Annotated in this window: 46 protein-coding genes, 1 tRNA gene and 4 pseudogenes (1 of these 51 running past the window's edge); 36 read left to right on the top strand and 15 right to left on the bottom strand. The window is 58.6% G+C overall.

Features of this window, described 5'->3' with window-relative positions; translation table 11 throughout:
- The 3 genes and pseudogenes from BZ163_RS30950 to BZ163_RS30960 all read left to right on the top strand — a co-directional run.
- A pseudogene (locus BZ163_RS30950) lies at nucleotides 1-185 on the top strand (efflux transporter periplasmic adaptor subunit); the annotation flags it as partial.
- Complete coding sequence (locus BZ163_RS30955; RefSeq protein ID WP_128874101.1) at nucleotides 182-3,364, top strand: efflux RND transporter permease subunit; 3,183 nt, start codon at nucleotides 182-184, stop codon at nucleotides 3,362-3,364. The pseudogene BZ163_RS30950 and the gene BZ163_RS30955, both read left to right, overlap by 4 nt.
- Entirely contained in the window at nucleotides 3,357-4,739 is a 1,383-nt protein-coding gene (locus tag BZ163_RS30960) for an efflux transporter outer membrane subunit (RefSeq protein ID WP_128874102.1), read from the top strand. Before BZ163_RS30955 ends, BZ163_RS30960 begins: the two co-directional genes overlap by 8 nt.
- Nucleotides 4,740-4,869: 130 nt before the next feature.
- Here the strand turns inward: BZ163_RS30960 and BZ163_RS30965 are convergent, their stop codons facing one another.
- From BZ163_RS30965 to BZ163_RS30995, 7 genes are all read right to left on the bottom strand, one after another.
- Nucleotides 4,870-6,177 carry an MFS transporter gene (locus BZ163_RS30965; RefSeq protein WP_178110518.1) on the bottom strand — a complete coding sequence of 436 codons (1,308 nt, stop codon included), beginning with the start codon at nucleotides 6,175-6,177 and terminating at the stop codon, nucleotides 4,870-4,872.
- A 150-nt stretch (nucleotides 6,178-6,327) separates the two neighbouring features.
- Entirely contained in the window at nucleotides 6,328-7,308 is a 981-nt protein-coding gene (locus tag BZ163_RS30970; protein WP_128874103.1) for a transketolase family protein, read from the bottom strand.
- Between the two features lie 2 nt (nucleotides 7,309-7,310).
- On the bottom strand, nucleotides 7,311-8,198 hold the full coding sequence (locus BZ163_RS30975; RefSeq protein ID WP_128874104.1) for a transketolase: 888 nt from the start codon (nucleotides 8,196-8,198) through the stop codon (nucleotides 7,311-7,313).
- A gap of 109 nt (nucleotides 8,199-8,307) precedes the next feature.
- Nucleotides 8,308-9,399 (bottom strand): glycerol dehydrogenase, encoded by a 1,092-nt coding sequence (locus tag BZ163_RS30980; protein ID WP_128874105.1) that lies wholly within the window; start codon nucleotides 9,397-9,399, stop codon nucleotides 8,308-8,310.
- A 129-nt stretch (nucleotides 9,400-9,528) separates the two neighbouring features.
- Complete coding sequence (locus BZ163_RS30985) at nucleotides 9,529-10,221, bottom strand: SDR family NAD(P)-dependent oxidoreductase (RefSeq protein WP_128874106.1); 693 nt, start codon at nucleotides 10,219-10,221, stop codon at nucleotides 9,529-9,531.
- Between the two features lie 31 nt (nucleotides 10,222-10,252).
- Nucleotides 10,253-11,053, bottom strand: a complete 801-nt coding sequence (locus BZ163_RS30990; protein WP_128874107.1) for a shikimate dehydrogenase — start codon at nucleotides 11,051-11,053, stop codon at nucleotides 10,253-10,255.
- Between the two features lie 15 nt (nucleotides 11,054-11,068).
- The gene (locus tag BZ163_RS30995; protein WP_128874108.1) at nucleotides 11,069-12,673 is read right to left on the bottom strand and encodes a GMC family oxidoreductase; all 1,605 of its coding nucleotides are present in this window, start codon (nucleotides 12,671-12,673) and stop codon (nucleotides 11,069-11,071) included.
- A 222-nt stretch (nucleotides 12,674-12,895) separates the two neighbouring features.
- On the opposite strand from BZ163_RS30995, the gene BZ163_RS31000 reads away from it, so the two are divergent.
- The 8 genes from BZ163_RS31000 (at nucleotide 12,896) to BZ163_RS31035 (ending at nucleotide 23,087) form a co-directional block, all read left to right on the top strand.
- Entirely contained in the window at nucleotides 12,896-14,047 is a 1,152-nt protein-coding gene (locus BZ163_RS31000) for a glycerol dehydrogenase (RefSeq protein WP_128874109.1), read from the top strand.
- 41 nt (nucleotides 14,048-14,088) lie between these two features.
- Nucleotides 14,089-15,261: an iron-containing alcohol dehydrogenase gene (locus BZ163_RS31005; RefSeq protein WP_128874110.1), complete on the top strand. Its 1,173-nt coding sequence runs from the start codon at nucleotides 14,089-14,091 to the stop codon at nucleotides 15,259-15,261.
- A 125-nt stretch (nucleotides 15,262-15,386) separates the two neighbouring features.
- Complete coding sequence (locus BZ163_RS31010; RefSeq protein ID WP_128874111.1) at nucleotides 15,387-16,664, top strand: carbohydrate porin; 1,278 nt, start codon at nucleotides 15,387-15,389, stop codon at nucleotides 16,662-16,664.
- A 140-nt stretch (nucleotides 16,665-16,804) separates the two neighbouring features.
- Nucleotides 16,805-18,310: an aldehyde dehydrogenase gene (locus BZ163_RS31015; protein ID WP_128874112.1), complete on the top strand. Its 1,506-nt coding sequence runs from the start codon at nucleotides 16,805-16,807 to the stop codon at nucleotides 18,308-18,310.
- 83 nt (nucleotides 18,311-18,393) lie between these two features.
- The gene (locus BZ163_RS31020; RefSeq protein WP_128874113.1) at nucleotides 18,394-19,635 is read left to right on the top strand and encodes a sugar ABC transporter substrate-binding protein; all 1,242 of its coding nucleotides are present in this window, start codon (nucleotides 18,394-18,396) and stop codon (nucleotides 19,633-19,635) included.
- 85 nt (nucleotides 19,636-19,720) lie between these two features.
- Entirely contained in the window at nucleotides 19,721-21,232 is a 1,512-nt protein-coding gene (locus BZ163_RS31025) for a sugar ABC transporter ATP-binding protein (RefSeq protein ID WP_128874114.1), read from the top strand.
- Nucleotides 21,225-22,280: an ABC transporter permease gene (locus BZ163_RS31030; RefSeq protein ID WP_128874115.1), complete on the top strand. Its 1,056-nt coding sequence runs from the start codon at nucleotides 21,225-21,227 to the stop codon at nucleotides 22,278-22,280. Before BZ163_RS31025 ends, BZ163_RS31030 begins: the two co-directional genes overlap by 8 nt.
- Nucleotides 22,281-22,412: 132 nt before the next feature.
- Entirely contained in the window at nucleotides 22,413-23,087 is a 675-nt protein-coding gene (locus BZ163_RS31035; RefSeq protein ID WP_256579174.1) for a GntR family transcriptional regulator, read from the top strand.
- A gap of 73 nt (nucleotides 23,088-23,160) precedes the next feature.
- Here BZ163_RS31035 and BZ163_RS31040 read toward each other — a convergent pair whose 3' ends face one another.
- The 3 genes and pseudogenes from BZ163_RS31040 to BZ163_RS31050 form a co-directional block, all read right to left on the bottom strand.
- The gene (locus BZ163_RS31040) at nucleotides 23,161-24,177 is read right to left on the bottom strand and encodes a zinc-binding dehydrogenase (RefSeq protein ID WP_128874117.1); all 1,017 of its coding nucleotides are present in this window, start codon (nucleotides 24,175-24,177) and stop codon (nucleotides 23,161-23,163) included.
- Nucleotides 24,178-24,380: 203 nt separating this feature from the next.
- Nucleotides 24,381-25,343, bottom strand: coding sequence for an ornithine cyclodeaminase family protein (locus tag BZ163_RS31045; RefSeq protein ID WP_128874118.1), 963 nt, complete (start codon nucleotides 25,341-25,343; stop codon nucleotides 24,381-24,383).
- Nucleotides 25,344-25,429: 86 nt separating this feature from the next.
- A pseudogene (locus BZ163_RS31050) lies at nucleotides 25,430-25,675 on the bottom strand (4-oxalocrotonate tautomerase family protein); the annotation flags it as partial.
- A 462-nt stretch (nucleotides 25,676-26,137) separates the two neighbouring features.
- Here BZ163_RS31050 and BZ163_RS31055 point away from each other — a divergent pair.
- Both BZ163_RS31055 and BZ163_RS31060 read left to right on the top strand, forming a co-directional pair.
- Nucleotides 26,138-26,803, top strand: a complete 666-nt coding sequence (locus BZ163_RS31055) for a GntR family transcriptional regulator (protein ID WP_128874120.1) — start codon at nucleotides 26,138-26,140, stop codon at nucleotides 26,801-26,803.
- Nucleotides 26,804-26,911: 108 nt separating this feature from the next.
- The gene (locus tag BZ163_RS31060) at nucleotides 26,912-27,847 is read left to right on the top strand and encodes an FAD-binding oxidoreductase (RefSeq protein WP_256579175.1); all 936 of its coding nucleotides are present in this window, start codon (nucleotides 26,912-26,914) and stop codon (nucleotides 27,845-27,847) included.
- 20 nt (nucleotides 27,848-27,867) lie between these two features.
- Here the strand turns inward: BZ163_RS31060 and BZ163_RS31065 are convergent, their stop codons facing one another.
- The 3 genes from BZ163_RS31065 to BZ163_RS31075 are packed head-to-tail and all read right to left on the bottom strand — an operon-like array spanning nucleotide 27,868 to nucleotide 31,641.
- Entirely contained in the window at nucleotides 27,868-28,308 is a 441-nt protein-coding gene (locus BZ163_RS31065; RefSeq protein ID WP_128874121.1) for a GNAT family N-acetyltransferase, read from the bottom strand.
- A gap of 53 nt (nucleotides 28,309-28,361) precedes the next feature.
- Complete coding sequence (locus BZ163_RS31070; RefSeq protein WP_128874122.1) at nucleotides 28,362-29,402, bottom strand: Ldh family oxidoreductase; 1,041 nt, start codon at nucleotides 29,400-29,402, stop codon at nucleotides 28,362-28,364.
- A 4-nt stretch (nucleotides 29,403-29,406) separates the two neighbouring features.
- Entirely contained in the window at nucleotides 29,407-31,641 is a 2,235-nt protein-coding gene (locus BZ163_RS31075) for a N,N-dimethylformamidase beta subunit family domain-containing protein (RefSeq protein ID WP_218190536.1), read from the bottom strand.
- Nucleotides 31,642-31,881: 240 nt separating this feature from the next.
- On the opposite strand from BZ163_RS31075, the gene lhpH reads away from it, so the two are divergent.
- The 6 genes and pseudogenes from lhpH to BZ163_RS31105 form a co-directional block, all read left to right on the top strand.
- On the top strand, nucleotides 31,882-32,889 hold the full coding sequence (gene lhpH, locus BZ163_RS31080) for a trans-3-hydroxy-L-proline dehydratase (RefSeq protein WP_128874123.1): 1,008 nt from the start codon (nucleotides 31,882-31,884) through the stop codon (nucleotides 32,887-32,889).
- Nucleotides 32,890-33,013: 124 nt separating this feature from the next.
- Nucleotides 33,014-33,835, top strand: coding sequence for a transporter substrate-binding domain-containing protein (locus BZ163_RS31085; RefSeq protein WP_128874124.1), 822 nt, complete (start codon nucleotides 33,014-33,016; stop codon nucleotides 33,833-33,835).
- A 56-nt stretch (nucleotides 33,836-33,891) separates the two neighbouring features.
- A complete protein-coding gene (locus BZ163_RS31090) occupies nucleotides 33,892-34,554 on the top strand; it encodes an amino acid ABC transporter permease (RefSeq protein ID WP_047601920.1) in 663 nt (220 codons plus the stop codon).
- 10 nt (nucleotides 34,555-34,564) lie between these two features.
- Nucleotides 34,565-35,218 (top strand): amino acid ABC transporter permease, encoded by a 654-nt coding sequence (locus tag BZ163_RS31095; RefSeq protein ID WP_047601918.1) that lies wholly within the window; start codon nucleotides 34,565-34,567, stop codon nucleotides 35,216-35,218.
- Nucleotides 35,215-35,937 (top strand): amino acid ABC transporter ATP-binding protein, encoded by a 723-nt coding sequence (locus tag BZ163_RS31100; protein WP_128874125.1) that lies wholly within the window; start codon nucleotides 35,215-35,217, stop codon nucleotides 35,935-35,937. Before BZ163_RS31095 ends, BZ163_RS31100 begins: the two co-directional genes overlap by 4 nt.
- Nucleotides 35,938-36,149: 212 nt before the next feature.
- A pseudogene (locus tag BZ163_RS31105) lies at nucleotides 36,150-37,010 on the top strand (trifunctional transcriptional regulator/proline dehydrogenase/L-glutamate gamma-semialdehyde dehydrogenase); the annotation flags it as partial.
- Between the two features lie 250 nt (nucleotides 37,011-37,260).
- Here BZ163_RS31105 and BZ163_RS31115 read toward each other — a convergent pair.
- On the bottom strand, nucleotides 37,261-37,413 hold the full coding sequence (locus tag BZ163_RS31115; RefSeq protein ID WP_256579186.1) for a hypothetical protein: 153 nt from the start codon (nucleotides 37,411-37,413) through the stop codon (nucleotides 37,261-37,263).
- A gap of 108 nt (nucleotides 37,414-37,521) precedes the next feature.
- Here BZ163_RS31115 and BZ163_RS31120 point away from each other — a divergent pair, with 108 nt between their 5' ends.
- Nucleotides 37,522-37,827, top strand: coding sequence for a hypothetical protein (locus BZ163_RS31120; protein ID WP_128874126.1), 306 nt, complete (start codon nucleotides 37,522-37,524; stop codon nucleotides 37,825-37,827).
- A 660-nt stretch (nucleotides 37,828-38,487) separates the two neighbouring features.
- Nucleotides 38,488-38,562: transfer RNA gene (locus BZ163_RS31130), tRNA-Gln, on the top strand.
- Nucleotides 38,563-38,672: 110 nt separating this feature from the next.
- On the opposite strand, the gene BZ163_RS31135 is transcribed toward BZ163_RS31130, so the two are convergent.
- Nucleotides 38,673-39,032: a DUF6124 family protein gene (locus BZ163_RS31135; RefSeq protein ID WP_128874127.1), complete on the bottom strand. Its 360-nt coding sequence runs from the start codon at nucleotides 39,030-39,032 to the stop codon at nucleotides 38,673-38,675.
- Nucleotides 39,033-39,518: 486 nt separating this feature from the next.
- Here BZ163_RS31135 and BZ163_RS31140 point away from each other — a divergent pair, with 486 nt between their 5' ends.
- The 15 genes and pseudogenes from BZ163_RS31140 to BZ163_RS31210 form a co-directional block, all read left to right on the top strand.
- Nucleotides 39,519-40,208, top strand: a complete 690-nt coding sequence (locus tag BZ163_RS31140; RefSeq protein ID WP_128874128.1) for an SGNH/GDSL hydrolase family protein — start codon at nucleotides 39,519-39,521, stop codon at nucleotides 40,206-40,208.
- 302 nt (nucleotides 40,209-40,510) lie between these two features.
- A complete protein-coding gene (locus BZ163_RS31150; protein WP_128874130.1) occupies nucleotides 40,511-42,724 on the top strand; it encodes a bifunctional diguanylate cyclase/phosphodiesterase in 2,214 nt (737 codons plus the stop codon).
- Between the two features lie 163 nt (nucleotides 42,725-42,887).
- Nucleotides 42,888-45,887, top strand: coding sequence for a molybdopterin cofactor-binding domain-containing protein (locus tag BZ163_RS31155; protein WP_128874131.1), 3,000 nt, complete (start codon nucleotides 42,888-42,890; stop codon nucleotides 45,885-45,887).
- On the top strand, nucleotides 45,884-46,690 hold the full coding sequence (locus tag BZ163_RS31160; RefSeq protein WP_010799162.1) for a xanthine dehydrogenase family protein subunit M: 807 nt from the start codon (nucleotides 45,884-45,886) through the stop codon (nucleotides 46,688-46,690). The genes BZ163_RS31155 and BZ163_RS31160 overlap by 4 nt, the downstream gene beginning before the upstream one ends.
- 2 nt (nucleotides 46,691-46,692) lie before the next feature.
- On the top strand, nucleotides 46,693-47,193 hold the full coding sequence (locus tag BZ163_RS31165) for a (2Fe-2S)-binding protein (RefSeq protein WP_008060977.1): 501 nt from the start codon (nucleotides 46,693-46,695) through the stop codon (nucleotides 47,191-47,193).
- 5 nt (nucleotides 47,194-47,198) lie between these two features.
- Nucleotides 47,199-48,737, top strand: coding sequence for an AMP-binding protein (locus BZ163_RS31170; protein WP_128874132.1), 1,539 nt, complete (start codon nucleotides 47,199-47,201; stop codon nucleotides 48,735-48,737).
- 19 nt (nucleotides 48,738-48,756) lie between these two features.
- A complete protein-coding gene (locus tag BZ163_RS31175) occupies nucleotides 48,757-49,560 on the top strand; it encodes an enoyl-CoA hydratase/isomerase family protein (RefSeq protein WP_064676949.1) in 804 nt (267 codons plus the stop codon).
- A 194-nt stretch (nucleotides 49,561-49,754) separates the two neighbouring features.
- The gene (locus BZ163_RS31180) at nucleotides 49,755-51,173 is read left to right on the top strand and encodes a sodium:solute symporter family protein (RefSeq protein ID WP_064676950.1); all 1,419 of its coding nucleotides are present in this window, start codon (nucleotides 49,755-49,757) and stop codon (nucleotides 51,171-51,173) included.
- A 75-nt stretch (nucleotides 51,174-51,248) separates the two neighbouring features.
- On the top strand, nucleotides 51,249-52,682 hold the full coding sequence (locus BZ163_RS31185) for a UbiD family decarboxylase (RefSeq protein ID WP_128874133.1): 1,434 nt from the start codon (nucleotides 51,249-51,251) through the stop codon (nucleotides 52,680-52,682).
- A gap of 78 nt (nucleotides 52,683-52,760) precedes the next feature.
- The gene (locus BZ163_RS31190; RefSeq protein WP_128874134.1) at nucleotides 52,761-54,110 is read left to right on the top strand and encodes an MFS transporter; all 1,350 of its coding nucleotides are present in this window, start codon (nucleotides 52,761-52,763) and stop codon (nucleotides 54,108-54,110) included.
- Between the two features lie 11 nt (nucleotides 54,111-54,121).
- Entirely contained in the window at nucleotides 54,122-54,829 is a 708-nt protein-coding gene (locus BZ163_RS31195; protein ID WP_256579176.1) for an SDR family NAD(P)-dependent oxidoreductase, read from the top strand.
- A complete protein-coding gene (locus BZ163_RS36160) occupies nucleotides 54,789-54,881 on the top strand; it encodes a hypothetical protein (RefSeq protein ID WP_371916842.1) in 93 nt (30 codons plus the stop codon). The genes BZ163_RS31195 and BZ163_RS36160 overlap by 41 nt, the downstream gene beginning before the upstream one ends.
- 14 nt (nucleotides 54,882-54,895) lie before the next feature.
- Nucleotides 54,896-56,338 carry an aldehyde dehydrogenase family protein gene (locus BZ163_RS31200; protein ID WP_128874135.1) on the top strand — a complete coding sequence of 481 codons (1,443 nt, stop codon included), beginning with the start codon at nucleotides 54,896-54,898 and terminating at the stop codon, nucleotides 56,336-56,338.
- A gap of 20 nt (nucleotides 56,339-56,358) precedes the next feature.
- On the top strand, nucleotides 56,359-57,312 hold the full coding sequence (locus BZ163_RS31205; RefSeq protein ID WP_064676954.1) for a LysR family transcriptional regulator: 954 nt from the start codon (nucleotides 56,359-56,361) through the stop codon (nucleotides 57,310-57,312).
- Nucleotides 57,296-57,671, top strand: a pseudogene (locus tag BZ163_RS31210) (UbiX family flavin prenyltransferase) (it continues 247 nt past the right edge of the window). The gene BZ163_RS31205 and the pseudogene BZ163_RS31210 overlap by 17 nt, the downstream one beginning before the upstream one ends.

A 57,671-nucleotide genomic window follows, 5' to 3' on the forward strand; every position in this document is an offset into this window, starting at 1 on the left:
TCCGGCCGGTCACCCTCGGTAAACTGCATGACGGTTTGCGCGAGATCTCCAGCGGTTTGCAGGCGCAGGATCGGGTGATCGTCGATGGTCTGCAACGCGTTCGGGCTGGCGATACCGCGACGGCCCAGGATCGTGTGTTGGCTCAGGCCGCGAAAACCCCTGAAGCCCAGGGAGCGCCGCTATGAGCCTGGGACGCACATCCATCGAACAACCGGTGCTGGCGATTGTGCTTTCAATCGTTTTGATGATCATCGGTGGCCTGGCTTATCTGGTGTTGCCGACGTCCGAGTACCCGGACATCGCGCCGCCTACCGTGGTGGTCACCGCGACCTATCCCGGCGCCTCGGCGCAGACGGTGGCCGAGACCCTGGCGATTCCGATCGAGCAGGAGGTCAACGGCGTTGAAGACATGCTCTACATGTACAGCCAGGCGACGTCCGATGGCAGCCTGAACCTGACCGTGACCTTCAAGAGCGGCACCGACGTCGACAAGGCCCAGGTGCTGGTGCAGAACCGCGTGGCGTTGGCCACGCCGCGTTTGCCGGAACCGGTGCAACGCAGTGGAGTGACGGTGCGCAAGTCCTCGCCGACGCAGCTGTCGACGATTTTCATCTCGTCGCCCAAGGGCACCTACGATCAGTTGTATGTGTCGAATTTCGCGATCCGTAATGTCGCTGATGTCCTCAAGCGTATCGACGGTGTCGGCGACATCAACCCGCTGGGGGCTCGCGAATATTCAATGCGCATCTGGCTCGATCCAGAGCGTGTGGCGGCCTTCAACCTGACGCCGGCAGAGATCATCGCCGCCGTGCGTTCGCAAAACACCCAGGTGGCCGGCGGGGTGATCGCCCAGCCTCCGGTGGCGTCTCAGGCGTTTCAGCCAAACCTGATCTTCGAGGGTCGACTGAAAGAGCCTGCCGACTTCGACAACATCGTCCTCAAGTCGGGTACTGCCGGACGCCTTGTGCGTCTCAAGGACGTCGCACGCACGGAAATCGCCGGGCTGGCGTACGTCAACAACACCTATTACTTGCGTAACCCGGCGATCGGCCTGCAAGTGCTGCAACGTCCGGGCGCCAATGCGCTGGCGACGATGAAAGTGGTCGAAGAGACCATGGAGAAAATCGGCAAGGACTTCCCCGAAGGCATCGAATACAGCATCGGTTACAACCCGACGGCGTTCATCGCCGACAGTATCGGTGAGCTGGGCAAGACCATCTACGAGGCGGTGATCCTCGTGGTGCTGGTGATCATGATCTTCCTGCAAGGCTGGCGGCCATCGATCATTCCGATCCTGGCCATCCCCGTGTCGCTGGTCGGCACCTTCGCGGTCATGGCGATGCTCGGTTACTCGATCAACAACCTGACCCTGTTCGGGCTGGTGCTGGCCGTGGGGATCGTGGTCGACAACGCCATTGTGGTGGTGGAGAACGTCGAGCGACATCTGGCTGATGGCAAGAACCCGCTGGAAGCGACCATCGTGACCATGCAGGAAATCGGCGGCGCGTTGATCGCCATTACCCTGGTGTTGTGTGCGGTGTTTATTCCGACCGCGTTCATTCCGGGTATCTCGGGTGAGTTTTTCCGCCAGTTCGGGATCACGATTGCGGTGGCCACAGCGATCTCGCTGTTCAATTCGGTCACGCTGTCTCCAGCGTTGGCGGCGATGATTCTGCGTCGACATGATCCTGAAGCCCATCAGAAGCCGAAAAAAGGCGTTTTTGGTGTGCTCAAGCGTGCCGCTGATGGCTTCAACAGCGGCTTCCTGAAACTCTCTTCAGGCTACGCCGGCAGCGTGCGTGGCCTCGTGGCAAAAACTCCGTTGATGCTGGCGATCTACGCGGTGTTGATTGCCGCGACCGCTTATCTAATGGTGTCGACGCCCAAGGGCTTCATCCCGGTTCAGGATCGTGGCTACCTGGTGGTCATCGTGCAGCTCCCTGACGGTGCCTCTCTGGAGCGGACCAACGAAATCTCTCAGCAGATCGAGGCGATTGCCCTGGATGTGCCGGGTGTGGACCGAGTACCGACGTTCTCCGGTTTCTCGATGGTGACCGGTACCAGCTCATCGAACTCGGCCGGCCTGGCGCCAGTGTTCCAGCCGTGGTCCGTGCGTAAAGTGCATGGGTTGACGTCGGACAAGATCGCCGAAGACTTGCGTGAACGTTTGAAAGCGGTCAGCGGTGCAACGGTCATTGTCGCCACGCCACCACCGGTTCAAGGCTTGGGTAGCACGGGCGGCTTCTCCATGCGTTTGCAGGATACTGCCGGGCTGGGTACCGAAGCATTGGCCAAAGCAACCGACGACCTGATTGCTGCCGCCAACGCCACTCAAGGCATGACCGGCGTCTATTCACCGTTCTCGGCCCGGACGCCACAGGTGTTCGTTGAATTGGATCGTGAACGCGCCGAAATGCTGGGCGTGCCAAGCAGCCAGATCAACCAGGCCATCGAGACGTACTTTGGCTCGTCCTACATCAACGATTTCAACCTCGTGGGACGTACGTATCGAGTGACGGCGCAGGCGGACTTGCCGTACAGGGTCACGCCAGAGGATCTGTCGCGGGTCAAGGTGCGCAACGATGCCGGTCAGATGGTGCCGATTGCCAGCGTGACGCGTCTGCATGAGGCGCTGGGTGTGGAGCGATTCCCGCGCTACAACCTGTTTCCTACTGCGGAAATCAACGGCGATACATTGCCGGGACTGGGTTCGGAATTCGGCATCAAGACGATGGAACGTCTAGCTGATGAGACGCTGCCAGCCGGCATCACCTATCAGTGGACTGATCTGAGCTATCAGCAAACCACTGCCGGCAACATGGGCCTCCTGGTCTTCCCGTTGTGTGTGATTTTTGTCTACCTGGTACTGGCGGCACAGTACGGCAGCTGGAGTCTGCCACTGGCGATCCTGTTGATCGTACCGATGTGTCTGCTAGCGGCTGCCGGTGGCGTACGTCTGATGGGGCAGGACATCAATATCCTGACTCAGATCGGTTTTATCGTACTGGTGGGACTGGCGGCGAAGAACGCGATTCTGATCGTCGAAGTGGCAAGGCAGCAGGAGAAAGAGGGGCAAGGCATCGTTGATGCGGTCGTCGAGGCGTGTCGTCTGCGATTGCGCCCGATTCTGATGACGTCGCTGGCCTTCGTCCTCGGCGTGTTGCCGTTGGTCACGTCCGAGGGCGCGGGTTCCGAAATGCGTCAGGCGGTGGGTTCGGCGGTGTTCTTCGGCATGATCGGCGTCACGCTGTTCGGTCTGCTGTTCACTCCGGTGTTCTATGTGTTGATCCGCCGAATGGCCGGTGGCGAGCGTCAGGCACAGTCTAAAACCAACCATTCTGAACAGGGTGAGGCCCATGAATAATTATCTCAGCGTTCCAGGCCTGGTACTTGGGGCCGCGCTACTGAGTGCCTGCGCCTCGCCGGTCATGCCGCCCAAGAGCGACTTGCCGGTCGACAGTTTCGTCAACGCTCAAACGGCTGTACCCGCCAGCGTGACAGACAATTGGTGGAAGCTTTATCAGGACCCGTTGCTCGACCGTCTGGTGGAGCGCGCCCTGGGGGAAAACCTTGACCTGCAGATTGCGTTGGCGCGGATCGATGCCGGGCGTGCACTGCGCAACATCGCCGGAGCTTCCGGCAGCCCTCAGGTCGATTTGGGGGCGAGTGTCGCTCGTCAGCGTATCTCGGCGGATCAGGCGGGTTTCACTGACTCGCTGATCACCGAGCCGACCTCATTGGGGTTAAGTGCGGCCTGGGAAATCGATCTGTTCGGCCGTATCCGTGAAGGGGTGCGCGCTGCCGACGCCGACCTCAACGCGACAGAGGAAGAGGCGCGGGGTGTGCGTGTGGCGCTGATCACTGAAGTGGTCCAGGCCTACGCCGAAGCGCGAGGGCTGGAGGAGCGCCTGGCGATCGTCAAGCAAAGTGCGGCCAGCCAGGCTGAGACCTTGCAGCTGACTGAGCAGCTGTATGCGGCGGGGGACAGTCCTGAAGCGGATTTGCTTCGCGCACGTTCGCAGTCGGACTCCACCGCCGCCCAGGTCCCGGCGCTGCAACTGAACTGGCAACGTTCGCTGCTGGGCTTGTCGGTGCTGCTCGCCCAGCCGACCGAGACGCTGTATCAGCAGTTCCAGGCGAGCCCGGCGAACATCGCCACGGTGTCGTTGCTGGACGCCGGTACGCCTGCGGATCTGTTGCGTCGGCGTCCTGACATACGCGCCGGCGAAGCACGCTTGATTGCGGCCTATGCGCGAGTCGGTGTGGCCAAGGCGGATCTGCTGCCGCGCTTGAGCCTGTCGGCGGCCCTGGGGTCTTTGATTGATGGTGTGAGCGCCGCCAATCTGGCCGCTTCGACATTCTGGCTGGCCGGCGTGAATGCCAGCGTGCCGGTGTTCGACGGCGGCCGGCGACGCAATGTGGTGGACCTGCGCGATGCCGAAGCGCGTCAGGCGTTGCTGAGCTATCGACGCACCGTGCTGACGGCCGTTTCCGAGGTGGAGTCAGCCTTGGCTGCTGCGCAACGCAATGCCGAACGTCAGACTTTCCTGGCCAGTGCGGCCAGTCAAGCCAGCTCAGCTGCCGAGCAGATTCAGCGGGCCTGGCGGGCTGGGGAGACGCCGTTCCTTGATGTATTGCAGGCTCAGCGGGTGCAACTGACGGCGCAGAACGCGCTGTCGCAGGTCAAGACCGCACAGTGGCAGAATCAAGCGGCGTTGGTGAATGCGTTGGGCGGTTAACTCAACTGTAGAACCTTGCAGAGAACCTGTGTGGGAGCGAGCTTGCTCGCGAAGGCGGCCGGACATTCAACATCGATGTTGACTGCCTTACTGCCTTCGCGAGCAAGCCCGCTCTCACAGGTCATTCATTTCAGATTTTGTCGATCGGTACACCGTGATTGTTTTTCCACATCAACACCACGGCACTGGCAATGACCGCGACAACGATCAAATAGATATTGAACATCCAGCCAATGTTTTCCGAGTACAGCCAAGTCGTCAGATAAGAAGCTGTACCACCGAACACCGCGACGCCCAGAGAGATACATACACCAAACATTCGAGTGCGATAGCGAGTCGGAATCTGCTCCGAGATCGAAGCCGGTTTGCAACCGGTGATAAAGGCCACCAACAGCAAGCCTGCAGTCTGCGCCACCATCAAGGTCCACGGTTCGCTGGAAATCAAACCCCACAACGGGAACAGCGTGGCGGCAATCCCCAGCAAGGAAATCAACGCTGAAATCTTCCGCCCCCACAGATCCGATATCCAGCCGGAGATCGGCAGAAATACCAGGTAGATGACCTGCGCAATACAGCTCATGGTAAACGCACTGCGTGGGTCCATGCCTTTGACACTGATAGCGTAGATCGAGGCCGAGGTGACCCAGGTGTAGTAGGTCAACGTAGCGCCGGCTTCATAAAGAAACAGACGAACGCCGTGCTGGATGATCTTGCCACGACTCCAGGCTGGGGTTGTCGATTCACTGCCAGCGCTCGGTGAATGTTCGCTTTCCATCATGTTACGACGCAGCCATAAGGCGAAGACGGCCAACAGGCCACCCGTCGCGAAGGGAATACGCCAGCCCCATTCCTGCATCTCACTGACGGACAACAGTGACGTCAGCAGCGCCATGTAGAACGTCGCTAGCAACGAGCCGCAGCCCACCGCGATAAACACCGTGCTTGACCACAGTCCTCGGCGTTTCGGCGGCGCGATTTCAGCAATGTAGGCGTAGGAGGTGGTGGTTTCACCGCCATGCGCAAAACCTTGTACCAACCTGGCCAGCAGCAAGAGTCCTGAAGCCCAGCTGCCAACCGAATCATAAGAGGGAATAAAGGCGATCAGCAGACTCGCGCCAGCCATCAACAGCATGGTACTGAGCAACACCACGCGTCTTCCCAGTTTATCGGCGAGGATGCCGAAGAAGATGCCGCCAATAGGCCTCAACAGAAACCCCGCGGCAAATACCGCGAGGGTGTTCAGTAATGCAGAAGTTGCGTTGCTTTTATCGAAGAGTGCGGCGGCGATGTACACCGAAGCGACGGTATAAATAGTCCAATCAAACCACTCCAGCAAGTTGCCGACGCCGGTGGCCATCAATGACTTTCTGCGCAGGGAGGTACGTGTTTTGGCCTGTCCGGTCGAGTAGTCGGACATGGTCTCGGTGATGTTATTCATTGTTGGCTCCGAGATACTTCATAAACCACGGGGTGTGGTTGGTGGAGGTGAATTGCGTGAGGCTCCCTGAGGAAAAGAGGTGTCCAATACGACGAAAATACTGGAGCGAAGCTTGCCCGGCATGGGGCAAACCTCACTCCTGAAAGGTGATCAGGCCTTCATATGTACCAGTGCCACTTCCTCGATACCGGCGGCATCCAGCTTGTAGTGTTCGTACAAATGAGTCGGCGGAGCGATCAGGCTGTATTCGTCGTAGATGCCGTGGCGCTTGAGCTTCACGCCGACGCCTTCGTCCGACAGGACTTCAGCTACCGCCGCACCCAGGCCACCCAGCACGTTGTGTTCTTCGACGGTCATCATGCGTTTGCTGAGGGCAGCGGCGCGCAGGATGGCGTCACGGTCGATCGGTTTGATCGAGGCCATGTCGATCACGCCCACGGAACGCCCTTCAGCGTTCATTTTGCGAGCGGCGGCCAGGGCCGCATATACCGTGATGCCGCAGGCGATGATGGTCAGTTCCTCACCTTCGATGTGCTCATGTGCCTTGCCGAACTCGAAGACCACGCTGTCGTCGTAAACGATCGGATCGCGACCGCGGCCGATGCGGAAATACACCGGTTTGTCGTAGGTAGCCGAGGCTTTGATCGCAGCCGCCAGTTGGGCGCCGTCCGCTGGCGACACCACCGCCAGGTCGGCTATCGAGCGCATGGTGGCGATGTCTTCGGTGGCGTGGTGCGAGGTGCCGTAGAAGCCCAGGGAAATGCCGGTGTGGTGACCGATCAGCCGCACCGGCTGCGCCGAGTAGGCAACGTCCATGCGGATTTGCTCGCAGCACAGCAGGCCGAGGAACGACGCGAAGGTCGCCACGAACGGCATCACGCCGCAGGTGGCCAGGCCGGCAGCGGCGGTGACCATGTTCTGCTCCGAGATACCGAATTGCAGGTAACGCTCGGGGTAGCGGCTGGCGAACTTGTTCAGGCCGTTGGAATACTGCAAATCGGCGGAACCGGCCATTACCGGATAACCGGCTTCGGTCAGTTCGATCAGCGCATCAGACAAAAACGACAAACCCGGGTTGAGCGCGTTCAGGCCACGGTACTGCCAGGAATTGGGGGAAAGAGGGGCATTCATGTTCAGATCTCCATGGCTTCGATTTCAGCAATAGCGCGTTTGGCATCTTCCGGATCGAGGTAACCGAGGTGCCAGCCGGGTTCGGTCTCCATGTAGGAAACGCCTTTGCCTTTGACGGTTTTGGCGATGATGCAGACCGGCTTGTCGCGGGTTTCGTCGGCTTTGACACGGCGCAGGGTTTCGGTCACTTCGGCGATGTTGTGGCCGTCGATGACATGCACTTCCCAGCCGAACGCCCGCCATTTTTCGTCCAGCGGCTCGATACCGATCACGTCGTCGACCGAGCCGTCGAGCTGGAAGCCGTTGCGGTCGACTATCGCAATCAGGTGTTTGGCCTTGTGATGGGCGGCGCTCATCGCGGCTTCCCAAACCTGGCCTTCCTGCATTTCGCCGTCTCCCAACATGACGAACACGTCGTAGACTTCGCCGGTGAAGCGTTGGGCCAGGCACATGCCCAGGCCGCCGGAGAGGGCGTGGCCGATGGAGCCGGAAGAGAAGTCGATGCCGGGCACTTTGCGCATGTCAGGGTGATCGCCCAAAGGGCTGCCCAGACGGGTGTATTCATCGAGCCATTCCTTGGGGAAGACACCGAGGTCCGCAAGAATAGGAAACTGGCCCACGGCGGCGTGCCCTTTTCCCATCAGGAACCGGTCACGGCCCGGCCATTTCGGTTCTTCAGGGCGAATGGTCATCACGTCGTAGTACAGCGCGGAGAACAATTCGGCGGCGGAAAACACCGAGGTGTAGTGGCCGGTCTTGGCGATTTCAATCAGGCGGATCGTTTCAAGACGGACGAATTTCGCCCGGTCTTTGAGCTTGATAACGGTCTCGGCGGAAGGCACAAAATTGCTGGCTTTCCACTGCTCTAGCGTTTTGCGGGGCGTAGACATCTCTACCTCCAAATCACAGGCATGAATTTGTTGAAGTTGAATCTCAGTGGCGGGGTTTGAACTTCAACGGGGTGGTTGTGGGTTCAATTGTCGATGTTTCAGTGAGGGCTCAGTGGGTCAACCCCTCCAGAGCGCGCATTGCCCCGATCAGCTCGTCGCACGTCAATGCGCCGCCCGATACCGAGACAAAGTTGCGGGCGTGAGGGGCTTTCAACGTAGGCTCGGCCACCTGTATCAGCACCGAGTTGTCGATAACCGGAACACCCATTTCGGACAAGCTGCGTGGCAGGCCGATACGTTGATAGAAGCTCAACATATCGCCCATCAGTTCGGCGTCGCGGTCTTCCAGAACAAGCTGTACCAGCAAACCATAGGCCACTTGAAAGCCGTGAACCTGCTGTTGTGCACCCGGGATTTTCGACAAGCCACGCGTCATTGCATGGGCGATGGACAAGCCACCGCTTTCGAACCCCAGGCCGCTCATCAACAGCACGGCTTCGATCAAGTGATCAAAGGCAACCGTTACTTCGCCGCTACCGGCCTGGGCCAGTGCCGGTTCCGCGTATTGGCGGATGATGTGGTAGCACTCGCGCGCCAACATCAGTCCCGAGAGCGCGGGACGTGCGCCAAACATGTTTACGCCACCGGACTTGTAGCACTGCTCGGCTTCGAACTTTTTGGTCAGCGCATCGGCAATTCCCGCAAGCAGGAACTGACGCGGTGCCTGGGCAATCAGCGAGGTGTCCACCAGCACATAGCGAGGACTGACAAGCAGGTGACCGACTTCGCTCAGTTGATGATGAGCGTCGTAGACCACGTAGTTTTTTGAGGTGGGGGCATCGTTGGAGGCCACGGTTGGCATGGTGATCAGTGCGCGGCCGGAGGTGTGGGCGAGGGCTTTGCCGGCGTCGATGCACTTACCGCCACCGACGGCCAGGATCATGTCGAACTCAACCTCCGCAGCTGCCATTCTGAGATCGGCAATCCCGTCGGCAGTGATCTCGCCGTCGAAAGTGATGTAGTGCAAACCTACGTCGGATTGCGCACAGGTGTCATCGAGTCGTTGCCGGATCAGGCCCAGTACATAACTGTCGATAACCACCACGGCCTTGCGTCCGCAGTGCGCCAGGTAGGTACCCGCCTGAGCGAGTACTTCAGTGCCCTGGACGTAGCGACCGGGCGAACCGAAAACCAGATTCATACAGTACCTCTCACTTCACGGCTTATTGTTATTCGAGGCCCGGCGACAGGTTGCCGAGTCCACGATCTTGTTGTGATGCATGATATATCATGTTTTTAGTCGGTCAAGGGTTCATTCGACCAGATGACATCAGGCGATCGAATACCCGCCGTCTACCGGCAACGTCGTGCCCGTTACGTAGCGTGCGTTATCAGAGACCAGGAAGGCGATCACGTTGGCCACGTCTTCGGGGGCGCCCCAACTCTTCATCGGGATGCGCGCCATGATCCCTTCCGAGCGGACCGGGTCTTCGAACGCTTTACGCGACAGGTTGGTCAGAATCCAGCCTGGCGCCACGGCGTTGGCCCGCACGCCATCGGTCGCCCAGGCCACTGCCATGCAGCGTGTCAGCTCGGAAATGGCCGCTTTGCTCGAGGCGTAGGCCGGGGTTTTGGCGGAGCCGAAAATCCCCCACATCGAGGCGAAATTCACCACCGCACCACGAGCAACTTTCAAGCCGGGCAGGGCCGCGTTGGTGATGCGCAACACGGCCGTGAGATTGACGTCCATGACGCGACTGAAGCCGTCCAGCTCCCACTCGCGAGTGTGATCAATGATGCCGGCGGCGTTGACGATCGCGTCGACTCGCTCGAACCGCTCGAAGAAGCCATTCACTGCCGCGTCGTTGGTCACGTCCAGTTCCTGATAATGAATGCCCTCAATGCGTTGCTCGGGTTCGCCGAGCCCCACGGTGAAAACTTCATAGCCGTCCGCGTGCAGGCGTTGCGCAGTGGCGAGGCCGATGCCGGAGCCGCCGCCGGTGACGATTGCAGTCTTTTTCATGGTCTTTCCTTATGCAGAGGAGGAGGGCGTGTCAGACGCCCGATTTGGAAAATAGAAACTCGGCCAGCAGATCGATCTGGCCGGTGATCATGTGCGCGCCTTTATGGATGATGCAGCCACGCTCGGCGGCGGCCCTGAGTAGCGGCGTGATGTCCGGGTTCATCACCACTTCACCGACCACCGTGCCGGACGCGAGTGTCTCGGCGGGTAGCGGCAACGGATCCTGAGCTTTAAGGCCCAATGCAGTGCCATTGATCACTACATCGAAACCGGTCGCGTCGGCCGGACCGGCATTGACTCGCCGATCAGGGAAAATCCGCCGCAGTTCGCGGGCCAGTTCTTCAGCCTTGGCCGGTGTGCGGTTGCTGATCACCAACTCCTGGATGTCTTCGGCGAGCAACGCATGGGCGATCCCGGTAGCGGCGCCACCTGCGCCCAGCAACAGAACACGTTTGTTGCTCAGGTCATGGCCTTGCTTTTTCAGACCGCCAACGAAGCCGTCGCCATCGAACATGCGCCCGCTGAAGCGACCGTCGGGCAGTCGCTTGGCGACATTGCAGACCTTCAACAGACTGGCGGTACCTTTGAGTTCATCGCACAACTTCGCCACCTCCAGCTTGTGCGGAACGGTGACAATCACCCCCGCCAGGTTTTCTATGCCGCGCAATCCTTCCCACGCCGTGGCCAAATTGGCCGGTGACACTTCCCAAGGCACCAGCACCCCGTCATAGCCGAGCCGCTCCAGCAGCGGGTTGAAAAACTCGGGGGTTCGCAGGTGTTTGGCGGGGTAGGTGAGGTGCACCACTACTTGGGTTTTACCGCTGATAGGCATAACGAAATTCCTCTTTTACGAATGGGAGGCGGAGGCTGGCAATGCCGAACGTCCAAGGATCATGTCTGCAGCTTTTTCACCGATCATGATCGAGGGCGCATTGGTATTGCCGGAGATCAGGTTAGGCATGATCGAGGCGTCGACGACGCGCAGATTGCGCAGGCCTCGAACGCGCAGTTCCGGGTCGACCACCGCCATTTCGTCGTCACCCATCTTGCAGGTGCCTACCGGGTGGTAAACCGTCTTGGCACGCTGGCCGATGTAACTCAACAGCGCCTCATCGCTGCGCACGCTTGGTCCTGGAAACACCTCTTCGCCGGTGTATTTGCGCATGGCCGGTTGCGCGAGAATTTCCCGGGACAGGTTCAACCCTTTGATCGCGACCCGACGATCTTCCGGGTGGGCGAAATAGCGTGGATCAATGCGGGGCGGGGTCTCGGCCTTGCTGTCGGTCAGGCGGATTTCGCCGCGGCTCTTGGGGCGTAACACGCAGGTGTTGATGGTTGCGCCAGGCTGTTTGATGGTGTCCTGGTCAAGGTCGAAAAACACGATAGGCACGAAGTGCATCTGTGCATTGGGCCGCTCCTGTGCGTTGTCGGTGTTGACGAATGCGCAGGCCTCGGTGACGTTCGAGCTGACAGGACCGCTGCCAAACATCAAGTACTGCAGGCCGTTCTTGACCGTATTGAAGGCATTGTCCTGGCCGTAGTAACCGTACTTGCCGTGGCAGTAGGCGATGGTGCCGACTTCCGCGTGGTCTTGCAGGTTTTGCCCCACACCGGGCAATTCATGCAGCAACGGAATGCCATGACGCTGAAGTTCTTCACCGCGTCCGATACCGGACAGCATCAACAGCTTTGGTGACTGAATGGCGCCTGCGCTGAGGATCACTTCCTTACTGGCGCGCGCCTGTACCCGTCGACCTTTGTGGGTGTACTCGACTCCAACGGCCTGATCACCTTCGATCAGGACTCTTTGCACCGTGGCGTCTGTAACGACCGTCAGGCGATCGGATTTTTCCGCTGTCCGCAGGTAGGCCACGGCCGCGCTGCAACGACGATTGTTGCGCGCGGTGATCTGATTGAAGCCGACGCCGTTCTGACGCTCGCCATTGAAGTCCGCAGTAAAGGGAATGCCGGTTTGCTGCGCGGCCCGCACGAACCCACGGGACAGTTCGCACACCTGCTTGAGGTCAGAGACACCCAGCGGCCCACCAGTGGCGTGGTAGCCATTGTCGAATCGTTCATTGTCCTCGGCACGTTTGAAGTACGGCAGCACTTCGCGAAACGCCCAGCCATTACAGCCTGCACGGGCCCAATCGTCGTAATCCTCGTGCTGGCCACGGATATAGATCAGTGCATTCACCGAACTTCCACCGCCCAGCACTCGGCCCTGAGGAAGAATGCGCTTGCGTCCGTCCATGGCCGTTTGTGGTTGGGTTTCATGGCGAGAGAGCAGTGGACTCGCCAGCAACCGGGTGAAGCCGGCGGGAATATGGATCAGTGGATGGGTATCGCGCGGACCGGCCTCAATCAGCAGAACGGAGGCCCCGGCTTCGATCAGGCGACCTGTTAACGCGCAGCCTGCCGAGCCACCTCCAACCACAACATAATCGTGCATGCCTTTCTCCAAACAGTGTTGTTCTTGTTTTCATGCATCATATATCTTCGTGCCCCCCAAGCGTCAATCCCGGTTTTGTGTGCCGTGGTTTTCGCAAAAAAAGCAGTTGGTAGTCGAAAATCAAATATGATATATCATCTATCAGCCGAGGGATGAGTCTCTCGCAAACGTCCTCAAAGCAATAAAAAAAGCCTCCACGACGAGGCCAGGATGATGATGACCATGACTCAAATGTTTGCTGCACCCGGCCGCTACATCCAGGGCTACAAAGAACTCGATCGACTGCACAGGCATGTGGCCTGGTTCGGTCGACGGTTTCTGGTGATCACCACTCAGGGGCGCCTCGACAGTCTGAAACAGACACTCGGTGCCAGTTTCGACGCCGAGCATACTCAACTGCACTATGGGATTTTTGCCGGTGAGGTGACCCGCGAAGAAATCCAGCGGCTTACGGCGAGCATCAACGCCCTTGAATGCGACGGGGTGATTGGTGTCGGTGGCGGCAAGGTGCTTGACGCCGCCAAAGCCGTTGCCAATCAGGCCAAGGTGCCGCTGTGCATCGTGCCTACCATCGTTTCCAACGACGCCCCCACCAGTTCACTCTCGGTGCTGTACACCGAAGCGGGAGCGTTTGATGACGTCCTTTTCTATGAACGCAGCCCGGATGTGGTGGTGGTCGATACCTGGATCATCGCCCAAGCCCCGGTGCGCCTGTTAGTGGCCGGAATGGGCGATGCACTGTCGACGTATTTCGAAGCACGCACCTGTGTCGAGTCGGACCGGGACAATTTTCTCGGTAACGCCGGTGCCGGGATGAAGGCGGGCGGCGGCGGTGCCAAGTCGACGCTGACCTCAATGGCCATTGCTGAGCTGTGTTATCGGGTACTGCTGGAGGATGGCCTGCAAGCCAGGCGCGCCGCGGAAAACCAATGCGTGACCAAAGCCTTCAACCGCGTGGTTGAAGCCAATGCGCTGATGAGTGGCATCGGCTTTGAGAGCAACGGCGTGGCGACAGCCCATGCGGTGTATTGCGGGTTCAGTGAACTGGGTGCCCGGGCGACGATGTACCACGGCGAGTACGTGGCCTTCGGCGTTCTGGTGATGCTGGTGCTGGAAGGCAAATCCAGTCGTGAGCTGGATACGGTGCTGAGGTTCTGCCTGAGTATCGGTTTGCCGGTTACCTTCGAAGACCTGGGCTTGGCCGATATCACCGCGCAAGAACTCGATTGCGTGGCGCGCACTGCTGCCGACCCCAATCAGACCAGCAAGGTCGAACCGTTCGAAGTCACTTTCGATGAAATGGAAGCGGCCCTGATCGCGGCGAGCGATCTGGGCGAACTCTATAAAAAAGGCGGATCGTTGCTGGTCGGTTGAGACCGTTGGCAGCGCACTTTCCACAACCAAAAGGTGATCTGATGAAAGCATTTCAGGCAAGTCTGCCGTTGACCCTGGATTTCGAAGTCGGGGCGATCAAACGCATGGGTGAAAAGGTCGAGCCGTTCGGCAAAAAGGTCTTTTTGATGGTTGACCCGTTTCTTCAGGGCAGTGACCTGGTGGCGCAAATTTCCGGCAGTTTTACCGACCGCGGCATTGAGTTTCTCGAGTTCTACGACATTGTGCCCAACCCTCGACATACCACGATCGATCGCGCGGTGGAGCAGGTTCGCAATGCCGGTTGCGATGTGGTCGTCGCGGTCGGGGGCGGCAGTGCCATCGACTCGGCCAAAGCCGTGGCTTTCGTTGCCGTGCACGGTGGTTCCTGCTGGGACTACACCGAGCGGTTGGGTGAGACGGTCACCCGACCACAAAGCCGTGGGTTACCATTACTGGTTGTGCCCACCACCTCCGGGACCGGGACTGAAGCCACGCCTTTTGCGGTGATCAACAATCCTGAACTGGGCCTGAAGTGCGCCATCGTCAACCCGTTCATTTACCCCGACGTGGCCTTGATCGATCCCCAGATTCTGGTTTCTAAGCCGCCGAAACTGACCGCGTTGACCGCTGTCGACACCTTCTGCCACGCGTTAGAGGCTTACATCAGCATTCACTCCACGCCGTGGGTGGAAATGGTCGCCCTGGAGTCGATTCGGTTGTTCGCGGCCAATGCCCGGCGTTGCGTCGAGCATGGCGATGACCTTGAAGCGCGTGCGCAAATGGCCTTTGCCTCGACCTTGGGCGGCATGGCCATTGCCAGTGCCGGCGTTACGGTATCCCACGCTCTTGGCCAACCGTTGGGAGCGATGACCGACGCGCCTCACGGTGGCACGGTCGCGGCCAGTACGCCGTACGTGATTGGCTGGACGCTGCCGGTGTGTGCCGACAAGTTCGCGCGTGTGGCCGGGATTCTTGATCCTTCGACGCTGGGCCTCTCCGAGATTGAACGCGCCGAGTGCCTTCCCGACGTCCTGAAAAAACTGTTCGCCACCTTGGGCGTCACTGACACCTTCAGCAGCTACGGTTTGCGCCCGGAGCAGATCGATGACTTTGCACAAACCGTTTGGACCAGTTTCAACCAGGACCTGGCCTGTCATCCGAAGAAGATCAACAGCAAAGAGGAGGTCGCCGACATCGTGAAAATGTGTTTCTAACCGAAGTGTCTGTCACGCCATTTTGAAGAACGTTGTTCGACCGATCCGTTAGTTGGGTCGGCGGGATTTTGCATGCTCGAAAAACACTAAGACCAACAATAAAAATAGTTTCGGGAACAATAATAATGACCAACAAAACGATAGTTGCCGTCGGACTTTTGAGCGCCTGCGTATTACCGGGTGCTCATGCAGCTAGTTACTCGCCGAATAATTTTCTGCTGGGGGACTGGAACGGTGAACGTACTCGCTTGCACGAGCAGGGCGTGGATTTCCAGCTAACTTACGTCAACGAACTGGCCTACAACACCCAGGGCGGCGACGAGCACAAAGGGACTTACAGCGATCAGCTGATGGTTGACACCAATTTCGATTTGCAGAAGCTGTTCGGCTGGCAGGGCGCGAGTTTTCGTATGACCCTCAGCGATCGTAACGGCGAAAGCCTGACGGCCGAGGCCGGGACCAACACCTTGCTGGCCGCCCAGGAAATCTACGGCTATGGCAGTGTCACCCGTCTGGTGCAGTTCTATTACCAGCAGGCGTTATTGGACGATCGACTGGTGGTGAAACTCGGTCGCTTGCCCATGAGTGGCGATGTCTTTCCGTTTTCCTGCAAGTTTCAAAACCTGACCTTCTGCGGCACGGTGCCCGGTTACATCACGCCGAACTGGTTCACTTGGCCCGTCAGCCAATGGGGCGCGGCTGTGGCGGGGAAACTGACTGATGAGTTGTCCCTCAACGCGTCGCTGTATCAGGTCAATCCACGCTTTACCGAAAACGCCCAGGGCCTGAACTTCGGCAGTCCCTCGGGCACCACCGGGTATCTGGCCGTGGGCGAATTGGCCTGGACGCCGACGCTCAACGGTTTGCCTGGCAGCTATCGGGCGGGCATCTGGCGCAATACCGGTGATTTCAACGATGTCTATCGCGACGTCAATGGTCAGCCCATCGGACTGACCGGCAATGCACCCGATCAGCACGAACAAGCCAGCGGCTACTACGCCATGGCCGAACAGCGGGTTTATCAGGACCCGAGCAACAGCGCCCGTGGCTTGACCCTGTTCGCCAACTTCATTCAATCGGATCGCGATGTGTCCTACGTGGAAAAGGTCTGGCACGCCGGTGCGTTTATCAGCGGTCCTTTTGCTGGGCGGCCACAGGATGAAATCGGTGTGGCGATCGGTCGGCTTGAAGTGAATGAAAAATCCGCGAAGCGTATCCGCCAGGCAAATGGCTACACCTCAGCGGCACCGGACACTGAATACCCGATGGAGTTGTACTACGGCGTCAGCGTGACACCGGCCCTGACCCTGCGGCCCAACGTGCAATACGTCGTCAATCCTGGCGGGCTGAGTGGGGATAAAAGCGTGGTGGTGTTCGGGCTGAAAACCGAGGTCAGTTTCTAAAGTATTACGCGGTTTAGCGAACAGAACTTGTGAAGAAAACACCCTGATTCAGGCCATTCCTTCGCTTGTGATTTTAATAATGCATGATATATCGTCATTGGGCGGCTACGCCTAAAACCAAAAAAAGGAGACGCAACAGCATGAACACTCTCGTTGATATCGCTGCGGTCCAGCAGCGTGTCGCCACCCTGAACCTGCCAGGGCAAGCCTTCATCAATGGCCGTTTTGTCGACGCCCTGAGTGGAGAAACTTTTGCCAATATTTCCCCGCGCAACGGTCAGGTGCTGAATTACGTCGCGTCCTGCCAGGCCGAAGACGTCGACGTCGCCGTGAAGATCGCCCGCCAGGCGTTCGATAGCGGCGTGTGGTCGCAACTGGCACCCAAGGAGCGCAAAAAAGTCATGCTGCGTTTTGCGGCGTTGTTCGAGCAGCACATGACCGAACTGGCATTGCTCGAGACGTTGGACATGGGCAAACCCGTGTCCGAAAGCGCCGGTTTCGATGTACATGCGGTGCTCGAATGCCTGCAGTGGTACGCCGAATGCTGCGACAAGGTCTACGACGAAATCGCCCCATCGGGACCGGGCGCGCTGGGCATGATTACCCGCGAAGCTATTGGCGTGGTCGCTGCCGTGACCCCGTGGAATTTCCCGATGCTGATGGCGATGTGGAAAGTTGCCCCGGCCCTGGCGATGGGTAACTCGGTAATCCTCAAACCGGCCGAACAATCGCCGTTGACTGCACTGCGTATCGCCGAACTGGCCGCGCAGGCGGGCATTCCACCGGGTGTGTTCAACGTGCTGCCGGGGTTCGGTCCTACCGCTGGCCGTGCCCTGGGCCTGCACATGGATGTCGATACGCTTGTGTTCACCGGCTCCGGTGAAGTCGGCAAATTGTTCCTGCAGTACTCCGGCCAGTCGAACATGAAACGGGTTTGGCTGGAGTGTGGCGGCAAGACCCCGAACATCATTCTCAATGACTGTCGCGACCTGGAAAAAGCCGCCACCACCGCTGCCAGATCCATGTTTTTCAACCAGGGAGAAGTGTGTGTGGCGCCTTCGCGCCTAATTGTCGAGCAAGGCATTCGCAACGAGTTTGTTGCCGAAGTCTTGAAGGTGGCGCGGACCATCGCCATCGGCGACCCGCTCGACCCGGCCACGCAGTTGGGTGCCATGGTCGACAAGGCGCAGATGGATCGCGTGCTCGGTTACATCAAGAAGGGGTCGGAAGAGGGCGCCCGCATCATCCTCGGTGGTGAACGTGCCAGCGGCGCCTTGGCCGATGGTTTCTTCATCCCGCCGACGATCTTCGACAACGTCACGAACGACATGACCATCGCCCGGGAAGAAATATTCGGGCCAGTGCTGTCGGTGATCAACGCCAAGGATCACCTGGACGCCGTGCGCATCGCCAACGATTCGCCCTATGGCCTGGCCGCCAGTCTCTGGACCAGCGACCTGTCCCGTGCCCACTCGATCATCCGCTCGCTGCGCGCCGGCAGCGTCTGGGTCAACTGCTTCGACGGTGGCGATATCACCATGCCGTTTGGCGGATACAAGCAATCGGGCAACGGGCGTGACCGCTCGCTGCACGCGCTGGACAAGTACTCGGAACTCAAATCCGCCTGGATCGATTTGCAGGCCTGAGCCTTAAACGAGAAACCGGTGCTGTTCGAAACGAACAGCACCTGCATCACCGATCAAAATCAGCGCACTGGAGAATAATAATTATGAAGCTGTCAGCTGTTCGTTCGATCACCACATTGGCCCTGGCGAGCCTCATCGGCACCCACGCCTGGGCGGCTCCCAAGCATGAAATCTACAGTTTGATGCCCAACACCGCATTGTCGGGCGTGATTGATCCTGACATGCCGGATCGCACCTCGATCAACAAAGCCTTGCCACTGAAAAAGAAGGGCGAGCGTTTGCGTATCGGCTGGACTGAAATCACCCTCGGCAACCCCTGGTTTGTCTCGATGATCGACGACTCGAAAACCATCGCGAAGAAGTACAACTACGATATTGAGCTGCAAGTGGCTGACAGCGATGTCGCCAAGCAGAGTGCCCAGGTCGATAACTTCATTACCCTGGGCGTCGATCTGATCGTGATCGATCCTACCGATGTCCTCGGTTCTGTGTCGGATGTCGAGCGGGCAGTGGCAGCCGGCATTCCGGTGATCACCGTCGGCACCGCGCCGGACGCCCGCGCGCCGGTGATCACCACCAGCACCGGCAATCCGTACGGCAGTGGATTCGAGGCAGGGCGTTACGTTTCGGCCAAGACCGATCCGGCCAAGGTGATCAACGCCGCCATGGTCATTGGGGTGATGGGCAACTCGACCTCCGAAAGCCGACTCAACGGCATGATCTCCGGGATCGTTTATGCGCGCTCGCAAGAGCGGAAGCTGGGCCTTTCCAAAGAAGACGCAATGCTCAAGGGCTTCAAGCTGTTCCAGCAGGTCAAGGCCAAGGGCAGCTTTAGCTGGCCGGAAGGTGGCTTCAACGTACTCGCCTGGGGTCGTGGCGACTGGACCGAAGAGGGTGGTCTGGCGGCCACGGAAGACATCCTTTCGTCCCAGGGTGACAAACTCAATCTGGTCTTGGCAGAGAACGACTTCATTGCCATTGGCGCGATCAATGCCCTGGAAAATGCCGGTAAGAAAAACAGCGTCATGGTCGCTTCCGCCGCCGGCAGCTTTCGCGTGGCGCTGGACTTGATCAAGCAAGGCAAGTTGCTGGTAAGTGCCACCAACAGCGGTTCGGAAACCGGTGTGGCCGCCATCGAGTTGATCCACCAGATTCTCGACAAGGGACTGGATGCCAACAACCTGCCGTTAGCGTCGTACTTCCCGGTCACGCTGATCACACCGGACAACGTCGACACCTACATCAAGGCCGACAGCTTGCCGCCATCCACCGAAACCGTCCCGCCGTTCCGCTCCATCGAGCAGATCAAAACCGCGATGAAGTAATTTCGCACGGTTGAACCGGCCTGTGGCTGCTGTGTTTGACGGCGGCCACAGCTCGAATGGCGACAGTTTATAGACGGTGAACACAATGAACGCGATGCACAAACCTGCCGTAGAGATGCTCGACATCTCGAAAAAGTTCGGAGGTATCAGTGCCCTGAACAGCGCGAATTTTTCGGCCCGTGCGGGGGAAATCCACGCACTGATGGGCGAGAACGGCGCCGGCAAATCAACCTTGATGAAGATCCTTTCCGGGGCCTACGTGCGCGATGCCGGCGGGGTCAGCCTGAACGGCGAGAAAGTCGATATCCGCAAACCCGGTGATGCGCTCAAGCTGGGTATTTCGATTATCTACCAGGAGTTTGCCCTGGCCCCGCATTTATCGGTGGCCGAGAACATCTGCATCGACGATCTGGGCAAGAGCAAGGGATTTGTCCAGTGGGCCGCAATGCGCAAAAAAGCCCGGGCGATTCTCGATGAACTGGGTTTCAGCGATATCGATGTGCGCCAACCGGTTGGCAGTTTGCCGGTGGCGTACCAGCAAGCGGTGGAGATCTGCAAGGCACTGTCGCGTAACTCGTCGGTACTGGTCTTCGATGAACCGACGGCAGTGCTCACCTCCCATGAGGCCGAGAAGCTGTTCAAAATCCTCGATGAATTGCGCCGCAAAGGTGTGTGCATTGTTTACGTCTCGCACCGCATGGATGAAATCTTCCGGATCTGCGATCGCGCCACGGTGCTCAAGGACGGCAAGACGGTCGGTACGCTAGAACTGGCTGACATTACCGAGCGTGGCTTGATCGAGATGATGATTGGTCGCGAGTTGAGTGACCTGTTCCCGGCGCGCAAATCACAGATCGGCGAGGTGTTACTAAAGGTCGAGCACCTGTGCGCGGGACGTCAGGTGCGCGATGTGAGCTTTGAGGTACGGGCGGGTGAAGTCCTCGGCTTTTGTGGACTGGTCGGTGCCGGACGTACCGAAACCATGCGCGCGATCTTCGGGGCTGATCGGAAAACCTCCGGCGCGCTGTACCTCGACGGCCGGGAGATCCACAACCGAACACCACGGGAAGCCATTACCAATGGCATCGGCCTGTTGCCCGAGGACCGCAAGCAACAAGGCGTGTTGCTGGAGATGTCTATACGGGTCAACGGCGCGCTGCGTCCCGACAGTCCTTATACCGGGCGTATGGGCTGGATTGCCAATGGCCGGGAGACCCAGGGTATCGAAGCCTTGCGCCAGCAACTGGCGGTCAAGACGCATTCGATCGAGCAGTTGGTCGGTGACCTGTCAGGGGGTAATCAACAAAAAGTCGCCCTGATGAAGTGGGTCGATGCGGGCTGCCGCGTGCTGATTCTCGACGAGCCTACCCGTGGCGTGGATGTGGGCGCGAAAACGGAAATCTACCGGGTCATCAATGACCTCGCTGAACAGGGCGTGGCGATCATCATGGTCTCTTCGGAAATGATTGAAATCATCGGCATGTGTGATCGCGTGCTGGTGATGCGAGAAGGCGCGATCGCTGGCGAACTGGTGGGCGAGCGCATTAAAGAACAAGAAATGATTTGCCTGGCAATGGGAGTCGAGCACCATGAGTAACCCTAATTCCAAGCTGGCCGAGGCCGAGCTTTTGCAGGAAAACAATCACGCTCGAGAAAGCCGGGCAGGCCGTCGTTCGTTACAGCGTCTGTTTCTAGAACACAACGCGCTGGTGATGCTGGTGGTACTGGCCGCCGTCGCCAGCGTGCTCTCGGCGGACTTCTTCACGTATCAGAACCTCGGCAACCTGTTGCGCCAATTGACGCCGTTGCTGCTGGTCAGCATCGGCATGTTGATTGTGATCCTGACAGCGGGCATCGATTTGTCCGTTGCCTCGGTCGCTGCCGTGGGTGGAATCGTGGTTGCGATGACCCTCAATGTGCTTCCGGTTGAAGGTGGTTTCGGGTTGCTGCTGGCTGTGGCGATTGCGGTGGCGGCCGGTGTCCTGATGGGACTGGTGACAGGCACCTTTATCGCGTACTTCCGCATGGCCCCTTTTATCGCGACCTTGGCCATGATGACGGTTGCTCGTGGCCTTGCGTTCATCCTGTCCAACGGTCAGCCACAACGGCTGGATGACAGACTGGTCAGTGCCCAGCTGTTACGTGATTTCGGCCGGTTGGCCGACGGCGTGCTGGGGATCCCGTGGCCGGTGTGGCTGGCGGGGCTGGTGACGGTGGTCTTTGCCTTGATCCTGCGCTACAACGCCTATGGCCGCCTGACCATTGCCAGTGGCAGCAATGAAACCGCTGTGCGCCTGGCGGGTATTCCGGTGGAGCGCTACAAACTGGCCGCCTATGGTATTTGCGGCGGCCTGGCAGCATTGGCCGGGGTGGTGATTGCTTCGCGCTCAGGTGTAGCCACACCCAGTGCCGGCATGGCCCTGGAACTGGACGCCATCGCCGCTTGCGTGATCGGAGGGGCACTGCTGTCCGGTGGCAAAGGCACGATTTTCTACACCGTCGTGGGTGTGTTGGTGTTGGGGTTGATCGGCAACATCATGAACTTGCTGAGTGTGCCGGCCTATCCACAACAGATCATCAAAGGCGCGATTATCGTCATCGCGGTGTTGTTGCAAGGCGTCGGTCGGCGCGATGCACGCATATAAGCAAGTCGTCAGCCGGAGTGGCAGGCGCAAGTTGATGATGTATGATGCGTTATCGACGTTTCAGGTCGGCAGATTCACAAGTCTGTCGCCCGACGCACAGTAATCGACCCTGGAGATCGAGTAACAGTGACCGTGCATAAGCCCATTGATAAAGGCAACTTGAGCGAACGGGTGTATTCCATCATCCGCACCGCGTTGATGGACGGGCAATACCAACCCGGAGACCGGTTGCGCATCAGCACACTGGCCGAAGAGTTCGGTGTTTCGATCACCCCCGTGCGGGAAGCTATTTTCCGTCTGGTCAGCGACCATGCGCTAGACATGAAAGCCGCGACCTCGATTTATGTGCCGGAGCTGACGGTCAGCCAGTTGCGTGAAATCCAGCTGATCCGCCATTTGCTGGAAGGCGAGGCGGCGGGTGTAGCGGCCCAGCGGATCACCCGACCTGAACTGGAGAAACTCGAAGCCATTCAGGATGCGTTCCAGAAAGCGGTAACGGTCGATTACAAACAAGCAGCGTTGCTCAACCGGGAGTTTCACTTCGGGTTGATCTCTGCGGCACGCATGCCTGTGGTGTCGAAAACACTCGAAAATATGTGGGTTATCATGGGGCCGCTGCTGAGCCGGTTTCACGCCGAGGTCCCCAAGCGGGAGCTGGCCAGTGCCAAACACAAGCATTTCGAAGTACTGGAAGGTTTGCGCACCCGGGATTCGACCAAGGCCAAAGACGCGATGCAAGCGGACATCGCTTGGGGTGAGCTGATGATCGATTGGTTGGAGAAAAAGGAAAATCTCGCGGAGGTTTAACCAGAGCGCCTCCGTTCGGTCATGCTGATCTGTCGCCCGAGTGCTCCCTAAAAGAGCCTCGGGCGATTTCTTTTTACGGCTGTCCGGAAGGCGTGACGCCTGACTCGTTCAACAGGGCAATCCATTTTCCACCTTCGCCACCTTGCTTGAGAGCCAGCAGGGCTTCAGGAAGGTTACGAAAATCAAAGATCCGACGTTCAGGTAGTGTCAGGCGACCGCCCAGCATGCTTTCGAGAAGGTGTTCGCCAGCGTCTCGAAGCCGTTGTCGATCGCCCGGGCTTGCGTAGGAATGGAAGCTGTTGAGCGCAACCTCATGCAAGGAAATCGCGGTGCTGAAGGCCGGCAGCGGTGCAGTTTCCTGCCGATCCTGAATGCACACCAGATGACCGTTATAACCCAGCAGAGGTGCCAGCGCCGCTGCATGCGCGCCACTGACAGTATCGAAAACAACCTTGAGGCGACGCTCACCCAGGCTAGCTTGAAGGTTTTGCTGCCAGTTGCGGTCCTGGTAGTCGAATACGCCAACGGCACCCAGCGCTTTCAAGTTCGCATGATGCTTTGTGCCCGCCGTGGCCCACACTCGGCAACCGCGTTGCACTGCCAGTTGTACCAATAGCAGGCCCACCGCGCCACCTGCACCGACTACCAACATGTCACTCGGCCCGCTAACCGGAACTTTGTCCAATGCTTGCCAGGCTGTCAGGCCAGGGCAGGGGAATGACGCGGCGATGGCGTCATCTAGCGCGGCCGGCACCGTCATTACGGTCGCCCAATCGAGCAAACAGAACTCGGCAAAACTGCCATCGCGCTCCAGTGACTGGTGATACGCCACGCGAGTCCCCGGTTTGATTGGCACTCCGGCACCGCAGGCAACCACTACGCCCATGCCATCCACGCCCGGCACGTGGCCGGTGTTCCAGGCAGGGTGACCCCATTCGATGATTTTCCAGTCCACCGGGTTGAGCGCCAGCGCTCGGTTGGCAATCAGAACCTCACCTGGGCCAGGTTGCACAAGGGGTTTGCGGATCGGTTGTAATCCGTCGATACCTCGACCAGCGGTCCAGGACCAGGCGGCGAAATCAGTTTGCATCGGGAGTCCTCATGAATGGCCGGATTGAAACTATTTCAATCCGGCAACAGGCTTCGAGTGGCACGACTTACGCTCGTAAGTATCCCCTCAGCCATCCATGGGGAGAACGTTGATCTAAACAAAGGTGTTGTGAACATGAATCATCAATTGATTCGACGTACTTCCAGGTACCACAGATTATTCATGCTTGACCGCGTCATGGGTCAGTTGGCAGTCGTACTCCGCTGGTAAGCCAAGATCGCCGCCGCGAGATCCTCTACTGACGCGCCAACCGACTTGAACATCGTCATGGCCTGGGCGGGCTCCTTGAGGGCGGAGCGGCCGGCATGTTTTTCAGCGCACAGTTCGCTGAACTCGGCGATGACATCGGCTTCGGTGATGACGCCGCTGCGAATTGGCTGGATCAGGTCACCGGTCTCTGCGAGAGCGCCTTCGCGTGTGTCCACGAATATGCTGCAGCGTGCCGCGACATCGTCGTCGACTTCACGCATGGTCGGAGTGAAGCTGCCGACCAGATCCAGATGCACTCCCGGCTGCAACCACTGGCCCTTGATCACCGGTTCGGTGGCCAACGTCGCGCAGCTAATGATGTCGGCGACCGCGGCGGCAGTGGGCAGTTCTTGGAGTGTCACCGCCTGCGCCTGGAGTCCCTGGTCGCGGAGGTCGCTGGCGAATGCTCTTGCTGGTTCGATATTGAGGTCATAAACCAGCACCTCTTCCAGATCGCGAACCGAGCGGTGAGCACTGACCAGATAACGTCCCATGCGGCCAGCCCCAACCATTAGCAAGCGTTTCGAGTTGGCACGCGACAGATAACGTGACGCCAGGGCAGACGCTGCGGCAGTGCGACGGGCCGTCAGTTCGTTACCGTCAAACTGACCCAGGGGTACACCGGTTTTTGCGCAGCTCAGGAGATAGTGACTGCTGAGGCCTGGCTGACCTTTGGCATTGTTGCCGGGGAACACGGTGACTTGTTTGACCCCCAGGTATTCACCTTCGATCCAGGCCGGCATCAGCAGCAGCATGGCGGCGGGGTCGCCTGGTACTTCAATTTTGTGATGATGACGCACAGGCGAGTGCACGGTGCGGGTGAAAATCTCGGACAACGCGTCCATCAATGCGTCCCAAGGCAGTGCGTTGGCCAGTTGCTGGGCATTCAAATACATGAGAGACACTCGACATTGTAGAAGGGAAAATGCAGCGCTTGCGGGATCTGTTTTCAGCAATCAAAGCTGCCATTTGATGATTGATTTCATCGTTGCGGCGGCGGGCAAACCGTCGCTAAAGCACTAAGCGGCTCACCGGCGATCACCCAGTCAGAAGTCGCCACATCCGTGAAGACAATGGTCACGTCCTTGGGCGCAGAGCCAAGGATTCTGGCGAAGGCCGCAGTAATTTCGCGCGCCAGTTGGTGCTTTTTCTCGTCCTGCCGCCCGGCGAGCATTTCAATCTTTACTATTGGCATTCCAGGGTTCTCCTGAGTGTTCGAACCGCGAGGTTCAAAGGCGCGGTTTGCGTTAAACCCGTATCAAAGAATCAGCATGTGTTCATTGGCGCTGGGGACCCACGCCAAGTCGTGGGTGACGGATCTGGTGTCATCACGCCTGGCGGTTTTCTGTACGTGTTGCTGATGCACGCCGACTCCGTTAATGCCTCTGTATCTCTGCAATTTATCGTCAGCGGTTTTTTTCTGGCTTTGCATGCAGAGCTTCTCTTTTTGTTTTTTGTATGGGGGTGTAGCCCAGGTTATGCAGCGCGATGCATGGCAGCGGGTAAGTCAAAGCGTTCATTGAATATCGTATACGTAAATGATAATGTCAACCGTGTTTTAGGAGCTGATCAGCCATAGCCACCCTAAGCGAGGTGGCGTCAGCTGACAGATCGGCCAATGGTAAGCTGTGATCTGATATAGAATACGTTATTTGATCGTGTCCTTCCGATTGCGTACGTGGAGTCCAAATTGCCCCTAAATCCTGTAGATCTGCCATCACTTGGTTTCGCGCCAACGGCGTCCGACATCATCGCCAACCATATTCGCGAGGCAATTATCAGCGGTGATTTTGACGAAGGCGAACCGATTCGCCAGGATGACGTCGCCAAGCTTTTCGATGTCAGTAAGATTCCGGTGCGGGAGGCACTTAAACGGCTCGAAGCTGAGGGTTTGGTCGAGTTTCAACGCAACCGGGGGGCTGTCGTCAAAAGTATTTCAGAGCCGGAAATCGCGCAGATTTTCGAAGTCCGAGCGATGCTGGAGTCGAGCGCGCTGAAGCTGTCCGTGCCGCTGATGACCGAAGCGACCTTCAAGAGAGCCGAAAAGTATTGCGATGAATTCGCGCAAGAGACGAACGTTGCGCGCTGGGCTGAACTCAATTGGCAGTTTCATTCCTGCCTCTATGAAGATGCCAACCGACCGTTCCTGATGGGCCTCATTCGCTCGGTCAATGACCGAATCGAGCGGTACCTGCGGATTCAGCTGACGCTTTCCGGTGGCACCGGGGTGGATGATCGTGAGCATCGGCAAATTCTCGCGGCGTGCCGCAACGGCGATGCCGATAAAGCCGCCGAGTTGCTGTATCAGCACATTACCAAAGCCTGCGAGTCGTTGCTGACCAGCATCCGTAAGTAAGTCCAGCCGTTAAATGACGGACATCGCCGTGGCCCTGGCTACGGCGAATTTGCATTGCTCGGTTCATGAGGTTTCTCTCGTGCGCCCGGCAGGCGAAAACGGAGGAGATTGCCCGGGATATCGCTAGCCTTACTCATCATGTCCACGCTGATTATGCGCTGCTGCTGCAGGGCTGTACCGAGCAGGCACTGCTGCGCGAAAAACCGGTCATCAAGTTTGTGCGAGTCCGCCGCAGGCATCGATCAGGAACGTCCCCATTTGGCGTTTCGCACGGCCCTGGGCTTCAAGGCAGAAGTACTCGATGCCGCCGCGATAGCCGATCTTGAACCGGCGTTAGCCGGTACATTCAGTCATGGCTTGCTGTTCCCCGACTGGTGCTCGGTCAGCGACACCGAAGGTTTCATTGCAGCGCTGACACAAAGCTTTATCGATCAGGGCGGCGTTCGGGTACGCGGTCAGGTCAAACGACTGGATGAGGTGGTCGATCATGCCAGTGGCGTCACGCTCAACAACGGTGTGCGCTACGCAGCGGATCATGTGGTGATTGCGGCAGGTCTCGGTTCGCGAGCGTTTTTTCATCAACTTGGCGTAAAGATTCCACTGGCTGGGATCGCCGGGTATCAAGTGCTTTTGCCGACACCGGAGGTGACAATACACCACTCCGTAACATTGCCTGATGGTGGGTTCTGCTTAAGCCCGATGACCCGCGGCCTGCAAATCGGTGGCACCATGGAGTTTGCCCGGCCCAATGCCGAGCCGAACTTCAAGCGCGCCGACATCATTCTTGAGAAAGCGCGAAAGATCCTTCCCCGACTGCAAATGGCCAACGTCGAATACGGTGTTGGCTACCGCCCATATCTGCCCGACACCAAGCCGGTGATCGATCGCAGTAACCGGTTATCGAATGTGTTCTTGGCGTTTGTTCATGGACAGCTCGGCCTGACATTGGGCGCCACGACCGGACGACTCATCGCACAGATGGTCGCCGGTCGCACGCCTGCGCAGAACCTGGAGCCCTTCAGAGCCACTCGTTTTTTCCCGTGACGGTAGGCGGCCGACGTGGGTTATACCTCTGCCTTGCGCATGAAGTTCAGGCCGGCCGCTGCGGTGGCAAAGCCCCATTTCTCATAGAACGGGACCATGTCATCCAGGCAGTAGAGTTCGCGATGTTTGATATCGACCAGCGCGGGGTCGTTCAGCACTGTGTTCATCAATACGCCGCCCAGGCCCGTCCCGCGCCACGTCTCCTTCACGATGATGTCGAAGATCATCGCTTTATAGACACCGTCGGTCATCGCCCGGGCGAACGCGACGAGTTCGTCGTGGTGCGGGTCGATGAAAGCGAAGAGGGGGCCACCGGATTGCAGCATCTTTTCCACGTCTGCTTTGTTGCGCCCCTTGGTCCACCATTCGGTTTGAAAAAGCGCGATCAGTTGATCGATGTGGGAAGGGGTCAACGATCGATGGAATTGCAGCTTTTCGGTGTCGCGCGATAGGTCGTTCATGTCTGTTCCAGAGCAGTGCTTGTGAGGTGGATCGAAGGTGTCTGTGGTGAGAATCACGGTGCGAGCGTGGGGCTGCGCGTGGCCAGGTGACGCAAGTTCGCCAAGGCCTCATGTTCAAGCGGGATGCCGAGGGTTTGCGCGGCTTTTCGGTTCTTGTAGCGACGTTCACCCGGCAAACGCTCCTGTCCGGCGTCGATCAGTTGCTTGCAGAGCATTGCCGCACGCTGACTGAAGCAGGTTGAGCTACCGCGATCCGGATCGATAATGATCAACAGCTGCCCGGCCTTGGGCGTCTGCGCGCCAACGCAATGACCGAAATCGTTCTCGAACGACAATTGCCCTCCGGTCAATGCGCCGGCCAACAATTCGACCATGAGTGCAATCGAGGAGCCCTTGTATCCGCCGAATGTGTTCAGCGCGCCGCCGTCCAGCACTGCATGCGGGTCGGTGGTGGCTGCACCTGAGCTGTCGACCCCGGCGTCGGGAGGAAGTGGCCGGTTGACTAACGCATGAAGCCGGACTTCACCGTTGGCCATGACGCTGGTTGCCTGATCCACCACAATCGGATCGCCCTCGGCTATCGGCATCGCAAAGGCAATAGGATTGGTGCCGAAAACCGCAGTGTGTCCGCCGTGCGGGACGACATTGGCCAGGCCGTTGACGAAGCTGATCGCGACCAGTCCTCTGCGAGCAAACGGTTCAACGTCCGGCCAGAGTGCGCTGAAGTGATGGGAGTTGCGGATGGCAACGACGACCACCCCGGTGCGCTCGATTGCTTCATCAATGGCACCCGCGGCTGCGGCCAGGGCTGGCTGGGCGAACCCGTTCCGGGCATCGATGCGGATGAATGAGGGGCTAACAGCCTCCACCCCGGGTTCGGCTTGCCCATCCACCCAGCCGGTCTTCAGCGAGGCGACATAACCGGGCATGCGGAATATGCCGTGACTGAGGGCGCCATCTCGCTCACAGCCTGCACAATTGGTGGACAGAATGTCAGCGACGAGCGCAGACGTTCCATTGCTTATGAAGACATCCTTCAGCAGCGCTGTCAGTTCGTCGAAGTCCTTGCGCACCAAGCGTTGTTGGTCCGTCATAGCGTCATTCACCTTTTGAAGGGAGGTTGGAGCGGAACGGGCATTGCGGCGGCTCATCAGTAATGTGTGAGTCTGCAAGGAATTTGCGCAGACAGTTTTCCAGCAGGCGCGATACGTTGTTGTCGTAGTGGTTGTGCGACAGGCTCCCACAAAACGTAATGGAGCCGACCGAGAACAAACCGCCGCCGTTTTCGTCGATGCCGTAGACGATGTTGGAACGGATTCCGCCGTAAGGTCGCGGGCCTCCGTCAAAGACGCCTGGAAGCAGCAGCTCTTCAAAGGTGGTTTCAAAGGTCGGGCCATGACCTTCGGAGGCGGCTATCACTGTCACGAAGTCCGGGGTTCCCAGGTCCGAACAGACCTGGTCGATCTCGAAGCCGGCAGCGCCGCCTCCCGAAAGGCCGAAGTCGCCGATTTTTTGACCGGGGGGGATACCCTCGAACAGAAAGGCCAATTCACTGCGAAACGATTCGGGGGTGCGAACGTAATACGTTCCCTCGAAGGCGCCTTCAGCGGTAAAACCCACGCCGGAAACTTGTTGTGGTGCAATGCCGTTGCGGCGCCACAAGCCTCCGTACTCGCCATCGAGCTGGTGGTAATACTCGCCAGGCTGGCTGGCCCAGACTCGCATGCCGCCTTCCGCCCGACGCACCTCGATCATGTGCGGGTGGCTTGGGTCTCGACCGATTTTCCAATAGAAACCGTTGCCGCCGAGGTACATCAATTTTCCGCCGCCTTCTCGATAGGCTATCAGCGCTTCAAGTGTGCGGCGTGTGTGATATTCAGGCTGGGTGCCGGTCAACACGACATCGTAGTGCGCCAGGGTATCGACGCCTTCACGATCCAGATCTTCATCTGTGATGACATCGAACTCGAAGCCCTTGGCTTTCAACCAGTCCGTCAGGTGGGAGTCTGATGCGAAGCCGCGCATACCCGAGCCATTCTCATCGGGGTAGACCAGATAGCCCGGGCGCATAGTCATGATCGGCCGCAGTCGGGACGAAAGGGTTATCCCTGAACCATCCGGGTGGCGGTTGTAGTTTGAGTACCCAAAGGCTCCAACGGTATCCGGATTATAGGGATAGGCGTTCCATTCCCTGACCCGGTTTTGTAGCGCGCCTGCGAATGTTCCGCGTGCATGGTTCGCGTAGGCCATGTAGGTGAATGTGGGCGCCAGAAAAAGGATTTTGCGGCGGGGTGAATCTGCGCCAGGCAGAACGTAGAAGGGGATAGTGTCGTTGCCTGATGGGTTGTCGACGATCAGGCCGTAGACCCCGGACGGCACTCCTGCGGGCACTCGAATCGCCAGAGTCGTGCTCCATTGGCAGTCACTCAGGTCATCGGCGTGGAAGGCGATGGCTGCGTATTCGTCAGGTGCAGTTTTCCAGTCCATGTTTCGGCCGGTCCATCCCGAAGACCGCACGCCGCGCATCGGCATGTTGACCAAGGTGAGATGGCGCGAGGGATCAATGTCATCGACGACCGTTTGCTTCTGCACGTCCTTTGCGAAGGACCAGCGTGCGAGGACTTCAGTATCAGTCGTCGCGGCTAACGGAGAGCTGCACAGGCAGGGCGCTTCTATGGAACCGTTAAAGCAATCGACGGGATGGCCGCTCCAGCTTGCGGCGAGACACAGGTGATCGGTGTTCTTGAGAGTGGTTTGAAGCCCCTCCATCAGCACACTGGATTCGACCGTTTTTTTTCGAGTGTTCAGAAGTGTCGAACGGATAGTGACCTTTTGTAAGCCGAAGCAGATTTCCAGCTTGCTCCATCGGTTGATTTCCAGATGAAGGTCTACCTCCTGGCGGGTGGGCATCCCAAGCCTTTTTAAAAGCAGTGTCCCGTTGTTCAGCGCTAATACGACGCCCGTCGATCCAGTCTCATCCTGCAGCGAAAAAATCACTTGGTCGGTGATGCTCAGCAGTGTGGGTTTGATGAGCAGCGACAGCATCAGGTTTCGTGTGTCAGGGAGAGTGGGTACGGGGCCGATTGCACATGATCCGAGGCAGGTCTGTTGTTCGGTCGCCCGATAGCTTTGGTTCAGGCCGAAATCTACTTCTGTGCTTTTGAGTCCTGGGCCAAGTGGATTGGGGTCGCAGCAGTCCAGTCTGACGACTCTGGCGTTGATATCCCGATTATCGGTCGAGGAAATTTTGAAATCGAGTCGTTCCCCGGACCGTGCGCTCAGGGGGGTGACGTAGCCAATCACTGCCGGGAAATCGATTTGTGAATGAGTCATGACTCGCTACCTGATGTTTTTTAAAATATCGTATACAGTATCTTCAATGTCAATAATATCGTTCCGCTGTGTATCGGCTTTTTCCTTCCTGGACTTTCCGGTATTTCCTGTCCTGGTTTTTCCGGCGCCGAAAGGCCTTTTTGACGGTTGACGTTAAACGTTTATCGTATACCATAGCCTAAAAGACGACCTGTCCAAGTCATTGTCAGCTTTCCCAACCCTGAGAGATGGAGAATAAGAATGCAGTACGAACGTTCATTTGCCACGATTGAGCTGCATACGAGCGGGGAAACATTCCGGCTCGTCACACAGGGACTTCCCAAAGTGCCTGGCGCGACCATTGTCGAGCGCAGCGCCTGGCTGCAAAGCAACGCCGACCATTACCGGCGAGCCTTGATGCTCGAGCCTCGTGGCCACAAGGATCTGTATGGTGGGTTTTTAACCGAGCCCGTGAGTGAAGACGCCGATTTCGGCATTATTTTCCTCAACAACATGGGCTACAGCCCTCATTGCGGTCACGGTGTCATTGCGCTGGCAACTGCGGCTGTGGAATTGGGCTGGATCGAACGTAAATCCCCTGAGACCCGAGTCGGTATCGATGCTCCCTGCGGCTTCATCGAGGCGTTTGTCGAGTGGGATGGCACGCGGACAGGGGCCGTTCGTTTTGTAAACGTGGCGTCATTCATCTTCGAGCGGGACGTGACGGTAACCACGCCGACATTCGGCAAGGTGACCGGTGATATCGCCTACGGTGGCGCAACCTACTTCTACGTTGATGGCCGGCCACACAACATTGCCATTCGCGAGAAAGAGCTGTCGACGATCACCCAGTTCGGCTATGAAATCAAAGCGGCCATTAATGCCCGGGGACCCTTCATCCATCCTGAAATCCCTGAATTCAATGACGTGTACGGCGTCATGGTATTTGGCGATCCGCGTCACGAGGGTTCGACCCAGGCCAATTGCTGCGTGTATGCGGATCGGGCAATTGACCGGTCGCCGACGGGGTCGGGCACCGCGGGCCGTGTTGCGCAACTTTATTTGCGCGGCGAGTTGTCGGCATCCGATGCATTGATCAACGAGTCCATCATCGGGACCGTGTTCAAAGGTCGCGTGCTCAGCGAAACCAAGGTCGGCTCTTTGGACGCGGTCATACCTGAAGTGAGCGGTAAAGCTCATATCTGCGGCTTCGCCAACTGGGTCATCGATGAAACGGACCCTCTTACCTACGGTTTCCTGGTCCAGTGACACCAACAATAAAGATCTAAGAGCTGTAATTTTACTGCCCCGATAATACGTATACGATATCCAAGATGCGCTAGAATTTGCGTATCTTGTTTCTGAGTTCAATCAACAAACGAGGGGAACAAAAATGCGCATTAACCAACTCTTCCTGGTCGCAGCCCTTGCTTCCTTGGGTGCCACCGCCGTTCATGCAGACCAGTTGGACGACATCATTTCGTCGGGCAAGCTGCGCTGTGCGGTGGAGCTCGACTTCCCGCCCAATGGCGCCCGGGACAAGGACAACAAGCCGATTGGCTTCGACGTCGACTACTGCAACGATCTGGCAGCCGCCCTTGGTGTAAAAGCCGAAATCGTAGACACCCCGGACCCGGACCGAATCCCAGCGGTGTTGTCGGGACGAGCCGATGTTGGTATCGCTGTGGCCTCCGACACCTTGGAGCGTGCAAGGACGATCGGATTCTCAATTCCCTACTTCGTCTTCAAGACCATCATTCTCGCTCGCGAAGACTCAGGCATTAAAAGCGCCGCCGACATCAAGGGACATACGGTGGGAGGTCCGGCAGGGGCCTACGAGACGGCCGCTCTGAAAGAGACGGTGCAGAAAATCAATGACCCGGCAACCAAGCTTCTGACCTATCAGTCCCAGTCAGACAGTTTTCTGGCGCTCAGCCAGAAGAAGATTGATGCGACGTACACCACCGCGACGATCGCTACCCACGTGATCAGCTCGGGGAAATACCCGGGCCTGAAGATCGTCGGTGATGCGCCAGTCGACCCCGATTACTGCGCGTTCCTCGTGCAACGCCAGGAGCAGGGGCTGCTTAACTACGTGAATCTTTTCCTTAACCGCCAAGTGCGCTCTGGCCGTTATGCCGAGCTGTATGCCAAGTGGGTAGGAACAGAGGGCGGGCCAGCTCCGGATCTGACCATTCCAGGTACTTATCGTTAAGGAAACGGAGCACTCGTTCCGGAAAACAAAAACCTTTCGCGTAAAAAGGTAATCGTATGTCTTATACCTTCCAGTGGCGCCCAGTTCTGGAATCGCTTCCGGATATGTTATCGGGGGCAGTTGTCACTCTGGAGATTGCCACGCTTGCGATGGCAATTGGTACGGTGTTGGCAGTGCTTCTGGCGCTTGCAAAACGATCGGGTAACAAAACCCTTTCAGGTCTGGCCAGTGTGTGGATTGAAACGGCGCGCAACACCCCGGCACTGTTTCAGATTTACATGGTGTATTTCGGGCTGGGCTCCATTGGAATGGGTATCGACTCGTACTATGCACTCTTGCTCGGTATTACGTTCAACAACGCAGGCTATCTGGCAGAAACGTTCCGGGGCGGATTTTCCGCCGTCCCGGAAACGCAAGTCCGCGCTGCTCGTTCGTTGGGTATGGGGGCGGCTCAGACGTTATGGCACATCGTACTTCCGCAGATGTTGCGGGCGGTGTTCCATGCCATGACTAACCAGATGGTCTGGTCAATCCTGATGACTTCTCTCGGTACTATTGTTGGTCTGACGAGCGACCTGACGGGCGTTACTCAACAACTTAATGTCATGACTTATCGGACATTTGAGTTCTTCTTCGCCGCTGCTTGCCTGTACTACCTGATATCGAAAATATTCACGATTTGTGCGCGGCTATTAGCTTGGCGCCTGTTTCGTTATTGAGAGGTGCGCCATGTTTTTTGAAGGGACACTCGCGTGGAGCGACATCCTGTTTTTATTGAAGGGTGCTGTTGTCACAATCGCTATTACTTTGGCTGCCGTCGGTATAGGCACCTTGTTCGGCACGTTGTTCGGTCTGATAAGGGCCGGCGCAGCGTGGTGGATCAGTTCTCCCGTCGGCTGGATTCTGGATATCTTCCGTTCGGTGCCACTGTTGATTCAATTGGTGATATTCAATTCGTTCAACAGCATGTTTCGCCTGAACTGGCCAACTTATGTTGTCGCGTGCATTTGTCTTGGGGTTTATGCCGCCGCATTGTGCACCGAAATCGTCAGGAGCGGGGTGGCGGCAGTACCTATGACGACCCGACGCGCCGCGCGATCACTGGGTTTGACGTGGAGTCAGGAAGTGGTCTCGATCACGTTGCCGATTGCCACCAGGATCGTGTTTCCGAGCTGGATCGGTTTGGCCCTTGGCATCATGAAAGATACTTCGCTGGTGATGTGGATTGGCATTATCGAACTGTTGCGCAGCTCGCAGATTGTGACAACCCGACTTCAGGAACCGCTGCTCATTTTAGCAATTACAGGCGTGATCTATTTCTTAATGAGCTTCCCCATTGCGAGACTCGGCGCTCGTCTTGAGAAAAGGTGGCAAATACAATGATTAAAATTGAAGGCGTACATAAACACTTTGGTCCCTTGCATGTTCTTAAAGGTGTCAGCCTGAGTGTGAACAAGGGCGAAGTGTTATCAATGATCGGTGGTTCGGGTTCCGGCAAGTCGACCATGCTGATGTGTATCAATGGCCTGGAAGATATCCAGCAAGGTCGTATCAGTGTCGATGGAATTCACGTCCATTCGAAAAAGACCGATCTCAATAAACTTCGGCAAAAGATCGGAATTGTATTTCAGCAATGGAATGCTTTTCCTCATATGACAGTGCTCGAAAACGTGATGCTCGCCCCGCGAAAAGTCCTGGGTAAGTCGAAGCAGGAAGCCGAGGCGATCGCTGTCGAAAAGCTCAGGCATGTGGGCCTGGGTGAAAAGCTGACGACGTTTCCAACGCGTCTGTCAGGTGGACAGCAGCAGCGGATGGCGATTGCGCGCGCGCTTGCGATGTCGCCGGACTACATGCTGTTCGATGAGGTGACGTCCGCGCTCGATCCGCAACTTGTCGGTGAGGTATTGGATACATTGCGCATGCTATCTCATGAAGGGATGACCATGATCGTGGTCACCCATGAAATGCGATTCGCCCGCGAGGTGTCGGATCGTGTTGCGTTCTTCCATAAAGGGCAGATCCACGAGTTAGGGACTCCCGAGCAGATCTTCGACCGTCCGGAAAAGGCTGAAACAGCAGACTTTTTACGCTCGGTGCTCTGAAGCTCACGCTCTTGCAATGAGAGCGGCGAATACCGCGGTTATCGGCTGATGCTGTAACCGCGGTTGTGACGCGCATAGCGCCATTTCACCTGGTGGCAACCATTGCCTTTTAGCACGCTGAAGTTGCCATGAAGGGAGCTTTTGCGCGTCTTCAATTCGGTCCATGACTGCTCCAATTTCCTTTTAACGGTTTCCTTGGCTGGGCTTTTACAATGGCGACTACCCTCGGTGTGAAACTCGACGACCTGACCCGTGAACGTCTCAAATCTGCCGCCGCATCGATTGATCGAACCCCGCATTGGTTGATCAAGCAGGCACTCTTCAATTGTTTGGAGAAGCTTGAAGGCGGAGCCACGCTGGATGAGCTGGTCGGCACTAACCTCGGCGATCCGGAAGAGCAGGGCGAGCTGTTGGTGGAGTCGGCTTGTCAGCCTTTTCTGGATCTGGCGGAAAACATCCATCCGCAGTCGGTGCTCAGAGCGGCGATCACTTCAGCCTATCGGCGGCCGGAAGAAGAGATGGTGCCGATGCTGGTGGAACAGGCACGATTACCTGAAGAGATAGCTTCATCGACGATTAAACTAGCCTCCGGCATCGCCGAGAAGTTGCGCAATCAGAAAAACGCCAGCGGTAGAGCGGGACTTGTTCAAGGCTTGCTTCAGGAGTTCTCGCTTTCATCGCAGGAAGGCGTCGCCCTGATGTGCCTTGCCGAAGCGCTTCTGCGTATTCCAGATAAGGGCACGCGAGATGCGTTGATCCGCGACAAAGTCAGCAATGGCAACTGGCAGACGCATATTGGTAAAAGCGGCTCATTGTTCGTAAACGCGGCGACATGGGGACTATTGTTGACTGGGAAACTGGTTTCCACCCACAGCGAAACCGGCATGACTTCAACGCTCACACGCATTATCAGCAAAGGCGGAGAACCGCTGATTCGCAAAGGCGTGGACATGGCGATGCGGGTCATGGGCGAGCAGTTTGTCACTGGCGAAACCATCGCCCAAGCGCTGGCCAATGCGACCCGATTCGAGTCCAAAGGCTTTCGCTATTCTTACGACATGCTGGGCGAATCTGGTTAAAGAAGTAATCCTGTTGTTACAGTATTTGATCCCGGGATTTATCACCGCGTGGATCTTCTACTCCCTAACGGCCTTTCGGAGGCCGGACACGTTCGGCCAAATTGTCCAAGCTCTGATCTTCACATTTGTCATTCACAGTGCAGTGGTTCTAATTAAGACAGGCCTGTTTTGGTTTGGAGAAAGTGGTGGGCAGTTGGAGACTGGGGTTTAAAAGCCGAGGCTTTCCGGTCGTTCATTGGTTCGCTCACGCTGGGTCTTTCGGCTCCTGCATCAGCACGCCAGCGGCGCCTCCGAACGACTCGACGTAGCAGATATGCGGCGGGAAGTGTTGCAGCACCCAGGGTGCGAGCCGGAACTTGGCACCCTGATAGCGGATGACCGGTGCGGTGATGGTCATAAGTGATTTCCGGTCAGGGGCCGCCCTCCGCGACCAGTGGTGGCAATTTGATGTGAGTTGGGGTATTACGGATAACCGGCATGGGGCAGGGCAGAAATGGAAGCAGATATGAAAGTCGATTTAAAAATTCCAGGGGTGTGGACTCCTGAAGTGGCTGCAAAGCTGATTGGTTCAGTAGAGGACTCGACAAATACCCAGCTGCGTGTAACTGCCGATGGCGTAGTGTTCATATCAACAACTGACTATGGAAATCTAAACGTTGATGGATTGCTATTCAGGCTGGAAACGTGGATTTCTGGCAACGATTACGTGGGTCAGAAAGCTGCGAAGGATCAGAGGTGGGTAAACAGGATCCATAAGGTTGTCGCAGACAATTGGCCAAAACCCTATTCCAGTTTCATTGATCTGTTTTGATCGTTTCCCTCTAATCCTGAAGCACAATCCGCATAGCCTCTCGATTTCGAAAATGCTCCATTTTCCGCGACACGTTTTCGGTCATCTCGTATTCGTGTCGCGGCGCAGGCAGAAAGCAACGGCAGGCCCAATTCCATGTAGATGGTGAATCATTAGCGTGATGGCCTCGCCCTGTTCCTAGATGCCGCGCCACTTGAGAAAGGTGACGGATTTATTTTTGCTGCTTTCCTTTCGAAAATTACTGCTGAAAATAAATTCGTCCTCTTTTCCACTTTTCCATGCGTCCCCTTTTCCATGCTTGTCCCAGCGTTGCGTAAGACTTTCCGCGAACCGATCAGCGAAAATGACTATCTCGATTTTCCATCCGCAACCTGATGGTTGACATGCCGGGGCCGGAACTATCACCGGCAACCTTCGTAGTACTGCTGAAAAACTCAAAAGCCCCAGAGAGGATAGGATCTAACCTGGAACAACAGTAAGTGACTGTTTTAAGGCATTTTTTTTGTTTTTGGTCTTCCCACGCGAAGCGAAAGTTGATAAATTTCCGTGCCTCTTGCAGAGGCCCTTACAGGGCTTATAGCGTAAGGACGCAGCAACTCGATGTTGCTCGCAAGCTGCAACATCAGGAAGAGAGTGCTGGGCACTCGTCGCAACAGATACAGGGGCGTCGCCAAGCGGTAAGGCAGCAGGTTTTGATCCTGCCATGCGTTGGTTCGAATCCAGCCGCCCCTGCCATTTTCCTTATACTCATTCGGGTATAACTCAGCCGGCATGCTCGAAAGCATGCCGCCATGCCGCCATACCGTCTACTGTTGCCTTGATCAGTTCGATAGGGGTGAGCGCTCCTACTTGAGCGGCTCGATCTGATCCAGCACCCGGTTCGCCGTAATTTCCGCCAGCATGATGCTATTGGAAATGCCCAACAAGGCGTGACGCGACCCACCGTCCAGATGATCCACCAGGTGATGAACCATCACATCGACCGAGGCCAGCGTTTCGACCAGATAAACCACGAGGGTTTCGGTCGTAGCCTCTGGGTCTACGGTAAACAGGGTGCTGGGTGTACGCGGCGTGGCTTTGATGTCGGCAACTGAGGGGATGGGAAAGTCGAAGGACTGTTCGGCGGTCTCGTTGAGTTTGTTTAGATCAGATTCATACGTGGAGATTGGATCGGTTTCTGGCGGGTTTGGAGAGGGCTTCTTCATGTTCTGAGTTTTCCTGATGGTTGCCAATCCTCCTGCTGCTAAACGAGGAGGGTGGCAGCTGCACGCAGGTTAGCAGACCGGGAAACTCAGAAATCCGGCGCGCCCGAGGGCGCCCTACGTACAGCCACCATCAAGTACAGGCCATTAAATACCTGCATGACAGATGCACGCACATCCGAGTTATCGCGGGCTGCTAAACCCGATCACTGATGAGCAGTGACGGGAATCAAGTTACCGAGCGGCTCCGGGGCGCACAAGCCGGCGGATTCTGGCGTACCTGTAGGCAACGACGCAAGGTCTTGTAGCTTTCAGGAAGTCAGCAGTAGGACGCTTAAACACGCGCCTTGCGCGGGTGTTTAATTTGCCAGAGTACACGACAACTATCCTGACATCTGGGGGGGAACCAATGCCCCCCGCCTGAATCAGTTGGACGCCTCAAGCTCACAGGTTCATCCTTCCCACCTGTGAAAAGATCGGGACAGTTGAATGAATTATTTGTGGGCCAAGGCTCTGTTTGCCGGAATGTTACTGTCGTTAAGCGCGGCCAGCTTTGCTGGTCAGGAAAGCGCTCTCTATTCAAACCTGGATGCAGGCAAGGCGCAGACCGTCGTCGCTTATGGTACGAGCTTGACGGCCTTTGGCGCCTGGGTGCAGCAGCTTGGGGATGATTTGAATCAGCGTTACCCTGGACGTGCCACGGTTATAAACAGTGGCAAGGGTTCGATGTGGTCGGGATGGGGTGTTGAAAATCTCGACAGTCGAGTTATTTCCAAAAGCCCGGATACGGTGTTTATCGAATTCGCGGTCAACGACGCTTTCCTTCCCAACAACACCACTGTCGAACAAGCACGGAAGAACCTTGAGCTAATGATTGACCGGATCAAGGCTGCCAAGTCATCGACGGAGATCATTTTAACGGTGACGAATCCAGTGATTGGACCCTCAGCAGTGCAGAGACCGCAGTTAAGGGGTTACTTCCAGATGTACCGGGATGTCGCAACAGCCAGGGGACTTCGCCTGATCGACAATTATCCAAGGTGGGAGGCGGTCTTGAAATCAAATCCTGACCTGTTTAAGCAGTATGTACCAGATGGATTGCACCCAAATGCCGATGGATATCGCGCAGTGGTGACCCCGTCATTGATTGAAAATTTGAGTGGCACCTCGCCAGATTGACCTGAACATAGGGTTGTCGAAGTGGCGCAAGTCGGTACACAGGATGCCGGGGCCGACCTGCCAATCGTATTTGAGGCCCGGAAAGTTCTGTTGGTAGAAGTCAGACTGACCCCACTCAAGGGCAGAAAACCCAACCGAACGGCCCAATCTGATACGGTTTTTTATCCTGTATCTGAGCCTTCTTGTGCCCAGGTCGGTGCTTTATAAAGTGCGCGACCGGAGTACGAGCGGACTGTGCCCGGCCGCCCACTTTTCCAGACTCTTTGTAGATCGGATGGTCTCGGCAGTCCTCAGGAACCACCATGAATACCCGCTGCACGAGTTTTCACAGCGAGGCTCTCCCCGAGTCGCAGCGTGACATTCTCGGCATGATCGCGACCAATCATCGATTGGACGACATTCTTGCCGCCATCTGTTTGATGCTCGACGCACAGGATCCTGACACGCTGTGTTCGATACTGCTCACCGATGCGCAGGGCAAGCACCTGCTCAACGGTGCGGCACCTGGTCTACCGCCTGAATACAGCCAGGCGATTCATGGCATGGCCATTGGTCCACAGGAAGGAACCTGCGGCACCGCAGCGTTCCGGCGCGAGCTGGTGGTCACCGAAGACATCGCCCGGGATCCGAGCTGGGAGCGTTTTCGGAGTCTGGCACTGGGGCACAATCTGCGCTCCTGCTGGTCGGTGCCTTTATTTTCGCATCAGGGCTGCGTGTTAGGGACGTTTGCGCTGTACCAGAACCGCGCCCATGCGCCGGACGAGGCGCAGATTCAACGGCTGACCTGCGCGGCGCAGCTGGCGGCCATTGCGATCCGCCATGAGCGTGACGGCCAACGTCTGGAGGCGAGCGAACAACGTTTTCGTTCATTGTTCACCTACAACCCCAACCCGGTGTTCGCCCTCGATCTGGCCGGCAACATCCAGAGTGTGAATCCAGCGGGCTTGAAGCTGAAACCGCACACTGCAATCGATTTCATCGGTCATCACTTTTCCCATCTGGTGTTTGAAGAAGACCTGGAACGGGTCAGTCAGCATTTTTCCGCAGCCCGCGCCGGAGCGCCTCAACGCTTCGAGGCACGGGTTCTCGACGAGAGTGGCAAGCTGTTGACCATGGACATCTCTAACCTGCCGATCATGGTCAACGGAGAGATCGTCGGGGTGTTTGGCATTGCCCGGGACATCAGCGAGCAGAAGCATTACGAGCGCCAATTGAGCTTCAATGCCAGCCATGACCGGCTGACCGGTTTGCTCAACCGTGTTTCGCTTGAAGACCGGCTCATTCTGGACTGTCACATCAGTCGTCGGCGTAAGCGTCGTCTGGCGGTGATGTGCATTGATCTGGATGGATTCAAATCCATCAACGATTCGATCGGGCACTACTTTGGCGATCAGGTGCTGATTGAGGTGGCGCAGCGTATGACCCGGCAGGTTCGTCCTGGTGACACCATCGTGCGCATGGGCGGTGACGAGTTTATCGTGCTGCTGCCGGACCTGCTGCATGATGAGGACGTGGTACCGGTGGCCGAGCGATTGATGGCCAGCATTGCCAGACCCTACTGCATCCAGGGCATTGACCTGCACGTGAGTGCAAGTGTCGGCATCACCCTGAGCGATGGTCACATCGAGCAGCCGATGCAACTGATCCAGCAGGCTGACATGGCCATGTACAAAGCCAAGCAGCAAGGCCGCAACAACTTTCAGTGGTACACCAGCGATCTTAATCAGCGCGTTTGCGAGCACGCGAGCCTGCGCAATGACCTGCAGAAGGCTATCGAAACCCAGTCGTTCAAGCTGCATTATCAACCGCAGATAGAAGCGCGCTCGGGTCGGGTGGTCGGGGTCGAAGCGTTGTTGCGCTGGGAGCATCCGGAAAAAGGATTTATCTCACCCGCGGTGTTTGTACCGGTGGCAGAGGACAGTGGTCAGATCATCCCGCTGAGCCTTTGGGTACTCGATACGGCCTGCGCGCAGCTGCGCCAGCTAGGCGAGCAGGGCATCACGGGCATTTCGATGGCGGTGAATATTTCGCCGATGCATTTCCAGCGTGGCCAGTTCGTCCAATGTGTCCAAGCCGCCCTGGAGAAACATGGTCTGCGTGGTGAGCAGTTGGAGCTGGAGATCACCGAGTCGCTTCTGTTGCATAACGCTGAACAGGCGATCGACACGTTGCATCGGCTCAAGGCGTTGGGGGTGCGCATTGCGCTCGATGATTTCGGCACCGGTTTTTCCAGCCTCAGCTACCTCAAGCGGTTGCCCATCGACAAGATCAAGATCGACCGCTCGTTCATCCAGGAAATCGCCACCGACCATCATGATGCAGCGATCACCCAAGGCATTATTTCCATGGCCCATCACCTCAGCCTGACGGTGGTCGCCGAAGGCGTGGAAACGGCGTCTCAGGTGGATTTCCTGAGGGGCAGTCGCTGCGATGTTTTTCAGGGGTATTACTTTGCCAAACCGATGCCCTCTGCGGAAATCGAAGCGTTCCTGAGCCAGCCCGCGTCCCGTCCCTGACCGGCCATTCTGTCCGGTCCCAGTGCTGAAAATCAGACGCCAAGGCAAATTTTCAGACCCCAGCGCAGAACTCCCTTCCCCCAGGCAAGGCGCTTCCTGCGCCTTTCTCACACACTCGGCTCTAACGCTATCGCGCTGCAAAACAACAAGAGCCGCGAAAAAAATGACCAGTTTCCAACCTGCTACCGAAAGCCAGACCGGCCACATCGGCGCCCGTCAGGCCCGTGTCGAGGACGCCGCCTTGTTGCGCGGCCTCGGCTGCTATGCCGATGACGCTGCGATCCCTCCGGGTACGCTACATGCGGCGATCATCCGTTCCCCCCACGCTCATGCGCGGATCACCTCGGTGGACTTTGCCAAAGCGCTGCTGATGAAAGGCGTGCACGGCGTGCTGGTCGGCGAAGACGTCAAACGCTGGGCGCTGCCGTTTCCGGTGGGTGTGCGCCAGCCGATGGAGCACTGGTGCGTCGCCGTCGACAAGGTGCGCTACGTCGGAGAACCGGTAGCCGTAGTGATCGCTGAAAGCCGCTACCTGGCCGAAGACGCCATCGAAGGCGTGCGCGTTGAATACGAGCCGCTGCCCCCGATCATCGATCCCGAACTGGCCACCGCCGAACAGGCGCCGATCCTGCACGAAGCCGTTGGCAGCAACGTGGTCAACGAACGGCGCTTTCGTTATGGCGAGCCGGAGCAGGCCTTCGAGCAGGCGCCGCACAAAGTCTCGCTCAAAGTGAAGTTTCCGCGCAGTTCCTGCACACCCATTGAATGCTATGTGGTGCTGGCTCAGTACGAGCGCGCCACCGGCATTTATGACGTGCTGGCCAATTTCCAGGGCCCCTATGCGTTGCACACGGTCATGGCCCGTGCCCTGAACGTACCCGGCAACCGCTTGCGTTTGCGCACACCGAAAGATTCCGGCGGCAGCTTTGGCATCAAGCAAGGGGTGTTCCCTTACGTGGTGATGATGGGGCTGGCGTCACGCAAGGTCGGCGCACCGGTGAAGTGGGTCGAGGACCGTCTGGAACATCTTCAGGGGGCTTCTTCGGCGACCAATCGGGTGACCGAAATTGAAGCGGCGGTCGAAGCGGATGGCCGCATCACCGCGTTGCGTTATGACCAGATCGACGATTGTGGTGCCTACCTGAGAGCGCCAGAACCTGCGACTTTCTACCGCATGCACGGCAACCTGACGGGTGCCTACGCGATCCGCCATTTGCAAGTGCGCAACCGGGTGGTGCTGACCAACAAAACCCCGTCCGGCCTGAACCGTGGTTTCGGTGGCCCGCAGGTGTATTTCGCCCTGGAGCGACTGCTGCAGCACATCGCCGTGCAGTTGAAGCTTGATCCGTTGGACGTGATCCGCCGCAACCTGGTGCCGGCCGATGCCTTCCCTTATCGCGCGGCCGCCGGTGCGTTGCTCGATTCCGGCAATTACCAGGCAGGCATTGCCTTGGCGGCGGCTGACGGCGGACTCGACGAGTTGCTCAAACGTCGTGATCAGGCGCGTGCCGAAGGCCGGATCTATGGCATCGGTTATGCCGCCGTCATCGAGCCTTCGATTTCCAACATGGGCTACATCACCACCGCGATGACACCCGAAGAGCGGCGCAAGGCCGGTCCGAAAAACGGCGCGGTCGCCACCGCAACCATCAACGTCGGCCCGTTGGGGGACGTCAGTGTGCACGTGTCCTCGGCACCGCAAGGGCAGGGCCATCAAACCACCGTCGCGCAGGTCGTCGCCGAAGTGCTTGGGGTTGCGCTGGAATCCATCGTGGTCAACGTCGAGCTGGATACCCAGAAGGACGCCTGGTCGATTGCCTCGGGCAACTATTCCAGCCGCTTCGCTGGCGCTGTGGCTGGTGCCGTCTACAAGGCGGCGCTGAAGATCCGCGATCGCCTCGCCGTGATTGCCGCCGAGCAATTGCAGGCCAGTCCCGAAGATATTCGTTTCGCGGGCGGCAAGATTTTTGTGGTCAATGGCGGGGCGGTGGCGCCATTCCATCGGATTGCCGGTGCGACCCACTGGTCGCCGGGCCTGCTGCCGGAAGGTGAAAGCGGCGGCCTGCGCGAAACCGCCTTCTGGAGCCCGCCGCAATTGGTGGCACCGGACGACCAGGATCAGGTCAATAGCTCGCTGTGCTACGGCTTTGTCTTCGACATCTGTGGTCTGGAAATCGACCGCATGACCGGCGAGATCCACATCGATCGCTACGTCACCTGCCATGACGCCGGCCGCCTGCTCAATCCGGCACTGGTCGATGGCCAGATTCGTGGTGGCTTCACCCAAGGCCTCGGCGCGGCGCTGATGGAAGAATTTGCCTATGGCGAAGACGGAAGCTTCCTCTCCGGGACCTTCGCCGATTATCTGGTGCCGACCGCACCGGAAGTGATCGAACCGGTGATCCTGCACATGGAAACACCATCGCCATTCACCCCACTGGGCGCCAAGGGTGTGGGCGAGGGCAACAATATGAGCACGCCGGTGTGCATCGCCAACGCGGTGGCCGACGCCCTCGCTCGCCCGGACATCCGTCTGCCGCTGACGCCATCGAAAGTACGCACGCTGATCGGGATCGACGAGCCGCCACGGCCCGCCGGTATGGAGCCCGATGAAAACCTGGACGCAGCAACTGCCGGTGGACCGGCACTGCGGGCCAACGACTCGGTGGTGATTCCTGCCCCGCCGCAACAGGTCTTCGACACCTTGCTCGACCCGCAGACGCTGGCGGCGATCATTCCCGGTTGCCACGACCTGGTGCTTGAAGGCGAAAACCGTTACCGCGCAGACGTCACCGTCGGCGTCGGCATGATCCGTGCGCGCTTCGAGGCCAAGGTTGCCCTGAGTGATCTGGACCCGCCGCATTCATTGCGTCTGTCCGGTTCCGGCAGCAGCTCGATGGGCTCGGCCCAGGGCCAGGCCAAGGTGCGTTTCGTCGAACTGGAAAATGGCCACACACGCCTGGAATACCAATACCAGGTGGCGGTCAGCGGCAAAGTCGCCGCGGTCGGCGGCCGTATGCTGCAAGGGGCCTCGAAAGTGATCATCGGACAAATCTTTACTCGCCTGTCGCAACGGGTCAGCGGCCAAGCCATCTCCACCGGCTGGTGGGCGCGACTGCGGGCCTCGCTTGGCGCGCTGTTTGGCAAGGGAGGTGCGCAATGAAACCGGCTGCTTTCGATTACGTTCGGGCTGACACCCGGCGTCAGGTGGTTGAGCTGCTCGCCGAGTACGGCCAGGAAGCTCGCATCATCGCCGGTGGCCAATCGCTGATGGCGGTGCTGAACATGCGCCTGGCTCAACCCAAGTTGCTGATCGATATCAATCATGTGGCCGAGCTGGCCTATATCGAGCTGCGCAAGGATTGCCTGGCGGTAGGTGCCGGGGTGCGACAGGCGCAGTTGCTGGCGCGTTCGACCCTGATGGACGAGGTGCCTTTATTGGCACTGGCGATGCCCTGGATCGGCCACTTCCAGACGCGTAATCGCGGCACGGTCTGCGGTTCGGTGGCTCACGCCGACCCCAGCGCCGAGTTGCCGCTGTGCCTGGTGACGCTGGGCGGCGAGATCGTTCTCGAGTCGAAAAAAGGCAAGCGCATCGTCAAGGCTGCCGACTTCTTCCAAGGCATTCTCACCACCGACAAGCGTGCGGATGAACTGGTCGTCGAGGTGCGTTTTCCACTCAAGCGCGAAGGCATCACCTATCGCTTCCGCGAAATCGCCATGCGCCACGGCGACTTTGCAATTGTCTCCCTGGCCGCAGCCATCGGCACGGACCAGGTCGAACTCGGCATCGGCGGGGTCGCCGACCGTCCGCAACGTCGCAGCCTGCCACGGGGTGCGGCGCTGCCTGACGCGCTCAATCAAACCGCCTGGTCGCTCGATGCACAAGACGACGTGCACGCCAGCGCCGCCTATCGCCGCCAACTGGTTCGCGAGCTGGGTCATCAGCTGATCGAAGGAGTCTGAACATGCGTGTAACTGCCGACCAAACCTTTCCGATTCGCCTGGAACTCAATGGCCGCTCCCGTGAAGCGCTCGCCGAACCGCGGACCCAACTCTGCGACTTCCTGCGCCACGACCTCGGTGCCACCGGTGTCCATGTCGGTTGCGAACACGGCGTCTGCGGCGCCTGCACGGTGCTGGTGGACGGGGTCGCCATGCGTTCCTGCCTGATGCTCGCGGTACAGGGGCACGAGCGGCGTATCGAGACCGTCGAGTCCCTGGCCGACGACGACACACTGAGCGACCTGCAACAAGCCTTTCGCCGTCATCACGCCTTGCAGTGCGGCTTTTGCACTGCGGGCATTCTCATGTCCTGCGTGGATTTCCTCGAACGGGTACCCAACCCGGACGAGACCCAGGTACGCGACATGCTTTCGGGGCATCTATGTCGCTGCACGGGCTACACCGGCATCGTCCAGGCCGTGCTCGAAGTCGCTGCCCAGCGCCAAACGAACAAAGGGGTATAACAATAATGTTCGATCTCGGACGCAGTTTTCTCGCTGCCGTTGAACGCCGACCGCACGCCGTGGCGGTCAGCGACGGTGCGTTGAAGAAAACCTATGAAGAATGGTTCGTCGATATCCAGAGTGCTGCCTGGGGCTTGCAATGCCTTGGGCTGCAACGCGGTGACCGACTGCTGGTAGTCATGCAAAACCGCTGGCAGATGGCGACCCTGCATTGGGCCTGTCAGTTTGCGGGCATCGTCATGACCCCGTTGAACTGGCGTTCGACTGCCGAGGAACTGGGCTACTGCATCGAAGATGCGCAAATCCGTGCCGTGGCTTATGACGACGCTACCGTGACCGCCGTGGCCGGTTGCAGCGCCGCCACAAGGCTGCCACGGATCGCCGCCGGCCTGCGTGCCGCCAACACCGACCTGAGTTTCAAGGAACTGTGTTCGCAGACCCCCTCCGGCATCATTTTGCAGGCCGACGCCGAAGATTTTTCACTGCTGCTGTACACCTCCGGAACCACCAGCAAGCCCAAGGGCGTGCCCCGTCGGCACCGTAGTGAACGCGCCGCGGCGGTGGCTCACGTAGCGCAAAACCTCTACCGCCAGAGCGAGTGCACGCTGGGTGTCATGCCGCTTTACCACACCATGGGCGTGCGTTCGTTGCTGTCCATGGCGCTGATCGACGGGCATTTCGTCTGTGTGCCGAAGTTCGACGTGGAGGCCACGCTGCAGGCCATCGAGCGGGAAAAGGTCAGCAATCTGTACCTGGTGCCGACGCTCTACCACATGCTCATCGAACACCCGGCCTTTGCCCGCGAACGAGTAGCCAGTGTGGAGAAAATCGGCTTTGCCGGCGCGCCGATGAGCGACGGCTTGATGCGTCGCGTCGAACAGGCGTTCCAGCCGCAATTGTTCGTCAATCATTACGGCAGCTCGGAAATCTACACCTTCACCATCGACCAGCAGGCCAGTCGCAAACCCGGCTCGTCAGGGCGCAGTGCAATGAACCAGCGAGTGCGCGTGGTGCCGATCGATGCTGAAACGGTGGACGTGCAGGCCAACCCATTGGAGGAGGGCCAGATCATCGCCGACCTGGCGAGCGACGAGGCGTTCGAAGGCTACCTGAACCGCCCTGAAGCGAACGCCAAGGCATTGCGTGACGGCTGGTATTTCACCGGTGACATCGGCTACTTCGATCTGGAGGGCGATCTGTTCGTCACGGGTCGCGTCGATGACTTGATCATCACCGGCGGCGAAAACGTCAGCCCGGCGGAAATCGAAAACATGCTCTCGCTGCACCCGGCGGTGGAAGAAGTGGTGGTGGTCGGTCTGCCGGACGAGCAGTGGGGCAAGATCATTGCTGCGTTTATCAAGCCGCGCGCCGAGGTTTCGGAATGCGACCTCGATGCCCATTGCATCGCTTCGGGCCTGGCCAAGTTCAAGCGGCCACGGCGCTATCAGTTCATCGATCAGATTCCCAAATCTCCAGTGGGCAAGGTGCTGCGGCGCGTGCTGCTGGCCCAATTTCAGGAACAGGCCTTGAAGGCCATCAGCTAATCACCCAGAGGACACTCCCATGCAACAACAAGCGATCCAGCAATTTCTCGACACTCGGTTCGATGGCTTCCAGGTTGAAGTCGATGTGTCCCGCGAGCGTGCCGACATCATCCTCGACCGGGCGCCGTTGAACGTCATTTCCATGGGCCAGCGCGATCAACTGCGCCTGGTCTTCGAAGCCCTCGATGCACACAAGGGTGTGCGCGTCATCGTGCTGCGCTCGGTGGGTGAACACTTCTCCAGCGGCGGCGACATCAAGGGCTTCCTCGAAGCGTCGCCGGAGCACGTTTCGAAGCTGGCCTGGAACGTCGCGGCACCGGCACGTTGCGAAAAACCGGTGATCGTTGCCAACCGTGGCTACACCTTCGGCGTCGGTTTCGAACTGTCCCTGGCCTGCGATTTCCGCATTGCGTCGCAAACCACGCGCTACGCCTTGCCTGAGCAGAACCTGGGGCAGATCCCGGGCTCGGGTGGCTCCGCACGCCTGCAGAAAATCATCGGTATCACCCGCACCAAGCACATGGTGATGCGCGCCAAACGCATCACGGGCGACCAGGCTTATGCCTGGGGTATCGCGACCGAGGTTGTGCCGGATACCGAACTGGAAAGCACCGTCGATGCGCTGGTCGATGAACTGCGGCGCTTCTCGCCGTTGGCTCAACGCACGGCGAAAAAACTGATCAACGACAACGAAGATGCGCCGCTGACCGTCGCGATCGAAATGGAAGGTCACTGCTACAGCCGTCTGCGCAGTTCCAAGGACTTCAAGGAAGGCGTCGAAGCGTTTCACAGCAAGCGTGTGGCCGTGTTCACCGGCGAGTAAATGCGTACCGGCGAGCAGGTCCGGGAGCATGTCGGCAACGGCGTGCGCCCCTACGGAGCAGGGCCTGCCGCCCCTTCACTGAGACTGATAGGGCGCATCAATATTCGTTAATGGAAAACCTGTTGCGGGGCTCTTAGGGTGAGATCGGCTGCACCGAAATCCGTCCAATAAATATAAAAATCGGAGTTCCACTTATGGCTTCTAGCTGGCTGGTATTAACCATCGTGGCCGCCTACATGGTGGTCTTGGCGTTGATCAGTTTCTGGGTTCGACGCTCTACACAAAGCGCGAAAAACTTCACCACCGGAGGCAAGGACTTCCCGGCGGTGCTGATCGGTTTTCTGATGATGTCCGAGTTCATTGGCACTACCGCGAGCATTGGTACGGCTCAGGCGGGTTACACCTATGGCATTTCCGCTGCCTGGAACATCGCCGCCCTGGGCGTCGGTTTCGTGATCTTCTCCATGCTGTTGGCGAAGAAGTACAAGGACCTCGGCGAGAACACCATTTCCGGGGCGCTGGCCCGCACTTACGGCGAGCCGGTACGCTTCGCCACGTCAGTGATCATGATCTGCGCGCTGTCGATCGTTGCGGTCTCGATCTATGCCAGCGGCGGGGCAGTGCTCGCGACCTTGCTGGGCATCGAGCGGACGTCGGCGATCATCATCGTCGGTATTGTTTCGGTGCTGTACGTCGGCATCGGCGGCATGCGTTCGGTGATCTATACCAACGTCTTGCACGCGATAATGATGTACGCCGGGATTATCCTCGCCCTGGGTTTTGCCTTGAGCAAGGTTGGCGGCATGGGCGAGTTGGTGGCGCGACTGCCAGCGCCGATGTTCGAAGTCGACAACGTCGGTTGGCCGAAGATTTTCGCCTGGCTGGTGGCCGGTATCGGCGCGACGTTCGCCACCCAGTACGTGGTGCAGGCAGTGAATACCGTCAGTGACGGGCGCAAGGCCCAACATGCGAGTTTCTACTGTGCATTGATGTTGATTCCCTACGGCCTGATCGCTGCGATGGTGGGGATGTGCAGCGCGGTGTTGTTTCCGCAGATTCCTTCGTTGCAGGCCTTTCCGCAAATCCTCGGGCACATGCACGAATGGATGGCCGGGATCGTCGTCGCAGGACTGGCCGGGGCGCTGTTCGGCACCATGGCCGCGCTCACCATGGGCATCGCCACATTGTTGCTCAAGGACTTCTATCAGCCGTTCTTCAACCCCCGAGGGGATGATCGCAAGAATCTCAACTTTGCCCGGACCGCGACCATCGTCGCCGGCCTGCTGCCCATCACACTGGCGCTGTACGCCTCCGACGTTCTGGTGGTGACCTTCCTCGCCAAGGCCTTGCGCGCTTCACTCGCGGTGCTGGTGCTGATGGTGTTTTACGCGCCGACATTCGGCACGCGGCAGGGTGCGTTCATCAGCATCATCGCGTCACTGATCATCACCATCGGCTGGTTCCTGATGGGCAATCCCTATGGCATCGACAACGCCTACATCGCACTGGCCACGCCGCTCGTGATCATGACCCTGAGCCATTTGCTGCGCGGTGGCAAACCCGAACATGCCGACAGCACCAGGCCCGTCGGTGCGAGCACTACCGGAAACTGAATCCCGACGATTCAAACGGGCATGCCATCGGGGTGACCGGGCATGCCACCAAAACAATAATGACGAGGTAAGGCCATGCAGCCTGTGACTCTTTCCACCCCCGAAGCCGACAGGGCCGGGGACCTGCCAGCAGGCGCCAGCCTGCGTGGCTGGCTCGACCATTTGCAGCGCCGGCAGCGTTTGACAATGATACGTCCCGGCGTGGACCTGCGTTTCGGCGTTGCAGCGATTGCCAATCGTCTGGACGGCAAGAGCGCTTCACTGTTCCCCCAGCCGGGCGGCCATTCGATCGCGGTGGTGTCCGGTCTGTTGTCCGACCGGCAGTGGATGGCCGAGGCCATGGGCGTGGAGTCCGCTGAAGTGTTGGCGCGTTTCGAGGCGGCCAGCCTCAATCCCCTGCCGTGGCGCGAAGTCAGTGATGCAGTTTGTCAGCAAGTGGTGCATCGCGAGATCGACCTGAATCGACTGCTGCCAATTCCCACCCACAACGAGCACGACAGCGGCCCTTACATCACTGCTGGCCTGTTGATTACCCGCAACCCGCGCACCGGGGTGCAGAACGTTTCGATTCACCGCTTGCAGGTGAGCAGCCCAAATCGCCTGGGCGCGCTGCTGCTGCCACGCCATGCGCTGGCCTTCTTTCAGGAAGTCGAGGCGCTGGGTGAGGATCTGGAGGTGGCGGTGGTCATTGGAGCTGATCCGCTGACCTTGCTGGCATCCCAGGCCATCGTGCCCATCGATCACGACGAACTGGAAATTGCCGGTGCGCTGCATGGCCGTCCGCTGGCAGTAACGCGTTGTGTGACCAACCAGATTCGCGTACCTGCCGACGCCGAGATCGTCATCGAGGGCCGGCTGCTGGCCAAGGCGCGGGAGATGGAGGGCCCGTTCGGCGAGTTTCCGCAGTACTACGGCGAGCGCGCCGAACGCCATGTGATCGAAGTCGATGCCGTAACCCATCGTCACGACCCGATCTTTCACACCATCGTCGGCGGCGGCCTGGAACACTTGCTGCTCGGCGGCATCCCGCGCGAAGCGACCATGCTTGCGCACTTGCGCCGCAGCTTTCCGTGCGTGCGTGACGTGCACCTGAGCAAGGGCGGAGTGTGTCGTTATCACCTTTATGTGCAGATCGACAAACGCTCCGAAGGCGAGGGCAAGAACGTCATCCTCGGCGCGCTGGGCGGTCACTACGACATCAAGCACGTCACCGTGGTGGATATGGATGTGGACATTCATGACCCCATCGAAGTCGAGTGGGCGATTGCCACCCGGTTCCAGGCCGACCGGGACCTGGTGCTGATCCATGAATCCCAGGGCTCGAAACTCGATCCGTCCACCCGTGACGGTGTCGGCTCGAAGATGGGCTACGACGCCACGGTTCCGCTGTCGGCACCGACCATGCGCTTCAAGCGAATCCAGGTGCCGGGCCAACAGGAAGTCGAGCTCGACAAGGTGGCGCACGCGGCGCCGCCGGACTGGCAGTGCGTGCTCCAGAAGCACGATTGAACCCGGAGGCCGCTGGTGTTCAGCGGCCTGTTCCCGATAGTTCCAACCAGCTCAAGACACGTCTTGTGTGAGGCAACCATGACCACGACAACAACAACTGCACCGCCAACCAGCGCCGCTACCGATACACCGCAGATTCCACCGGGCAAGGCCTTGCTTGCGGCATTTGCCTCGACATTCGGCTGGGCGCTGGATTTGTTTGACCTGTTCATTCTGCTCTACGTGGCGCCGATCATCGGCCGTATGTTCTTCCCCTCGGACACCCCGACACTGTCGCTGGCCGCGGTGTATGCCTCGTTCGCCGTGGCCTTACTGGTGCGTCCGCTGGGCTCGGCGATCTTCGGCGCGTATGCCGACAAACACGGCCGCAAGCGTGCGTTGATGGTGTCGATGGTCGGCGTCGGTATTTCCACGGCACTGTTTGGCGCCTTGCCGACCATTCACCAGGTCGGGGTGTTGGCCCCGATACTGTTTTTGATCTTGCGGATCATTCAGGGCGTTTTCGTTGGCGGCATCGTCGCCTCCACTCACACCATCGGCACCGAATCCATCTCGCCGCGCTATCGCGGCTTGATGTCCGGGTTGATCGGTGGCGCCGGTGCCGGCATGGGCGCGCTGTTGGCGTCATTCACTTATCTGGTGTTGTCGGAGATCTTTCCCGGGGAGGAATTTGACGTCTGGGGCTGGCGCTTCATGTTCTTCTGCGGCTTGCTCAGCACGTTCTTCGGTCTGGTGATGTTCCGTTACCTGGAAGAAACCCCGGTCTGGCAGCAACTGCAACAAGCGCGCAAAACCAAGGGGCCGGCGGTGGTGGCCGTGTCGCCACTCAAGCGTCTGTTCGGTCGCGAGTACCGCGGCGTGATGCTGGTCAACCTGCTGATTACGTTCGGCGGCGGGGCTACGTATTACCTGGCCTGCGGTTATCTGCCGACCTTGCTCAACGTGGTCGCCAAAGTACCCCATACGCAGACTTCGCAGCTGCTCATGTACGGGTCGGTGGCAACCATTGTCGGAGCACTGGCCTTCGGTTACCTGAGTGACCTGATCGGCCGCAAGAAGACCTTCATGCTGCTGGGCGTGCTCAATCTGGTGAGCTTGCCGATGATGTTCCTCGGTGTCGCCGAGCCGGGTTCGCTGGCCCGCACTGCGCTGTATTGCGTGGGCATTGCCTTCATGGGCGGGGCGATCATCGCGCCGATCCTGATCTTCCTCAACGAACGCTTTGCCACCGAGCTGCGTGCCAGCGGCACCGGGTTGTCCTGGAACATCGGCTTCGCCCTCGGCGGAACCATGCCGACTTTTGTGTCCCTGTTCAGCAGCAGCCCGGCTCAAATCCCCATGGTGCTGGCGATGTTCGCTGCCGGCCTGTCGGTGATCTACCTGATCGGCAGCGTGGTGATTCCGGAAACCCAAGGCAACTTCAAGTAAAGGAAAACGCAATGAGCAGATTGAAGGGAAAAGTCGCGATCATTACCGGTGCCGCGCAAGGCATCGGTGCCACGTATGCCCAGGCCCTGGCGGCCGAGGGCGCGAAGGTGGTGCTTTGCGATTTGAAGGCGCCTGATGACACCGCTGCCGCGATCCGCAACAAGGGCGGTACGGCCCTGGCAATCGCTTGCGACGTGACCGACGGTGCCGCGGTTCAAGCCATGGTCGAGGAAGCCGTGGCGCAGTTCAGCGGTGTGCACGTACTGATCAACAACGCGGCGTTGTTTGCCACCCTGGAACTCAAACCGTTCGAGCAGACCAGCTCGGCGGAATGGGACCGGATCATGGCGGTCAACGTGCGCGGTTCTTTCGAGTGCGCGAAGGCGGTCATGCCGGTGATGCGCCGTCAGGGCTACGGCAAGATCGTCAACATTGCCTCGGCAACGGCGTTCAAAGGCGCGCCGATGATGGCGGCGTATGTCGCGTCGAAGGGCGCGGTGATTGCCCTGACTCGCTCGATTGCGCGGGAAGTCGGCGACGCCGGCATCCGCTGCAACTGCCTGGCGCCCGGCCTGACCATGAGCGCCAACGTCCAGGCCAATGGCCGCCTGGGCCGGGGATATCGTGCGCAACAACATTGCCAGCCGTTGCATCAAGCGCGAAGCGGTGCCGCAGGATCTGATCGGCGCGCTGCTGTTTCTGTCCAGCACCGACAGTGATTTCATGAGCGGCCAGACCATTGTGGTCGACGGCGGTTCGGTGACCCATTGATTCAAGGAGGACTCATGCAAAGCCAACACTTCATCGATGGACAATGGACCGCTACGGATCGTTGGACCGACAGTCTCGACCCGGCAAACGGTGAGCTGATCGGACGCTTTGCCGACGGCGGCGAGGCCGAAGCTGAAGCGGCGGTGGCCGCCGCCGCCCGTGCCTTCAACGACCCGCAGTGGGCGCAGAATCCACGCCTGCGTCAGCAGCTATTGCTGGAGTGGGCTGCCGGCCTGACAGCGCGTCAGGAACAGCTCGCGCAGTTGCTGACCCGCGAGAACGGCAAGGCATTGGCGCAGTCCCGAGGAGAGATCGGCGGGGCGATTTCCGAGATTCTTTATTACGCCGGCCTGGCCCGGCACAACCCGGGGCACATGCTCGAAGTGGCACCCGGTGAGTTCTCCAGCATGCTGCGCGAACCCGCCGGAGTGGCGGGGCTGATCATTCCGTGGAATGCCCCGGCGGTGCTGCTGGTGCGTGCTCTGGCGCCGGCGATCGCGGCGGGTTGCACGGTGGTGATCAAACCCGCGCCACAAACCGCGCTGTTCAACGCGGCGATGCTCGAACCGCTGTTCGCGTTGCCGGGCCTGCCGGCAGGGGCGGTCAATCTGTTCACCGAGAGCGGGCATGCCGGGGCAGCGCATCTGGTGGCTTCGCCGCGGGTGGATGTGCTCAGCTTCACGGGCTCGACCGCTACCGGCCAGCGCATCATGCGCGACTGCGCGGCGACCATGAAAAAGCTCTCTCTGGAACTGGGTGGGAAGTCCTGCTGCCTGGTCTTTGAAGATGCCAATATTGCCGCCATCGCGCCGAGACTGGCCGCGGCAGCCACCATTATCTCTGGCCAGCAATGCACTGCCGCCCGACGCGTGCTGGTGCATGCCAGCCGATTCGCCGAAATGAAAACCGCGCTGAGCGCCGCACTGGGGCGGATCCGCCTGGGCAATGGCCTCGATCCAGCGACGAACATGGGACCGCTGATCGACTGGCAATCCCGGGACAACGTCGAGCGACGCATCGGCGAGGCACTGGACAGCTGTGACGAAGTGCTGCTGGCCGGTGGTCGCCCGCAGGGTGAACTGGGCAATGGTGCATTCCTCGCGCCGTCGCTGATCGCCCATCGCGATAGCAGCGCGTTCTTTTGTCAGGAAGAAATTTTCGGCCCGTTGCTGGTGCTGGAGTCCTTCGAAGATGAAGCCGAGGCAGTAGCGCGCGCCAACCATACCGAGTTCGGTCTGTCCGCGAGTGTCTGGACCGGGCAGGGCGCTCGCGCCTGGCGTGTCGCTCGGGCACTGCGCAACGGTACGGTGTGGCTCAACGACCACAACAAATTGTTCGCCGAGGCGGAAACCGGTGGCTACCGCAAGAGCGGCCTGGGGCGCTTGCATGGCGTCGATGCGCTGCTGGATTTCAGCGAGCTCAAACACATTTATCAGAACGTCGGCACGCTCGGTTGAGCGCGCACGCGAGGGTGACTATGGAGCTGCGCCATCTGAAGTATTTCACCTGCCTCTATGAAGAGGGCTCCGTCACCCGGGCTGCACAGCGCTTGAATATCGTGCAACCGGCGTTGTCGATGCAGATCGCCAGGCTTGAGGAAGAGCTCGGGCAGACGTTGTTCGAGCGCAGCTCCAAGGGCATGGCGCCGACCGAGGCCGCAGATCAGGCTTATCGCTTGTTCATGCCGATTCTTGGCCAGCTGCTGGCGGCGCGTCAGGCCCTGATCGACCGTAGCGGCCAGATTGGCGGACGCATCAGCGCCGGGCTGATCGCGTCTGCCGCCAACAACGCGTTGGCGAGCACGCTGGCGCATTTCGTCGAGCATCAGCCACAGGTTGAATTGAGCGTCACCTCGGGCTACAGCCAGGAATTGATCGCGAAGGTCCTGACCGGCGTGCTGGATTTCGCGGTCATCAACCAAAGCTTTCAGCATGAGCACCTGATCGGCCACGACATCTTCGATGAGGAGCTACTGGTCGCCACCGGTGCAGCCAATCGCCTCAACGGAGCGTTGCCCTTGCCGTTGGCCAGTCTGGCGGGATTCAAACTGGTGCTGCCCTCGCGTCGTCACGGGTTGCGCAGGGTGATTGACCAGCACCTTGCTGCCCAGGGCATTGAAGTCACCCCGCAGTTGGAGGTGGACGATCTGGCGGTCATCGAGGACTTCTTGCGTCGCAGCGACTGGGTCAGCGTGCTGCCGGCAACCATCCTGCATCGCGGATTGCACGAAGGCGCGTTGCGCGCCTATCCGCTGGCCGCGCCAGGAATCAGCCGGCGCATGGTCTGTGTGCACGACGCCCGTCGACCATTGACCCCGGCGGCAATGCTGTTCATCGAGATGATCGGCAAAACCATGACCACCGCACTCGACACCATCCATTTCTACAAAGAAGGTCCGATAGAGGAAGGCAACCATGGGCACTCCCGGTAATAGCCGGCCGCAGCGGCTGATCGTAGGAATTTCCGGTGCCTCAGGCGCCGTCTATGGCGTGCGTCTGTTGGAGCTGTTGCGCGACACGCCGATTGAAACCCATCTGGTGGTCAGCAAATCGGCGCTGATTACTTTGGCCCATGAAACCGATATGTCCTGGTCCCGGATCAAGACCCTTGCGGACGTCAGCTACGTCAATCAGGACATTGGCGCGGCAATCGCCAGTGGCTCGTTCAAAACCATGGGCATGATCATCGCGCCGTGTTCGATACGCAGCTTGTCGGAGATTGCCAGCGGCGTGACTTCAACACTGCTGACTCGCGCGCCGACGTGGTGCTCAAGGAACGCCGGCGCCTCGT

Origin of the sequence: Pseudomonas sp. VI4.1 (genome assembly GCF_002029345.1) — a bacterium.
GTDB lineage: Bacteria > Pseudomonadota > Gammaproteobacteria > Pseudomonadales > Pseudomonadaceae > Aquipseudomonas.

Coding starts and splice junctions, on each gene's coding strand:
- BZ163_RS30955 (WP_128874101.1), top strand. CDS start 182: ATGAGCCTGGGACGCACATCCATCGAACAACCGGTGCTGGCGATTGTG.
- BZ163_RS30960 (WP_128874102.1), top strand. CDS start 3,357: ATGAATAATTATCTCAGCGTTCCAGGCCTGGTACTTGGGGCCGCGCTA.
- BZ163_RS30965 (WP_178110518.1), bottom strand. CDS start 6,177: ATGAATAACATCACCGAGACCATGTCCGACTACTCGACCGGACAGGCC.
- BZ163_RS30970 (WP_128874103.1), bottom strand. CDS start 7,308: ATGAATGCCCCTCTTTCCCCCAATTCCTGGCAGTACCGTGGCCTGAAC.
- BZ163_RS30975 (WP_128874104.1), bottom strand. CDS start 8,198: ATGTCTACGCCCCGCAAAACGCTAGAGCAGTGGAAAGCCAGCAATTTT.
- BZ163_RS30980 (WP_128874105.1), bottom strand. CDS start 9,399: ATGAATCTGGTTTTCGGTTCGCCCGGTCGCTACGTCCAGGGCACTGAA.
- BZ163_RS30985 (WP_128874106.1), bottom strand. CDS start 10,221: ATGAAAAAGACTGCAATCGTCACCGGCGGCGGCTCCGGCATCGGCCTC.
- BZ163_RS30990 (WP_128874107.1), bottom strand. CDS start 11,053: ATGCCTATCAGCGGTAAAACCCAAGTAGTGGTGCACCTCACCTACCCC.
- BZ163_RS30995 (WP_128874108.1), bottom strand. CDS start 12,673: ATGCACGATTATGTTGTGGTTGGAGGTGGCTCGGCAGGCTGCGCGTTA.
- BZ163_RS31000 (WP_128874109.1), top strand. CDS start 12,896: ATGACTCAAATGTTTGCTGCACCCGGCCGCTACATCCAGGGCTACAAA.
- BZ163_RS31005 (WP_128874110.1), top strand. CDS start 14,089: ATGAAAGCATTTCAGGCAAGTCTGCCGTTGACCCTGGATTTCGAAGTC.
- BZ163_RS31010 (WP_128874111.1), top strand. CDS start 15,387: ATGACCAACAAAACGATAGTTGCCGTCGGACTTTTGAGCGCCTGCGTA.
- BZ163_RS31015 (WP_128874112.1), top strand. CDS start 16,805: ATGAACACTCTCGTTGATATCGCTGCGGTCCAGCAGCGTGTCGCCACC.
- BZ163_RS31020 (WP_128874113.1), top strand. CDS start 18,394: ATGAAGCTGTCAGCTGTTCGTTCGATCACCACATTGGCCCTGGCGAGC.
- BZ163_RS31025 (WP_128874114.1), top strand. CDS start 19,721: ATGAACGCGATGCACAAACCTGCCGTAGAGATGCTCGACATCTCGAAA.
- BZ163_RS31030 (WP_128874115.1), top strand. CDS start 21,225: ATGAGTAACCCTAATTCCAAGCTGGCCGAGGCCGAGCTTTTGCAGGAA.
- BZ163_RS31040 (WP_128874117.1), bottom strand. CDS start 24,177: ATGCAAACTGATTTCGCCGCCTGGTCCTGGACCGCTGGTCGAGGTATC.
- BZ163_RS31045 (WP_128874118.1), bottom strand. CDS start 25,343: ATGTATTTGAATGCCCAGCAACTGGCCAACGCACTGCCTTGGGACGCA.
- BZ163_RS31065 (WP_128874121.1), bottom strand. CDS start 28,308: ATGAACGACCTATCGCGCGACACCGAAAAGCTGCAATTCCATCGATCG.
- BZ163_RS31070 (WP_128874122.1), bottom strand. CDS start 29,402: ATGACGGACCAACAACGCTTGGTGCGCAAGGACTTCGACGAACTGACA.
- BZ163_RS31075 (WP_218190536.1), bottom strand. CDS start 31,641: ATGACTCATTCACAAATCGATTTCCCGGCAGTGATTGGCTACGTCACC.
- lhpH (WP_128874123.1), top strand. CDS start 31,882: ATGCAGTACGAACGTTCATTTGCCACGATTGAGCTGCATACGAGCGGG.
- BZ163_RS31085 (WP_128874124.1), top strand. CDS start 33,014: ATGCGCATTAACCAACTCTTCCTGGTCGCAGCCCTTGCTTCCTTGGGT.
- BZ163_RS31090 (WP_047601920.1), top strand. CDS start 33,892: ATGTCTTATACCTTCCAGTGGCGCCCAGTTCTGGAATCGCTTCCGGAT.
- BZ163_RS31095 (WP_047601918.1), top strand. CDS start 34,565: ATGTTTTTTGAAGGGACACTCGCGTGGAGCGACATCCTGTTTTTATTG.
- BZ163_RS31100 (WP_128874125.1), top strand. CDS start 35,215: ATGATTAAAATTGAAGGCGTACATAAACACTTTGGTCCCTTGCATGTT.
- BZ163_RS31115 (WP_256579186.1), bottom strand. CDS start 37,413: ATGACCATCACCGCACCGGTCATCCGCTATCAGGGTGCCAAGTTCCGG.
- BZ163_RS31120 (WP_128874126.1), top strand. CDS start 37,522: ATGAAAGTCGATTTAAAAATTCCAGGGGTGTGGACTCCTGAAGTGGCT.
- BZ163_RS31135 (WP_128874127.1), bottom strand. CDS start 39,032: ATGAAGAAGCCCTCTCCAAACCCGCCAGAAACCGATCCAATCTCCACG.
- BZ163_RS31140 (WP_128874128.1), top strand. CDS start 39,519: ATGAATTATTTGTGGGCCAAGGCTCTGTTTGCCGGAATGTTACTGTCG.
- BZ163_RS31150 (WP_128874130.1), top strand. CDS start 40,511: ATGAATACCCGCTGCACGAGTTTTCACAGCGAGGCTCTCCCCGAGTCG.
- BZ163_RS31155 (WP_128874131.1), top strand. CDS start 42,888: ATGACCAGTTTCCAACCTGCTACCGAAAGCCAGACCGGCCACATCGGC.
- BZ163_RS31160 (WP_010799162.1), top strand. CDS start 45,884: ATGAAACCGGCTGCTTTCGATTACGTTCGGGCTGACACCCGGCGTCAG.
- BZ163_RS31165 (WP_008060977.1), top strand. CDS start 46,693: ATGCGTGTAACTGCCGACCAAACCTTTCCGATTCGCCTGGAACTCAAT.
- BZ163_RS31170 (WP_128874132.1), top strand. CDS start 47,199: ATGTTCGATCTCGGACGCAGTTTTCTCGCTGCCGTTGAACGCCGACCG.
- BZ163_RS31175 (WP_064676949.1), top strand. CDS start 48,757: ATGCAACAACAAGCGATCCAGCAATTTCTCGACACTCGGTTCGATGGC.
- BZ163_RS31180 (WP_064676950.1), top strand. CDS start 49,755: ATGGCTTCTAGCTGGCTGGTATTAACCATCGTGGCCGCCTACATGGTG.
- BZ163_RS31185 (WP_128874133.1), top strand. CDS start 51,249: ATGCAGCCTGTGACTCTTTCCACCCCCGAAGCCGACAGGGCCGGGGAC.
- BZ163_RS31190 (WP_128874134.1), top strand. CDS start 52,761: ATGACCACGACAACAACAACTGCACCGCCAACCAGCGCCGCTACCGAT.
- BZ163_RS31195 (WP_256579176.1), top strand. CDS start 54,122: ATGAGCAGATTGAAGGGAAAAGTCGCGATCATTACCGGTGCCGCGCAA.
- BZ163_RS31200 (WP_128874135.1), top strand. CDS start 54,896: ATGCAAAGCCAACACTTCATCGATGGACAATGGACCGCTACGGATCGT.
- BZ163_RS31205 (WP_064676954.1), top strand. CDS start 56,359: ATGGAGCTGCGCCATCTGAAGTATTTCACCTGCCTCTATGAAGAGGGC.